The organism is Pseudomonas sp. GG8, assembly GCF_052976945.1.
In genome coordinates, this window is the sequence record NZ_JBRIIP010000001.1 from 2,681,253 (window position 1) to 2,737,756 (window position 56,504).

The 56,504-nt window shown below is 58.4% G+C and carries 55 protein-coding genes (2 of these 55 cut by a window edge); 14 read left to right on the top strand and 41 right to left on the bottom strand.

Annotated features, from left to right (window positions below; all coding sequences use genetic code 11):
- The 4 genes in view from ACVBEG_RS12850 to ACVBEG_RS12865 are tightly spaced (each overlapping or abutting the next) and all read right to left on the bottom strand, a layout consistent with a single transcriptional unit that may run on beyond the window.
- A protein-coding gene (locus ACVBEG_RS12850) for an ABC transporter permease (protein ID WP_322178905.1) crosses the window boundary here: on the bottom strand, positions 1–1,015 show its 5' portion. Its footprint begins 128 nt before the window's first position; 1,015 of the gene's 1,143 nt are visible here — the first part of the coding sequence; the start codon lies at positions 1,013–1,015; its stop codon lies beyond the left edge, outside the window.
- Positions 1,012–2,517 (bottom strand): efflux transporter outer membrane subunit, encoded by a 1,506-nt coding sequence (locus ACVBEG_RS12855; protein WP_322216681.1) that lies wholly within the window; start codon positions 2,515–2,517, stop codon positions 1,012–1,014. The genes ACVBEG_RS12850 and ACVBEG_RS12855 overlap by 4 nt, the downstream gene beginning before the upstream one ends.
- On the bottom strand, positions 2,517–3,404 hold the full coding sequence (locus tag ACVBEG_RS12860) for an efflux RND transporter periplasmic adaptor subunit (RefSeq protein ID WP_322178903.1): 888 nt from the start codon (positions 3,402–3,404) through the stop codon (positions 2,517–2,519). Before ACVBEG_RS12860 ends, ACVBEG_RS12855 begins: the two co-directional genes overlap by 1 nt.
- A complete protein-coding gene (locus tag ACVBEG_RS12865) occupies positions 3,401–4,120 on the bottom strand; it encodes an ABC transporter ATP-binding protein (protein ID WP_447107796.1) in 720 nt (239 codons plus the stop codon). Before ACVBEG_RS12865 ends, ACVBEG_RS12860 begins: the two co-directional genes overlap by 4 nt.
- Before the next feature lie 351 nt (positions 4,121–4,471).
- Here ACVBEG_RS12865 and ftsH point away from each other — a divergent pair, with 351 nt between their 5' ends.
- On the top strand, positions 4,472–6,313 hold the full coding sequence (ftsH, locus tag ACVBEG_RS12870) for an ATP-dependent zinc metalloprotease FtsH (protein ID WP_322178901.1): 1,842 nt from the start codon (positions 4,472–4,474) through the stop codon (positions 6,311–6,313).
- A 51-nt stretch (positions 6,314–6,364) separates the two neighbouring features.
- Here the strand turns inward: ftsH and ACVBEG_RS12875 are convergent, their stop codons facing one another.
- The 3 genes from ACVBEG_RS12875 to polX form a co-directional block, all read right to left on the bottom strand.
- Entirely contained in the window at positions 6,365–6,904 is a 540-nt protein-coding gene (locus tag ACVBEG_RS12875) for a flavin reductase family protein (RefSeq protein ID WP_447107797.1), read from the bottom strand.
- A gap of 69 nt (positions 6,905–6,973) precedes the next feature.
- Complete coding sequence (locus tag ACVBEG_RS12880) at positions 6,974–7,228, bottom strand: hypothetical protein (RefSeq protein WP_447107798.1); 255 nt, start codon at positions 7,226–7,228, stop codon at positions 6,974–6,976.
- Between the two features lie 85 nt (positions 7,229–7,313).
- Positions 7,314–9,164, bottom strand: coding sequence for a DNA polymerase/3'-5' exonuclease PolX (polX, locus tag ACVBEG_RS12885; RefSeq protein ID WP_447107799.1), 1,851 nt, complete (start codon positions 9,162–9,164; stop codon positions 7,314–7,316).
- A gap of 235 nt (positions 9,165–9,399) precedes the next feature.
- Between polX and ACVBEG_RS12890 the strand changes: the two genes are divergently transcribed.
- Positions 9,400–10,767 (top strand): erythromycin esterase family protein, encoded by a 1,368-nt coding sequence (locus ACVBEG_RS12890; protein ID WP_322178897.1) that lies wholly within the window; start codon positions 9,400–9,402, stop codon positions 10,765–10,767.
- A gap of 23 nt (positions 10,768–10,790) precedes the next feature.
- Here the strand turns inward: ACVBEG_RS12890 and ACVBEG_RS12895 are convergent, their stop codons facing one another.
- The 14 genes from ACVBEG_RS12895 to ACVBEG_RS12960 all read right to left on the bottom strand — a co-directional run bounded on the left by ACVBEG_RS12895 (position 10,791) and on the right by ACVBEG_RS12960 (position 23,440).
- Positions 10,791–11,465 carry a dienelactone hydrolase family protein gene (locus ACVBEG_RS12895; RefSeq protein WP_322178896.1) on the bottom strand — a complete coding sequence of 225 codons (675 nt, stop codon included), beginning with the start codon at positions 11,463–11,465 and terminating at the stop codon, positions 10,791–10,793.
- A gap of 18 nt (positions 11,466–11,483) precedes the next feature.
- On the bottom strand, positions 11,484–12,167 hold the full coding sequence (locus ACVBEG_RS12900; RefSeq protein ID WP_443690433.1) for a phosphoribosyltransferase: 684 nt from the start codon (positions 12,165–12,167) through the stop codon (positions 11,484–11,486).
- Positions 12,168–12,304: 137 nt separating this feature from the next.
- The gene (locus tag ACVBEG_RS12905; protein WP_322178894.1) at positions 12,305–12,580 is read right to left on the bottom strand and encodes an acyl carrier protein; all 276 of its coding nucleotides are present in this window, start codon (positions 12,578–12,580) and stop codon (positions 12,305–12,307) included.
- A 26-nt stretch (positions 12,581–12,606) separates the two neighbouring features.
- Positions 12,607–13,743: a dihydrolipoamide acetyltransferase family protein gene (locus tag ACVBEG_RS12910; protein WP_447107800.1), complete on the bottom strand. Its 1,137-nt coding sequence runs from the start codon at positions 13,741–13,743 to the stop codon at positions 12,607–12,609.
- A gap of 40 nt (positions 13,744–13,783) precedes the next feature.
- Positions 13,784–14,764 (bottom strand): alpha-ketoacid dehydrogenase subunit beta, encoded by a 981-nt coding sequence (locus ACVBEG_RS12915; protein ID WP_447107801.1) that lies wholly within the window; start codon positions 14,762–14,764, stop codon positions 13,784–13,786.
- Positions 14,761–15,750: a pyruvate dehydrogenase (acetyl-transferring) E1 component subunit alpha gene (pdhA, locus tag ACVBEG_RS12920; protein ID WP_447107802.1), complete on the bottom strand. Its 990-nt coding sequence runs from the start codon at positions 15,748–15,750 to the stop codon at positions 14,761–14,763. The genes ACVBEG_RS12915 and pdhA overlap by 4 nt, the downstream gene beginning before the upstream one ends.
- On the bottom strand, positions 15,747–17,510 hold the full coding sequence (gene acsA, locus ACVBEG_RS12925) for an acetate--CoA ligase (protein WP_322178891.1): 1,764 nt from the start codon (positions 17,508–17,510) through the stop codon (positions 15,747–15,749). Before acsA ends, pdhA begins: the two co-directional genes overlap by 4 nt.
- Positions 17,511–17,599: 89 nt before the next feature.
- Positions 17,600–18,490: a universal stress protein gene (locus ACVBEG_RS12930; RefSeq protein WP_322216698.1), complete on the bottom strand. Its 891-nt coding sequence runs from the start codon at positions 18,488–18,490 to the stop codon at positions 17,600–17,602.
- A 259-nt stretch (positions 18,491–18,749) separates the two neighbouring features.
- Entirely contained in the window at positions 18,750–20,366 is a 1,617-nt protein-coding gene (groL, locus tag ACVBEG_RS12935; protein WP_322178889.1) for a chaperonin GroEL, read from the bottom strand.
- 116 nt (positions 20,367–20,482) lie between these two features.
- Positions 20,483–21,466 (bottom strand): zinc-dependent alcohol dehydrogenase family protein, encoded by a 984-nt coding sequence (locus ACVBEG_RS12940; RefSeq protein ID WP_330201061.1) that lies wholly within the window; start codon positions 21,464–21,466, stop codon positions 20,483–20,485.
- A gap of 48 nt (positions 21,467–21,514) precedes the next feature.
- Positions 21,515–22,000, bottom strand: coding sequence for a hypothetical protein (locus ACVBEG_RS12945; protein ID WP_322178887.1), 486 nt, complete (start codon positions 21,998–22,000; stop codon positions 21,515–21,517).
- A 221-nt stretch (positions 22,001–22,221) separates the two neighbouring features.
- A complete protein-coding gene (locus ACVBEG_RS12950) occupies positions 22,222–22,674 on the bottom strand; it encodes a hypothetical protein (protein ID WP_322178886.1) in 453 nt (150 codons plus the stop codon).
- 152 nt (positions 22,675–22,826) lie between these two features.
- Positions 22,827–23,126 carry a hypothetical protein gene (locus ACVBEG_RS12955; protein WP_322178885.1) on the bottom strand — a complete coding sequence of 100 codons (300 nt, stop codon included), beginning with the start codon at positions 23,124–23,126 and terminating at the stop codon, positions 22,827–22,829.
- A 98-nt stretch (positions 23,127–23,224) separates the two neighbouring features.
- A complete protein-coding gene (locus ACVBEG_RS12960) occupies positions 23,225–23,440 on the bottom strand; it encodes a DUF3079 domain-containing protein (RefSeq protein WP_322178884.1) in 216 nt (71 codons plus the stop codon).
- 218 nt (positions 23,441–23,658) lie between these two features.
- Between ACVBEG_RS12960 and ACVBEG_RS12965 the strand changes: the two genes are divergently transcribed.
- The 5 genes from ACVBEG_RS12965 to ACVBEG_RS12985 all read left to right on the top strand — a co-directional run bounded on the left by ACVBEG_RS12965 (position 23,659) and on the right by ACVBEG_RS12985 (position 27,259).
- Complete coding sequence (locus ACVBEG_RS12965; RefSeq protein ID WP_322178883.1) at positions 23,659–24,012, top strand: hypothetical protein; 354 nt, start codon at positions 23,659–23,661, stop codon at positions 24,010–24,012.
- 96 nt (positions 24,013–24,108) lie between these two features.
- Positions 24,109–24,639 carry an iron transporter gene (locus ACVBEG_RS12970; RefSeq protein WP_447107803.1) on the top strand — a complete coding sequence of 177 codons (531 nt, stop codon included), beginning with the start codon at positions 24,109–24,111 and terminating at the stop codon, positions 24,637–24,639.
- The gene (locus ACVBEG_RS12975) at positions 24,640–25,017 is read left to right on the top strand and encodes a cupredoxin domain-containing protein (RefSeq protein ID WP_322216705.1); all 378 of its coding nucleotides are present in this window, start codon (positions 24,640–24,642) and stop codon (positions 25,015–25,017) included.
- 23 nt (positions 25,018–25,040) lie between these two features.
- Positions 25,041–25,895, top strand: coding sequence for an FTR1 family iron permease (locus ACVBEG_RS12980; RefSeq protein WP_447107804.1), 855 nt, complete (start codon positions 25,041–25,043; stop codon positions 25,893–25,895).
- Entirely contained in the window at positions 25,883–27,259 is a 1,377-nt protein-coding gene (locus tag ACVBEG_RS12985; RefSeq protein ID WP_447107805.1) for a 4Fe-4S binding protein, read from the top strand. The genes ACVBEG_RS12980 and ACVBEG_RS12985 overlap by 13 nt, the downstream gene beginning before the upstream one ends.
- Before the next feature lie 28 nt (positions 27,260–27,287).
- On the opposite strand, the gene ACVBEG_RS12990 is transcribed toward ACVBEG_RS12985, so the two are convergent.
- The 11 genes from ACVBEG_RS12990 to ACVBEG_RS13040 form a co-directional block, all read right to left on the bottom strand.
- Positions 27,288–27,986 carry an anaerobic ribonucleoside-triphosphate reductase activating protein gene (locus ACVBEG_RS12990; RefSeq protein WP_322216711.1) on the bottom strand — a complete coding sequence of 233 codons (699 nt, stop codon included), beginning with the start codon at positions 27,984–27,986 and terminating at the stop codon, positions 27,288–27,290.
- Positions 27,983–28,150 carry an anaerobic ribonucleoside-triphosphate reductase gene (gene nrdD / locus ACVBEG_RS12995; protein ID WP_219060010.1) on the bottom strand — a complete coding sequence of 56 codons (168 nt, stop codon included), beginning with the start codon at positions 28,148–28,150 and terminating at the stop codon, positions 27,983–27,985. Before nrdD ends, ACVBEG_RS12990 begins: the two co-directional genes overlap by 4 nt.
- 31 nt (positions 28,151–28,181) lie before the next feature.
- On the bottom strand, positions 28,182–30,200 hold the full coding sequence (locus ACVBEG_RS13000; protein WP_322178878.1) for a ribonucleoside triphosphate reductase: 2,019 nt from the start codon (positions 30,198–30,200) through the stop codon (positions 28,182–28,184).
- 151 nt (positions 30,201–30,351) lie between these two features.
- Positions 30,352–31,344, bottom strand: coding sequence for a GTP 3',8-cyclase MoaA (gene moaA, locus ACVBEG_RS13005; protein WP_447107806.1), 993 nt, complete (start codon positions 31,342–31,344; stop codon positions 30,352–30,354).
- A 23-nt stretch (positions 31,345–31,367) separates the two neighbouring features.
- Positions 31,368–32,354, bottom strand: a complete 987-nt coding sequence (locus tag ACVBEG_RS13010) for a peptidylprolyl isomerase (protein ID WP_322178876.1) — start codon at positions 32,352–32,354, stop codon at positions 31,368–31,370.
- 10 nt (positions 32,355–32,364) lie between these two features.
- Positions 32,365–33,045 (bottom strand): respiratory nitrate reductase subunit gamma, encoded by a 681-nt coding sequence (narI, locus tag ACVBEG_RS13015; protein ID WP_322178875.1) that lies wholly within the window; start codon positions 33,043–33,045, stop codon positions 32,365–32,367.
- Positions 33,038–33,793, bottom strand: a complete 756-nt coding sequence (gene narJ, locus ACVBEG_RS13020) for a nitrate reductase molybdenum cofactor assembly chaperone (protein WP_219060015.1) — start codon at positions 33,791–33,793, stop codon at positions 33,038–33,040. Before narJ ends, narI begins: the two co-directional genes overlap by 8 nt.
- 2 nt (positions 33,794–33,795) lie before the next feature.
- Positions 33,796–35,334: a nitrate reductase subunit beta gene (gene narH, locus ACVBEG_RS13025; protein WP_046047388.1), complete on the bottom strand. Its 1,539-nt coding sequence runs from the start codon at positions 35,332–35,334 to the stop codon at positions 33,796–33,798.
- Between the two features lies 1 nt (position 35,335).
- The gene (locus ACVBEG_RS13030) at positions 35,336–39,109 is read right to left on the bottom strand and encodes a nitrate reductase subunit alpha (protein ID WP_322178873.1); all 3,774 of its coding nucleotides are present in this window, start codon (positions 39,107–39,109) and stop codon (positions 35,336–35,338) included.
- Between the two features lie 68 nt (positions 39,110–39,177).
- The gene (locus ACVBEG_RS13035) at positions 39,178–40,575 is read right to left on the bottom strand and encodes a NarK family nitrate/nitrite MFS transporter (protein ID WP_322178872.1); all 1,398 of its coding nucleotides are present in this window, start codon (positions 40,573–40,575) and stop codon (positions 39,178–39,180) included.
- A complete protein-coding gene (locus ACVBEG_RS13040) occupies positions 40,553–41,857 on the bottom strand; it encodes an MFS transporter (RefSeq protein ID WP_322178871.1) in 1,305 nt (434 codons plus the stop codon). The genes ACVBEG_RS13035 and ACVBEG_RS13040 overlap by 23 nt, the downstream gene beginning before the upstream one ends.
- 314 nt (positions 41,858–42,171) lie before the next feature.
- Between ACVBEG_RS13040 and ACVBEG_RS13045 the strand changes: the two genes are divergently transcribed.
- From ACVBEG_RS13045 to ACVBEG_RS13060, 4 genes are all read left to right on the top strand, one after another.
- Entirely contained in the window at positions 42,172–43,974 is a 1,803-nt protein-coding gene (locus ACVBEG_RS13045) for a HAMP domain-containing protein (protein ID WP_322178870.1), read from the top strand.
- Positions 43,971–44,618 (top strand): two-component system response regulator NarL, encoded by a 648-nt coding sequence (gene narL / locus ACVBEG_RS13050; RefSeq protein WP_322178869.1) that lies wholly within the window; start codon positions 43,971–43,973, stop codon positions 44,616–44,618. Before ACVBEG_RS13045 ends, narL begins: the two co-directional genes overlap by 4 nt.
- Before the next feature lie 86 nt (positions 44,619–44,704).
- Positions 44,705–45,382: a Crp/Fnr family transcriptional regulator gene (locus ACVBEG_RS13055; protein WP_447107807.1), complete on the top strand. Its 678-nt coding sequence runs from the start codon at positions 44,705–44,707 to the stop codon at positions 45,380–45,382.
- An 80-nt stretch (positions 45,383–45,462) separates the two neighbouring features.
- Positions 45,463–45,873 carry a putative zinc-binding protein gene (locus tag ACVBEG_RS13060; RefSeq protein WP_447107808.1) on the top strand — a complete coding sequence of 137 codons (411 nt, stop codon included), beginning with the start codon at positions 45,463–45,465 and terminating at the stop codon, positions 45,871–45,873.
- Between the two features lie 137 nt (positions 45,874–46,010).
- On the opposite strand, the gene ubiT is transcribed toward ACVBEG_RS13060, so the two are convergent.
- The 7 genes from ubiT to norR form a co-directional block, all read right to left on the bottom strand.
- Positions 46,011–46,481: a ubiquinone anaerobic biosynthesis accessory factor UbiT gene (gene ubiT, locus ACVBEG_RS13065; RefSeq protein WP_322178866.1), complete on the bottom strand. Its 471-nt coding sequence runs from the start codon at positions 46,479–46,481 to the stop codon at positions 46,011–46,013.
- Positions 46,475–47,365, bottom strand: a complete 891-nt coding sequence (locus ACVBEG_RS13070; protein ID WP_322178865.1) for a U32 family peptidase — start codon at positions 47,363–47,365, stop codon at positions 46,475–46,477. The genes ubiT and ACVBEG_RS13070 overlap by 7 nt, the downstream gene beginning before the upstream one ends.
- A 10-nt stretch (positions 47,366–47,375) precedes the next feature.
- Positions 47,376–48,371 (bottom strand): ubiquinone anaerobic biosynthesis protein UbiU, encoded by a 996-nt coding sequence (gene ubiU, locus ACVBEG_RS13075; RefSeq protein WP_219060025.1) that lies wholly within the window; start codon positions 48,369–48,371, stop codon positions 47,376–47,378.
- A 131-nt stretch (positions 48,372–48,502) separates the two neighbouring features.
- Positions 48,503–49,738, bottom strand: a complete 1,236-nt coding sequence (locus tag ACVBEG_RS13080) for a molybdopterin molybdotransferase MoeA (RefSeq protein ID WP_447107809.1) — start codon at positions 49,736–49,738, stop codon at positions 48,503–48,505.
- Entirely contained in the window at positions 49,735–50,289 is a 555-nt protein-coding gene (gene moaB, locus ACVBEG_RS13085) for a molybdenum cofactor biosynthesis protein B (RefSeq protein WP_447107810.1), read from the bottom strand. Before moaB ends, ACVBEG_RS13080 begins: the two co-directional genes overlap by 4 nt.
- 136 nt (positions 50,290–50,425) lie before the next feature.
- Positions 50,426–51,073, bottom strand: a complete 648-nt coding sequence (gene pdxH, locus ACVBEG_RS13090) for a pyridoxamine 5'-phosphate oxidase (protein WP_322178862.1) — start codon at positions 51,071–51,073, stop codon at positions 50,426–50,428.
- A gap of 99 nt (positions 51,074–51,172) precedes the next feature.
- Positions 51,173–52,702: a nitric oxide reductase transcriptional regulator NorR gene (norR, locus tag ACVBEG_RS13095; protein WP_323566152.1), complete on the bottom strand. Its 1,530-nt coding sequence runs from the start codon at positions 52,700–52,702 to the stop codon at positions 51,173–51,175.
- A 152-nt stretch (positions 52,703–52,854) separates the two neighbouring features.
- On the opposite strand from norR, the gene ytfE reads away from it, so the two are divergent.
- Positions 52,855–53,529 carry an iron-sulfur cluster repair protein YtfE gene (ytfE, locus tag ACVBEG_RS13100; protein ID WP_447107811.1) on the top strand — a complete coding sequence of 225 codons (675 nt, stop codon included), beginning with the start codon at positions 52,855–52,857 and terminating at the stop codon, positions 53,527–53,529.
- Positions 53,530–53,616: 87 nt separating this feature from the next.
- Here the strand turns inward: ytfE and ACVBEG_RS13105 are convergent, their stop codons facing one another.
- Both ACVBEG_RS13105 and ACVBEG_RS13110 read right to left on the bottom strand, forming a co-directional pair.
- Positions 53,617–54,054 carry a CopD family copper resistance protein gene (locus tag ACVBEG_RS13105; RefSeq protein ID WP_322183112.1) on the bottom strand — a complete coding sequence of 146 codons (438 nt, stop codon included), beginning with the start codon at positions 54,052–54,054 and terminating at the stop codon, positions 53,617–53,619.
- 28 nt (positions 54,055–54,082) lie between these two features.
- Positions 54,083–55,273: an NnrS family protein gene (locus ACVBEG_RS13110; RefSeq protein WP_447107812.1), complete on the bottom strand. Its 1,191-nt coding sequence runs from the start codon at positions 55,271–55,273 to the stop codon at positions 54,083–54,085.
- Between the two features lie 531 nt (positions 55,274–55,804).
- Here ACVBEG_RS13110 and ACVBEG_RS13115 point away from each other — a divergent pair.
- Together ACVBEG_RS13115 and ACVBEG_RS13120 are read left to right on the top strand one after the other, a co-directional pair.
- Entirely contained in the window at positions 55,805–56,488 is a 684-nt protein-coding gene (locus tag ACVBEG_RS13115; RefSeq protein WP_322178858.1) for a Crp/Fnr family transcriptional regulator, read from the top strand.
- A gap of 5 nt (positions 56,489–56,493) precedes the next feature.
- A protein-coding gene (locus tag ACVBEG_RS13120) for a protein DnrP (protein ID WP_447108460.1) crosses the window boundary here: on the top strand, positions 56,494–56,504 show its start. 181 nt of this gene lie beyond the right edge of the window; the window shows 11 of its 192 coding nt (coding positions 1–11); the start codon lies at positions 56,494–56,496; its stop codon lies off the right edge, out of view.

Sequence of the window (56,504 nt, forward strand, 5' to 3'; positions counted from 1 at the left end):
CATAGTTCGGCACATTGGATCGTGCGATAGAAATCATTAACGTGACCAGGCCAATGCCCAGTCCATAACCGGTCATCGCCGTAAACGTCGCCATAAACAGGATCATATAAATCAGCTCGCGCCCCTTCGCACCGATAGCTTTCAAGGCAGCAAATTTGTCCAGATTTTCCAGGATAAAGGTGTAGAAGGTCTGCCCGGAGATCGACAGTCCGACGAGAAAACTGATAATGGTCATCATCAAGATGTTGACGCCCACCCCCGTCTGGTAGATGTAAAAATGGGTAATGTGCTGGTTGAACTCGTCCTTGGTCAGCGCGACATAACCCAATTGATCCACTTGCTTTTGAATACTCGCCACGTCCTCTGTGTTCTTTGGTTGAAGCAATATGTAAGAAACGGTGAACCGCGTGGTCGGGATGTATTCGATGGCACGTCGATAGGTTGTGTAGAGCGTCGGTACGCCCGTCAGCCCACTGGCAGCAACCTTGGCGATAGCTACGATCGTGCCACGATGGTCATTAAGTTCGAATGAGGTACCCACCTTCGGATTCTCCAGTTTGGAAAACTCAGCGTCATGCACCATGATGAAGGCGTTGTCAGCATAGATGTCTTCGATGTGTCCCTCTTCAAGTTCAGGACGGCCGAATAGACTGGAGTCGTCCAGACCGATAACGCTGACAGATTGATAGGTTCCGCTGTCCAGCCTGACCTGCGCGCCACCAATAAAGATGGGGACCGCGTAACTGACCTCATCCATGCTGCGTACGGCGTCGAGCAAATAGTCAGGGAGCGGGATGGTACTGGTCGGGGTATTGACCGCCGGGTCCATGACCCACATCGTCGCCCCAATGTTGGTCACGGTCGAGTAAGCGCGGTTCAGGATGCCCGCGAACATGGCGGTCATTTGCATCATTAGAAATACAGAAAAGGTGATCCCTATCAGCAAGGCAGAAAACTTGGCCTTGTCATTCACCAACAGCTTGAAACCGATTCGCAAGATGCCGGCGTACTTCATGGCGCTTGCTCATGGCTGACAGAACCCGGCGTATTCCACCAGCCGCCCCCCAGCGCGACGAACAGCGCAACCGTGTCCTGATGGCGTTGGGCGAGTGCTTGAAGATAAGCAATATTTACTTCATGAAGCTGTATGTCCGCCACCAGCAAGTCCAGGTAGGTCACCAGCCCCGACCGATAGCTGACTTGCAACACCTGAAGCGCCTCTTCGGCCGTCGCCTGCGCCTCCCCTTGTTTTTGCAGGGCTTGCGCATCGAACTCCAGCGCCCGCAGTGCGTCGGCGACCTGTGCAAACGACTCCAAGACGATTTGTCGATAGGTTGCGGCGGCTTGCTGATACGCCTCTATCGCCGCTTGGCGGCCATACCATAAGCTGCCGCCTTGAAACAAAGGCGCATCAACCGCAGGCCCTATGCTCCAGAATCTGTTTCCCCCGCCAATCAGTGAGCCCAGGCTGGAGCTGCCGGTCCCGTAGGTTCCGCTCAAGCTGAAGCTGGGAAAAAGGGCGGCCGTTGCAACCCCGATGTTGGCGCTAGCCACGTGCAATTGTGCTTCGGAGGACAGGATGTCCGGGCGTTGACGGACCAGCGCGGACGGCAAACTGACAGGCAAATCCTGGGGCAATGCAAGTCCCGCCAAATCAATGTCGGGCAATATGACGTCAGTCGGCACCACGCCTTCAAGCGTCGCCAGTAAATGTTCGGTTTGACTGATTTTCTGTTTTAGCGCCGGTAGCGCCGCTTCATTCGTGGCGATCAGGCTGCGCAGGCTCAGCACGGACGAGTAAGGCGCTGTACCGGCGCGAACCTGGACATCGGTGGTCTGAAGTTGTTCGTTTTCAAGCGCAATAAGCTGCTCGGTCGCACGCACTTGTGCGGCATAAGCGGCGCGAGCAATGGAGGTGTTGACGACATTCGCGGTCAAGGTCAGGTACGCCGCCTTGTTCAGGTACAACTGACGGTCGACCTGGGCTTGCAAGCCCTCGACTGTTCGCCGCTCGCCACCAAAGACATCGAGCGCATAACTGATGGTTCCACTCAGGGTCACCACGTTAAAAATCGAACCGGGCACCGTCGAACCCTGTTGTATCGGGGCGCTTAATTCACGAGAAGCACCAAAACGGGCGTCAACATGCGGGTAGAACACACCATACCCGGCGCGGAGATTGTCCTGGCTTTGACGCAAGCTTGCTTCCGCCGCCTGAAGGGTAAGGTTGTGGGAGATCGACTGACGGACAGTCGCATTCAACGGCTCGGATTTGAACAGTCGCCACCAATCGTGGGGCACTTCGGAGCCCGACAGAAAGTGTTGCGCCTGCCCTTCTGCCGTGACGGTGCGGGTCATCGGATCCTGCGTGTAGCGGCTCAGCGCAGGCGGTTCCGGGCGTGAGAAATCAGGACCGACCGTACAGGCATTCATGAACACAATACTGATGATCGGCCATGCAATGCCCTTGAGTAAACCCAGAGGTTTGCGAGGCAATGAACTGCAGGGCTTGCGCATTATTTCTGCCCTATGAAGACATCTACCAGTTGCCCCGGATACAGCCCCGGAAAGTCTTTTTTCTGGAACCTGAAAATGACCGGTAACACCCGGAGATCAACTTTCTCCTGACGTTGATTAGACAGCTCGATTTTCGGCGACACATAAGGCTGAACGCGAACGAATTCCAGGGGGACTTTTATGTCCGTGCCGCGAATAGACATTTGCGCACGAATATGGTCCGGAGCAGGTAAACGCGAAATCAGTATCTCGTCCACATAACAGCGCACAGCCAGGGTAGCCACAGAAGCGCTCATGACCACCAGCGGACTGAACCCCTGGATGTACGTGTCGTATGCACCCTGAGACGATACATAGCTGCCAACAGTGGTATTGACGGCCAATATCACACCCTCCACTGGCGCCCTGACTGTATATTGCTGGAGTAATGCACTGGAGGCTTTCAGGGCTGCACTTGCTTGTCCCTCAAGGTCTTTTGCCGTATCCAGCGTGTCCTTACTGATCGACTTGGGATCAATCGTGTAAGAGGCAAGACGCTTTTGGTATTGGTCACGGGCCGTTTTCAAATTGGACTCAGCCAACTCAAGGTTGGCTCTGGGCACTGAGTCGTCGATGCTCAGCAATGGCATTCTGGTCGACACGACCTGACCTTCATGCACAAATACCTGGGTGACAGGCCCAGACACTTGCGGGTAAATCACAATGTTCGAACCACCCGACTGCTCGCCTTCAATGATGCCATTGGCAAAAATGGCAGTCTCATAGGGGCTGCTGGCTGGCTTGAACACGGGGGGTAACGCTTTTGCCTCTCTGCCAAGAATGTAAGCGGCTGTAAGCCCGGCCAACACACCCAGCACAGCAAGTGCGAACAGAATCTTGTTCCTCATTCAGTACCCCCATCGACATCCTTAATGCGACCATCCTCCATATGGATGATGCGGTCCGCATACTCGTTGATCCGCGCGTCATGGGTGACGATCAGGATGCAACGGCTTTTGTTGAGGACCTTCTCCTTCACAAAGGCGATGATCATCCTGCCGGTGTCACCGTCGAGCGAGGCTGTCGGCTCATCAAGAATAAGTATCTGCGGGCTGCTGACAATGGCACGAGCAATGGCGACCCGCTGCTGCTCTCCTCCTGAAAGTTTTACCGGTAGCACATCCCCCCGACCCTTGAGGCCGACCACTTCCAGGCTTTTCGTAGCCTGAGCGATGGAGTCATCCCAATCATGATGTTTGAGGATCAGCGGGATCGCGACATTTTCGGCAGCCGTCAGTCGCGGAAACAGGTGATAGTCCTGGAATACGAAGCCAATGGTGTTCAGGCGAAAGTCAGCCAATTGATCGCTGCTCAACGCCCAGATGTCTGCGCCGTTGACCGTCACCGTCCCGGTGTTGGGACGCAAAATGCCAGAAATCATGCTCAAGAAGGTGGTCTTTCCGCTGCCAGAGGGACCGACGATGAACACCATTTCGCCAAAATGCGCGACAAATTCAACGTTGTCCACGGCCGTCATTCGCACATCGCCTTCGCCAAACCACTTGCTCAGACCTGTCGAGACGATGGCCTGACTCTCGGGTTTTTCTAAATGATCAGCGTTCATAGACCTTCCTGAGCACTCATAAACGCCAAAAAACAGATCCGAACACTCCATAACGATGGGGCAAAGCACTCAAAAAATTATGTTCTTCCTCTTCGCGGCTGATCGCGTTGATATATATCAATCGGTACGACGATCTGTCCACCGCCCTCGACCTGTGTCATGCCCCGGCACGGCTTACTCGAATTGAACAAACTCAAGACAAAGGGCCACGTTGATTTACATCAAGCTGATCGGTGGCTGCGGGTCTAAAGTTGAACGGTATCCACGTTCGCCCAAAAGCGGCTGAATGACCTTATGTTGCGTTGTAACGGGCTGATGTCCACATTCGTTGTTCACCCTTGAGCGAAGGCCATGAAAAAGAACCATCAGTTGAATATTTCATATTTTTTTATTGCCTTTGTTGCGCTGACACTGGTCCAGTTCTTGTTTGCCGGACGGGCGGCAGTGGAGTCGATTCCTTACAGCCAATTCCTTCAGTTGCTCAATGAACACAAAGTTAGCGAGCTGAGCGTCGAGAAGGATCATATCAGCGGAAAACTGCAAGAACCGATCAATGGGCACAACCAGTTCTCGACGGTCCGGGTTGACTCCACCTTGGCCACAGAGCTTGCTCAATCCAATGTCAGCTTCTCCGGTGTCAACGAAAATACACTTCTGAATGCGCTGTTGGGCTGGCTTCTGCCCTTCGTCATGATCATGGTGGTCTGGCACTTTCTGTTTCGCGGCCTCGCCGATAAACAAGGCATCGGTGGCATGATGAACGTCGGTAAATCCAGGGCGAAAATATTCGTCGAGCGCGATACAGGGATCACCTTCGCTGATGTGGCGGGCATCGACGAAGCCAAGGCAGAGCTTGTGGAGGTGGTGTCCTTTTTGAAGGATAAAGCCAAGTACGCCCGCTTGGGCGCCCACATACCGAAGGGCATTTTGCTGGTCGGCCCTCCAGGTACCGGCAAGACCCTGGTCGCCAAGGCCGTCGCAGGAGAAGCCGGGGTGCCATTTTTTTCCATCTCAGGCTCCGAATTCGTCGAGATGTTCGTCGGCGTCGGCGCAGCCAGGGTGCGCGACCTGTTCGAGCAAGCTCGACAGGCTGCGCCGTGCATCATATTCATCGACGAGCTGGACGCGCTGGGAAAGATGCGGGGCGTTGGCGCGTTTGGGGGCAACGACGAAAAAGAACAGACGCTCAACCAGCTATTGGCAGAACTGGACGGCTTCGATCCTCGCGAAGGCGTGGTACTGCTGGCGGCCACCAATCGCCCGGAAATTCTCGACCCGGCACTGCTGCGGGCCGGCCGCTTTGATCGTCAAGTTCTCATCGACCGCCCGGATCGCAAGGGGCGAGTCGCTATTCTCAAAGTGCACATCAAAAACATCACCGCCGAGCCCAGCGCCGACTGTGAACGCATTGCCGAGATCACCACCGGTTTCACCGGCGCAGACTTGGCAAACCTGATCAACGAAGCCGCGATTGTCGCAACCCGTCGCGGGGCCCAGGCGGTCAGTCTGGATGACTTTACGGCGGCGGTGGAGCGTATCGTCGCCGGCGTGGAGCGCAAGAGCAGCTTGCTGCAGCCCGCGGAACGCCTGGTAGTCGCCTACCACGAAATGGGCCATGCCTTGGCTGCCGGAACCTTGCCGGGAATGGACCCAGTGCATAAAGTCTCGATTATCCCCCGCTCCATCGGCTCGCTGGGCTATACCCTGCAACGCCCGACAGAGGATCACTTCCTCATCAGTTGCCAGATGCTCAAGGATCGTATCGCAGTGTTGATGGCCGGTCGTGCTGCCGAGTTCATCGCCTATGGTCAGATCTCGACAGGCGCCGCTGACGACCTGACCCGGGCCACTGATATAGCCCGACAACTGATTACCCGCTTCGGCATGAGCGCAGAGCTTGGTCAGTCGGTACTGGAGCGGCAAAATCCCACGTACCTGAGCGACCATATACCGGGATTGGGCCAGAAGGACTACTCAGAGCAAACTGCACGGGAAATAGACCTCGGCATCAGGGCCTTACTCGATGAAGCCTACAGTCGCGCCAAGGAGTTGCTTGAGAGTCGACGGGCTGACTTGGATACTGGCGCCAAACTCCTGATGGAAAAAGAAACACTGACGCCTGAAGAGTTTCCGGCGCTAATGTCCCTCAACCCCGCGGGGGCCGGGCCACGGTTGATGGTTGCTCGCAAATAGACTCATCGGCTGCCGATCCATATCCCGGATCTGTCAGGTGTTTAGTCATTGTCAGGGCATTTTCGAGTCCAATGTGATCGTCTCTCCGTCGACCACGAACCGACCGTAGCCCTGATGATGGATCGTCTTGGGGGCCTTCTGCTCTGGATCGATCCACGCCTTTACCACCTCGAGCACAAATAGATTGAATTTGTTCACCAGCCTCGTATCCACCACCTTGCATTCGAGATTGGCGAAGCACTCTGCAACCAGAGGCGCCGCAACCTCATGCGCGGGTATCGGCGTGAGTCCGAACTTCGTAAACTTGTCGATATTACGCCCAGAGCAATTGCCGACCTCAACCACCTTGGGTGCCAGCTCCAGCGCCGGGATGGCGATGACGCACTCCTTGGTCGCGCGCAATGCCGTGAAACTGTAATCGGCGCTGCTCACGATGCAGGCCACCAATGGCGGCGCGAACTCGACCATCATGTGCCATGACAAAGTCATGACGTTGCTACACCCACCGCTCGCGGTCGTCAGCAAGACCACCGGGCCCGGTTCAAGCAGCTGGTATACCTTGGACAGAGAAAGCACTTTCATCGTAGTCATGGTTCCTGGCTCGTGATGTCTTTCATAGAGACGGCGAAAGTCTGCTTGCCATCCTCTCCGGGGCTGTATTCAACCTAGCGGCTCGCCGAGCAGGTCAATAACGCCGGCAGCCAGTTTTATCCCCTGCTTTTTGGCTTCGTCGAAGCTCCGGTAAACAGCCTTTTCCCGGAGGATATGGATTTTTCTATCGGCGAATTTCACGGTGATACGCAGCCCCTTCGGGACCGGGTCATCTGTTGCACCCCATATAAAATGAATCTTTGCCGTCACGCCGTCCGGGTGAACGTAATCAACCGTCGAGACCTGATCCACGCGCGCCCTCATCTCAGCCTCCTTGATTCGGCTGCATGCCGAGGTGTAAACCAATAAACCACTGTTTAAAATCGCACCGAGTCGCCCGCAAACAGGCTTATCCCTTGCCAGAACATGACGTCAGATACCCTCTCAGTTCGACCAGCGAACGTGTATTGAGGACATCGTGTTTCTCCAGCCAGGCGCGTCGTGCCTGACCGACGCCATACTGCAAGTTTGCGAAGTCAGCGGTCCGGTGCGCATCCGAGTTGATGCAAATCATCACGCCTTGATCCTTGGCGTAATGGCACTGCAGGTCGATCATGTCCATGCGTTGCGGCTGCGCGTTCAGCTCCAGGCAGCAACCACGCTGTTTTGCTGCCTTGATGACCTCGGGCAGGTCAATGACCAGTGCTTCTCGCTCGTTGATCAAGCGGCACAAAGGATGCGCCAGAATCGTGAAATAACGATGCTCCATCGCACGCAGCAAGCGGCGAGTCTGTTGGCGTAGAGTCAGGCCGAAATGGCTGTGCACGGCACCGACCACCAGGTCCAGACGCCGCAAAATGTCATCCGGGAGGTCCAGATCGCCCTCCTCGAGAATGTCCACCTCAACCCCCTTGAGCAAGGTAATGCCCGACAAGCGTTCGTTGAGTGCATCGATCTGGTCGATTTGCCTCAGTAATCGGTCGGCATCCAGACCGTGGGCGATCCTGAGGTGTTGTGAGTGATCGGTGATTGCCAAATATTCCAACCCGGCCGCACGCGCGGCAAGCGCCATGTCTTCGAGACTACTGCCGCCGTCGGACGCCGACGTGTGGGCATGCAGGTCCCCTTTCAGATCGCGCAACTCAATCAGCTTGGGCAGTCGACCTGCTTGAGCCGCAGCCACTTCGCCACGGGCTTCGCGTAATTCCGGCTCGATCCATTCCAGCCCCAAGGCCTGGTACACGGAAGACTCGGTGACGCCGGCTATGCGCTTTTTTTCCTTGAACACGCCATATTCGCTAAGTTTCAGACCTTGTTTCTGCGCCCATTGACGAATTTCGATGTTATGCGCTTTGCTGCCGGTGAAATACACCAGGGCTGAGCCGTAGGCCGACGGTTTGACCACGCGCAGGTCAACTTGCAACCGGGTGCTCAGCACCACACTGGCGCGAGTAGGACCGTGAACCAGTACGGTCGCTATGTCCGGATGTTTGAGAAAAGAGGTCATGACCTCAACCGAGGGCTCGGCAGCAACCAGAATATCGATATCGCCGACGGTATCGCGCATGCGCCGCAAGCTCCCGGCCACTGTGGCTGAAACCACGCCGGGGATTTTCTGCAGATAATCGATCAGCGTTTTCGCGATGGGGGCGACAAAGGCCAACGGCAGACGCCGGTCTACGCCGATCCCCTTCTGCGCAGCCTCCAACAGTCGAGCCTCCATCTTTGCACCGAAGCCATGCAGATGACGAATGCGCCCCTCTTTGGCCGCCTGGCACAGCTGCTGCACGGTCTCGATGCCCAGATCGTGATAGAGGTGCTTCACCCGTTTAGGGCCCAGACCGGCGACAGACAGTAATTCAACCAACCCAGACGGCAACGTCAGACGTAACCGCTGGCGCAGCACGCAGTCGCCTGTGGCTACGATTTCTTTGATTTTGCCCGCAAGATCAACCCCGATACCTGGCAACTTGGGCGGCTCTTCACCCCGTCCGATCACCCGCGCAAGCTCAAGCGCCAGAGCCCTTAGGGTCCGCGCCGCATTGCGGTAGGCCCGGATACGAAAAGGATTGGCATCCTCGATTTCCAGCAGGTCGGCAATATCATCGAAAATCGCCGCAATCTGATCATTACTGACCACGTGTCCGAGTGTTGCCGGTGACGACTCCGGGTCTGGCAACAGGCTCTTGAGGGGTACTCCGGTGGGCGTCATGGCGCGGTACCGACACGTGGGCGTGGCAATGGGCGTAATAACGAGCATTGCCTATCCTGCCAGCCGCTCCTTGATGTAGATCAGAGTTCATGAAAGCACCCGTAGTGAATGGCCGCAGAGCAGATCATGGGTTTTATTGCGCCCGTTGTTGATGCAACTCAAACAATCGCCTGAATCCAGGCGTAGGAATGAGCAAAGAGGCAGCGCCTGAAGCGGAGGATCAACGCAAGATTCAAAAAAAGCGCTGCACGTCGAGCAACCCACACTCATCGGGATGACGGTCATGAACTCACCTTTGCAGAACATACTGAAGACATTCACAGGCCCCCATGGCAGCGGTACCCAGCCCCCCATTGCGCCCCTATTGCGCCAATGCGCAGAACCGCTACCCGCGCTGGATTCAGAGGACTTCGGCGAAATGTTCGACCGTTATGCCGACGCTCGCGTAGTGATGATCGGTGAAGCCAGCCATGGCACCTCCGACTTTTACCGAACCCGAGCCGCCATCACGAAACGTCTGATTGAACGGCATGGGTTCACTATCGTTGCTGTCGAAGCGGATTGGCCGGACGCGGGCCATGTCGACCGTTATGTTCGCGGGCTGGCGCCCTCAGCCTGGAAACGCCACGTGTTCAGTCGATTCCCGGTCTGGATGTGGCGTAATACCGATGTGCAGGCGTTCGCCCGCTGGCTACATCATCACAATCATCAGAAGGCGCCCGAACTGCGCGTCGAATTCCGCGGACTGGATGTTTACAGTTTGCGCAACTCCATTCGCGAGGTCTTGAACTACCTGGACCGGGTCGACCCTCAGCTTGCGCACGAAGCACGGCGACGTTATGGCTGCCTGACACCTTGGCAAGATGATCCTGCGCTGTACGGCCACTTTGTCGAACGTGGTGGCGTAATGCCCTGTGAGCAACCCGTGGTCGAGCAACTCAATGCCATGCTGGCCGAGCAATTGGCCGGGTTTATCAAAGACGACGAAGCATTCTTCAATGCCACACAAAATGCCACGGTCGTTCAGGCGGCGGAACAATATTACCGCGCCATTTATCGCGGGACGTCAGCCTCCTGGAATCTGCGTGACAGGCACATGTTCGATACCTTGCGCGCGCTGCTCAAGCATCGAGGACCTGAAGCCAAGGCTGTGGTGTGGGCGCACAACTCTCATATTGGCAACGCAGCCGCCACGGAAATGGGCTGGGAGGGCCAGTTCAATATCGGCCAACTGTGCCGCACCGCTTATGGACGCGACGTTGTGCTTATAGGCATGAGCACAGACCGTGGCCAGGTGGCCGCAGCCGATGACTGGGACGGCGACATGCACATCAAGGACGTCCGCCCTTCGCGTGCGGACAGTTGGGAGCATCAGTTTCTTGAAGCGGGCGTCGCCGCGTCATTGACCGACTGGCGCGATCCCCTGCGCGAAGATTTGCGCCAGGCGCTGTCCACGCCACTGCTTGAGCGGGCCATCGGTGTGATCTACCGACCTGAAAGCGAGCGCAGCAGCCATTATTTCAAGGCGGTACTGGCCGAGCAATTCGATGCCATGGTCTGGATTGAACAGACACAAGCAGTGACTGCGATTCCACTGCCGTCAAGCCAAAGCGTGGAACCGGAAGACGACATGTTTCCCTTTGGCGTGTGATCCCCATCAACGGATGAAAAGCTTTATCGGGACGGTGTTTTTGTTACCGGCGTGCGCAGATGCACTTCAAACCAGTCGCCAGCTAGTCTGGCGACTTCCTCAAGGGTTCCGGGTTCTTCAAACAGGTGGGTGGCGCCCGCGACGACTTCCAGGCGCTGCTCACACTGCAGGGCATCGGCGCTTTCGCGGTTCATATCGAGCACCTGCAGGTCCTCACCACCAACGATCTGTAAGGTTGGCGCCTTTACCCGCCCCAGCGCCGGCCCGGCCAGGTCAGTCCGCCCTCCTCGGCTGACCACGGCATGCACCACGTCAGGCCGCTCTACCGCCGCCAACAGCGCTGCCGCAGCTCCGGTGCTCGCCCCGAACAGGCCGATACGCAAGGGTCTCAGTTCAGCACTGCCTTCTATCCAGTCGATCACACCCACCAGCCGTCTGGTCAGCAGCGGGATATCAAAGCGCAGTTCCCGTGTCAGGCGGTCCAGGACTTGCTCCTCGTCGGTCAGTAAATCGAACAGCAACGTGCCCAAACCTCGCTCGGACAGGTACTGCGCAACCTGCTGGTTACGCGGGCTTGTACGACTGCTGCCGCTGCCATGAACGAACACCACCAACCCGATAGCGTTTTTCGGCAGGCGCAAATCGGCTGATAAGTCCACATCTGCCAAGTCCAGTTTTCGATACTGCGGCTTAAACATCGGGATTCTCCAGAGGGGTCAGTGTGCTGACTTGGATTCTCTGCTCCAGGCCTGCTGCAACAGGTTGATGACTTCCTCGTCCGAGGTCTGAGAAAAGTCCATGTACCAATTGCCGATCGATACCAGCCACTCGGGTTCCATCGGGCAAACGACCTCATCCACTTCGCCACGCAGTACCTCTGCGGTATCAAACGACGCCACCGGTACCGCAACGACGATCCGTGAGGGCTTTTGCAGAAGTACGGCTTGTATCGCCGCCCGCATGGAAGCGCCTGTGGCCAAGCCATCATCGACCAGAATCACCACTTGGCCATGCAGATCCAAAGCAGGACGTGCTCCACGGTAGACGCGCTCACGACGCAGCAGCTCCGTCGTTTCCCGCGCGACCACACTCTCGATTGTGCGTTGATCGATATGGTTAGTCCGAACGACGTCTTCGTTGATTATCCGTATGGAGCCACTGGCAATGGCGCCCATTGCATATTCCTCGTGGAACGGAACGCCGAGCTTGCGGACCAGCATCAGGTCCAGACGGACTTCCAGTGCAGTGGCGATTTCATACGCGACCGGAACCCCGCCACGAGGCAACGCAAGGACAATCACATCGGGCCTTCGACGGTATTTCAGCAGTGGCTCCACCAAGCTTTGGCCCGCAGCAGTCCTGTCACGCAACGTGGTTTGCATAGAGGGATAATGAGTCATTTGACAACCTCCTATAGGTGGTATGCCTCACCAAATAGCGCCGGACGGTTCTTGGCTGACAGCCTGAGTTGCTGGCCCGCCGGCCGATAACTGCAGTTCAGCTTGCACCGCGCGATCCCCTGTTACTTTGACTTTCATCAATTCCGGGCCAACGGATGCTCTGCGTCTGATGCCCCGTGTTGCGCCAGATAAGCGACGAGCGCATCCAGCGTGCTCACACGTTGGTAATCGACTTCAGGAATGTTGACCCCTACCCGCTGATACACGGCTGCGATGAAGCGCAGCCAGTCCATCGAGTCCAGATCGACCTCCTCGCGAAGTGGCCGGTCATTGCGTAAACGCTCCGCTTCGACTTCTGGAGCAATGCTCTTCAGGGCGATCAGCACGTGGCTACGGATGAGTTGCTGGTCCACTGTCTACTCCTCATAGATGCTCCGGCTCAAAGATTCTCTGGCGTTTGCAATACGCGACGAACTTCACCCAGGAAGCGTGCGCCATAGTGCCCATCGCTGGCACGGTGGTCGGCCGCCAGGCTAGTGACAACGGTAGGCATCACACACAGTTGGCCGTCCCGAACCCAAGGCCGCTCGCAGATGCGACCAAAGCCGATCAGCGCCACTTGGGGCGGATAGATCACGCCAAGCACACTGTCCACACCCTGGTCACCGAGTTGAGTGACCGTCACACTTGCGTCGCTCAGTTCTGAACTGCGCAGGGAGCCGTTGCGCGCGCGTTCCACCAGACTGGCGAGTTCACTCATCACCTGTGCCAGTGTCTTGTCGGCGACATCGTGCAGTGCTGGAGCGACCAAACCACCTTGGCGCAGGGTGATCGCTACGCCCAGATGGATCCCGGTTGCCGGCTGGAAAGCATTGTTTTTCCAGAAGCCATTGAGTTGCGGCAGCTCACGCAGGGCCACCGCGACAGCCTTGAGCAACAAGGCACTCGGCAATACGCGTTGCTGCGGCTTGCTTTGAGCATTGTGTGCCTGCAGCCACGCCATGGCATTTCCCAAGGGGATGGTCTCAAACAGGTAGTAATGGGGAATCTCACGTTTCGAGCGGCTCATGGCCACAGCAATGGCATGCCGCATGGCCCGATTGCGATCGGTCGGCTCAGCCTGACGGCCAGCATCCTCAACGTCCTCCAGGGTGACCACGCCCTGTGGGCCGCTGCCTTTCAACTCATCGAGGTTGATACTCAGTTCGGCCGCCCGCTTGCGCGCCGCTGGCGATACCCGTGGGCGGCTGGCTGATGCCATTGTTCCCTCAATCAGCGCGGTGACGGGCGTTTCAACAGGTGCAGGCGTTGGTGTGGGTCGTACGCTTGGCAAGGTCTCCCCTGACTCCAGCAACGTGGCAATCGGTGTCCCTACCGGAACCTTGGCCCCGACGCCAATAAGCAGTTCAAAGACCGTGCCATCATGCCAGCACTCCACCTCCACGGCGGCCTTGGCAGTATCGACGACAGCGATCACCTGTCCGCGATGGACCTTGTCACCGGGATGGATCTTCCACTCCAGCAAGGTGCCTTCGTCCATATCGGCACCCAGGGATGGCAGGTCGAATTCGATCATGATGGGTACTCCCGCCCTGGGTCAGCTGTTGCAATCATGGTCATGGCCCTCGGCACAAGCTCTGTGCGGCGGCAACGATCATCGACACTTGTGGTAGCGCCGCCTCTTCGAGATGCCGGGGATACGGCGTCGGCACTTCGGCGCCGCAGACGCGTAAGGGCGGCGCATCCAGTTCGAAAAATGCCTGTTCGACGATCCGCGCAATAATCTCGGCGGCAAGACTGCCACTGCGCCAACCTTCGTCGACCACCAACGCTCGACGGGTTTTGCAGACCGAAGCCATGATCGTCACGTCGTCCAGTGGTCGCAGGACGCGCAGGTCAATGACTTCGACGCCAATACCCTCATCGGCCAGTTGCTCGGCAGCCGCCAGCGCCTTGCCGAGGGTACCGCCGTAGGTGATCAATGACAGATCGCTACCCTCCCGACGGACCTTGGCGGAGCGTATGTCCACTTCCGCTCCCTCACTCAGCTCACCTTCCTGGTTGTAGAGCTGGGCATGCTCGAAAATCAGAACCGGATCGGGATCGAGGAGTGCGGGCCAGAGCATTCCGCGGGCGTCTTCGAGGGTGGCCGGGGCGAGGATTTTCAGCCCGGGAATGTGCGCGTACCAGCCTTCCAGGCTATGGGAGTGCTGCGCCGCGAGCTGGCGTCCGGCCCCCGTAGCCATTCGCAGGACAAGGGGTACAGAGAACTGCCCGCCAGACATATGCCTCAGGGTTGCCGCCGTGTTCATCAGCGCGTCGAGGGCGAGCAGACTGAAGTTCACGGTCATGATTTCGACGATTGGCCGCATCCCCCCCAGCGCGGCACCAATGCCGGCACCGACGAAGCCTAATTCGGACAATGGCGTGTCGCGTATGCGCTCAGGGCCAAACTCAGCCAGCATCCCCTTGGAGACGGCATAACTGCCACCGTAACGACCGACGTCCTCACCCATCAAAAATACCCGGGCATCGCGCTGCAGGGCTTCGCGCATCGCCTCGCGCAGTGCCTCGCGGTACGTCGTGCGGCGGCTCACGAGGCCGACTCCGGTGTATAAACATCTCGACACAGGTCCTCAACCGGCTCCAGGCTGCCAGCCTCGGCATACACGACGGCAGCCTCTACCTCAGCCTCTACCTGGACGGTGATGGCGAGAAAGCCCGCTTCGTCCAGCAAGCCCTGGGCCTTGAGCCGCGCACTGTAGGTATGAATCGGCCCGCGCGCTTTCCATTGCTCAACCTCTGCCTTGTTCCGGTACAACTCTGGGTCGAACATCGAGTGGGCCCGAAATCTATAGGTCCGGAACTCCAGGAAAAACGGCCCGTGCCCTGCTCGAATCTGTTCCACCGCTGCACGGGTAGCCTCGTACACCGCGACCACGTCCATACCGTCGACCGATTGAGTGGCAACCTTGTACGCCGAGGCCTTGGCGCACAAATCAGTTTGCGACTGCGAACGTTCAAGCGCAGTGCCCATGGCATAGAGGTTGTTCTCACAGCAGAACAGCATCGGCAATTTCCACAGTGCCGCCAGATTGATTGACTCATGAAAGGCTCCTTCCGCCATCGCCCCTTCCCCAAAGAAGCACGCGGCAATCCGTGAACCACTCTGCAGTTTTTCGGCCAGGGCCAGCCCCACCGTCAGCGGCAAACCGCCGGCAACGATGGCATTGCCACCGAAGAAGCGTGTCCTGGCGTCGAACAGGTGCATCGAACCGCCGTGTCCTCGCGAGCATCCCTCCTGCCGGCCATACATCTCGGCCATGATCGCCGTCATGGGCACACCCTTGATCAACGCATGCCCATGTTCGCGATAGGTAGCGACCACCGCATCGTTCGCCGCGAGCGCATGCAGAGCGCCAACTGCCACGGCTTCTTCGCCGATATACAGGTGCAGGAAGCCTCGGATTTTTCCCTCCCCGTACAGTTCGGCGGCGCGCTCCTCAAGCCGACGAATTCGCAGCATGTCGCGCAGCAGATCGAGAGCAAAATCTCGCGTATAAGGCAGCGGCTCAATGCTCATCCCGGGTTCTCCAGGCTGGAGGTATCGCCTTCAGGCAGCCCCAGCTCCCGTGCCTTGAGCAGACGCCGCATGAGTTTGCCGCTGCGCGTGTGCGGGAGGTCCGGCAGAAACGTCAGCTCCTTGGGCGCCACCACGGCGCCTAGGCGTTTACGCGCATGGCCCATCAGCTCATCGTGCAGGGCCTGGCTGGGAGTGAAACCGCTCTTGAGTGAGACAAAGGCCTTCACCGTTTCACCCAGCAAAGGATCGGGCTTGCCGATCACTGCAGCCTCCGCCACGGCCGGGTGTTCCATCAGCGAACTTTCAACCTCGAAAGGACCGATCAGGTGCCCGGCCGACTTGATCACATCGTCGCTGCGACCAATGAACCAGTAATAGCCATCAGCATCACGACGCGCCAGATCGCCACTCAAGTACCAGTCGCCGACAAAGCACTGGCTGTAACGCGCCTCTTGTCCCAGATAGGAACGGAACATGGCGGGCCATGGTTTTTTCAGGGCCAGGTCGCCAACCTCCTCATCACCGAGAAACGCCAATGCTCCGTCTTTGCCGCGTGCAACAATGGCCGCCTCAACGCCCGGCAGCGGTTTGCCCATAGAACCCGGTTTGATGTCCATGGACACTGTATTGGCAATCATGATGCCGCCGGTTTCGGTCTGCCACCAGTTGTCATGGATCGGTAAGCCCAGTACCTCCAGGCCCCACCAGACGGCCTCGGGATTGAGCGGTTCACCGACACTGGCAATAAAACGCAGATGCGGAAAGTGATGGTCACGCGCCAATTCTGCGCCGGCTTTCATGAGCAGGCGGATCGCCGTCGGGGCGGTGTACCAGACAGTGACTTGCTGTTTTTCGAGCAGGCGATACCAGCGTTCTGCATCGAACTCGCCGCTGTCGACCACACTGGTCACGCCCAGCAGCAGGGGGGCGAATATGCCGTATGAGGTGCCGGTGACCCAGCCGGGATCGGCACTGCACCAATAAATATCCTCAGGGTGCAGGTCCAGGGCGTATTTTCCGGTAACCCGGTGGGTCAGTGCTGCACCGTGTACATGCAGCACACCTTTCGGGGTCCCCGTGGTACCGCTGGTGAAGTGTAAAAGCGCGGGGGTATCGGCCGTGGTCTGAGCAATGTTGAAGTCTTCGCCTGCCTCAGCCAGCAATCGGTGCAAACTGAGCGTCCCTTCCACAGGTGTGGTGTTGCCGCCATTTTCGTCGTACAGCAACACATGTTTGAGTGCCGGTAAACGTTCACGGATACCTGCGACCTTGCGTTGGTAAAGTGTCTCGCTGGTGATCAGCACACTGCCCTCACCGAGGCGCAAGCGAGTCTCAATCGGCTCTGGACCGAACGCACAAAATAGCGGCGAAACCACGCAGCCATTTTTCAGGCCACCGAGTACGCTCAGGTACAGTTCCAGCCCTCTGCCACTGAGCACGAACAGGCGGTCGCCCGGACCAACGCCCAGTGTTTTCAGGACATTGGCGAAACGGTTGGTCATGCTGCTCAATTGGGCGAAGCTGATGTCTCTGGGCCCACCGTTGCGATCAATAATACGCAAGGCCGTATGCTTCCTGTGCGCTCCCATGGCATGCCTGTCGACCGCCTCATACGCGAGATTCAATCCACCCCCCGGCAATCCGGCCAACTCGCCAGCTTCCGTCTGCCAGGAAAAAGCCTCACGGGCTTGCGCGCTGTCGAGCCAGTTAGGTACCACCGGGCAGTCGACCGGCGTTTTCTTGATAGTCGGCGAATGCATGATTTACCTCACAGCACGGTGTCGAGTTACCCGTCGCGGAACAGGTCGTCGAAATGCTCGGAGCGCCGTGCATCAATGTTGGCCCCGGCCTAAACCGCGAGAATGCTGCAGGACGTCTGGTACAAAATATGTTCGGTCGTACTGCCGATCAACTTCTCCAGCCCGTGGCGGTGGATTCGCCCCATCACGATGACATCCACCTGATGCTGGCTAGCGAATTCGGCGAGCACCGAGACCGGTTGTCCAAGGATGAAGTGCCGCCGATCAGGTGGCACGCCGTAGTGGTCCGCAAGCGTGAGAAAAGACTTCTCCAGCACGTTTCTCAGCTCCTTGGTCAGATTCGTCAGCGCCAGGCCACCACCGCCCGCATCGCCCAGATAGACCGATGACACGTCATAGGCATGCAGCAGGTGCAGTTCCGCGTCGCACTGGAGCGCCAGGCTGTTCGCTTCCTGAATAATCCGGTCATTGAGGCCGCTTTCCTGCAACTCAGGTCGTGAAGGATCAACAGCGGCGACGATTTTGTGCGGCAACGTGTGACCGGTCGCACCGACCAGATAGACCGGGACCGGACACTCGCGAAGCAGGTGCCAATCCATCGGAGTGATGAAGGCCCGCTTGATAGCCGGTTCATGCTGCACATCCTTGATCAGCAAGTCGGGCTGTATTTTCGTGACGTGCTGGAGGATTTCGTACTCTGTGTCGTCAGCCCACGTCACCTCGGTAGTGACGTCGATGCCTCTCACGCGCATTCTTGTGGCTTCATCTTTGAGCCACTCACTGTGATCCTTGAAGTAACTTTCGCGGACCTTCTCCTGAATGCTCTTTTCGAGCAACAAGAGGGTTTCCACAGGTTTTATCAACGCGGCGATATGTAAGGTCGCGCCGCTGGCCTTGGCCAAGGCGGCAGCACGGTTTATCGCGGGGGAGTGGCGTAACGCCGGGTCGATGATCAGCAACAGCCGTTGATACTGGCTCATGGTCTGCCTCCAGAAAGAGTGGGCTTCGACGCCTGCAGCTGATCAATCACCTGTTGCCAGCCCATGCGCCAATGCCGGATTGAGTACCAGCACAGGTCCACACTGCTCCCATGCAATGCCCGTTAACTTGATTTACATCAAATCCCTTCCTTGGGTTTTCAACGCGCCCGCCATACTCGGGCGTTTGCAAACATTCGACGTTGCCTGTGACAGCGCAACGCCGGGTTATGTGCCGATCAACCGTACGGGAAGGTCCGGATCATCCTGGATACGGAGGTTCCGCTGGCGTGTCCTTTTCCGGAATCTCGGTCATGGTCGCCTCTGTCAGTAGCAGGATGCTGGCGACCGAGACGGCGTTTTCCAACGCAATACGCACGACTTTTGTCGGATCGATGATCCCGGCTTCATACATATCCACGTAACAATTGGCCGACGCGTCGAAGCCGACATTTCCAGGCTCCGCTAGCATCCGGGCAACGACGACCCCGGCGTCCACCGCCGAATTTTCCGCGATGACTCGGGCGGGCGCTTCCAAAGCCCGACGAAGAATCTGTAACCCGGTTTTTACGTCACCCTCATAGAGGGCCTCCTCTGCCACGATAATCGGCACGGCCTTGAGCAGTGCCAAGCCGCCACCGGGGACGGTGCCTTCGGCAATCGCCGCCTTGGTCGCTGAAATAGCGTCGTCCAGAGCATCCTTGCGCGCCTTCATTTCAGCTTCGGTGGGTGCGCCCACCCGGATCACCGCGACACCGCCAGACAACTTGGCCAAGCGCTCCAGCAATTTCTCACGGTCGTAGTCGCTGGTCGTCGCGTCGACTTGCTGGCGGATCTGTTGCAGCCGGGTTTCAATCGCCTTGTGCGTGCCCGCGCCACCAATCAGGGTGGTGTTGTCTTTTTGCACCACCACGCGATGAGCTCGCCCCAGTTGGCTCAACTCCACGTGCTCCAGGCTAATACCCAGCTCGCTGGAAATCACCGTGCCCCCCGTTAGAATGGCAATATCCTGCAGCATCTCTTTACGACGGTCGCCGAAGCCGGGCGCCTTGATCGCCACCGCGCGCAATACGCCGCGAATCTGGTTGACGACCAAAGTAGTCAACGCCTCGCCTTCAATGTCATCGGCGATCAAGACCAGCGGCTGGCCGCTTTTTGCGATCATTTCAAGCAACGGGATAAGGTCTTTAAGTAAGCCAATCTTGTGGTCACAGAGCAGCAGGTAAGCATCTTCGAGCTCAACCTGCATCTTGTCGGCATCCGTCACGAAATAGGGTGAGACATAACCTCTATCAAAACGCATCCCCTCAACCACCTCGACCACTGTTTCGGTGGTCTTGGATTCCTCGACGCTGACCACGCCCTCAACACCGACCTTCTCCAGAGCGTTAGCAACCAGTTCGCCAATGGTGGCATCGTTGTGGGCTGAAAGGGTCGCTACCTGGGCCTTTTCCTTGAGCGTGCTGACCGGACGAGATTGTGCCGCCAGTGATTGCACCGCCAGCAACAGGCCCCGGTCCAATCCACGTTTGAGGTCTATGGCACTGGCACCTGCGACCACATTGCGCACACCGTCAGCAAAGATCGCATGGGCCAGGACCGTTGAGGTACTGGTGCCATCCCCCACCGCTTCACCGGTACGTTCAGCCGCCTGGCGCAACATTTGCGCACCGAGGTTTTCCTCCGGGTCCTGCAGGTCCACCTGCTTGGCAATGGTCACCCCATCGTTACAGACGATAGGCGTGCCCCATTTTTTCTGAATCAATACCGATTTCGACTTGGGTCCGAGTGTCACGCGGATGGCGTCCGCGAGTTGAGTCGCGCCACACAGGATTTTCTCGCGAGCAGCGGCGCGGAACAAAATTTTGCTGTGAGCCATCGGGGTAATCTCCTCTGCTGTCCAGTGACTGACGATTGCTTTCAGCCTCTATGAAACAGCTCGCTACCTTTTGACTTTTATCAATAAAGACCCAACCCCGGCACGCGGTCATTGGCTCAGGGCACCAGTACCGCAGCCCCTTCGAACCGGCCTTCACGAAGGTCTTCCAGCGCTTGATTAGCGTCAGTCAGAGGGTAGCGATGAGTACGCGTGACAATGCCGATTTCTGGCACCCGTTGCAGGAAATCCAGACCGTCACGGCGAGTCAGATTGGCGACTGACAGCAAGACCCGCTCTTCCCAGAGCAGTGCGTAAGGAAAGCTCGGGATATCGCTCATGTGAATGCCTGCGCACACCACGCGTCCACCCTTGCGCACAGCCTTTAGGGCAAGGGGTACGAGCGCACCGACCGGAGCAAAAATGATCGCTACATCCAGTAAGTCTGGAGGGGATTGATCCGCATTACCGGCCCATGTCGCACCCAGCTGTCTGGCAAAGTCCTGTGTAGCGGTATCGCCCGGACGCGTGAAGGCGTATACCGAGCGGCCCTGCCATTTGACGACCTGCGCCAGAATGTGTGCCGCAGCGCCGAACCCATACAAACCGACCCGCTCGCCTTCGCCCCCCATCACTAACGCTCGCCATCCGATCAGGCCCGCGCACAGCAGGGGTGCGAGCGATTCGTCGCTCCCTGTCTCGCCCAACGGAAATACATAGTGAGCCTCGGCGATGACCGAAGTAGCAAAGCCGCCGTCAAGCGTATAACCGGTAAACCGTGGGTGCTCACATAGATTCTCGCGGTGTCCGATGCAATAAGGACACACGCCACAGGTATGGCCCAGCCATGGCACCCCGACCCGCTCGCCCATCGATAACCCGATCACGCCGGGGCCGATAGCATCGATCCGCCCGACGATTTCGTGGCCCGGAATGATAGGCAGGTGCGGATTGGGTAACTCTCCGTCAACGACATGCAGGTCGGTACGACATACACCACACGCGGTTACCTTGATCCGTATCTGACCTTGACCGGGTTGCCGATCCGGAAGCTCGGTCCATTCCAGTGCGGCACCTAGCGTCTTCAACACCATAGCGTGCATCGGGTTACCTCGACGGTCCTTTAACCTGCGTTATTGCGTGAGCTGCATTCAGTGCCCCAGCACCGTCTGCGCCTCTGCGATTTCAGCAGTCGTGCCGTGCACCATCAACAGGTACTTGTCAGCCTTGAGGGCAGTCTCGTATTTGATGATCTCATCATTGGGCACCCCGACCCGGGACAAGGCCGCGCCCAACGCCGAAAGTCCCCCGACCACCAAAGCGCCTTCCAGTGCTCCCACCAGCAATGAAACCACCGGCCCAGCCAAGGCGACAACTCCCAGGCCCGGCAAAAGAAAAACCGCGGGACCGATCAGCATGCCCCAGATGCTCCCCCAAAAAGCGCCGATCCCACCCCAGGTTTTCACACGATCCCCCAACGTATAGAAACCTACCGGGTGCTCCTCGCTGTGATAACCCTTGCCGACGAGAGACAGCTTCTTGACATCGAAACCGGACTGGCTCAAAAGGCGAATAGCCTCTTCCGCAGCGGCGTGGCTGTCAAAAATATACACCGATGGATTGCTCGATGATGTCATGGTGACCCCCTTACATGGACTCGATTGAACAGAGACTGTGAGGGTCCAGAGCACTCGACCCTTGGGTGCGTCAGCCAGCGATGACGTGCATGTACGACTACGACGTTCCGCGTGGGACTGGCTTTGAGCCAGACTATGCTGTGAGTAATGGAGTGGACTTGATAAAAATCAGAAAGACGGCTTGTCTCTCCCCACCCAGCGCTAACCCAAGTGACCTTATGTCAGGCGCTGGTATTGACCAACGAGCCCGAGGCACTGCCGCTTGCGCTCTTGATAGCCTGTACCAATGCGCTGGTAGCTGCCACCAACTGGCTATTGGTCGCCGCCACTTGGGACTGTGCCTGAGCGACTGCAGCGGCCTTGGCGTCTGAAGACTCGTTGCCTTTTTGCGCCGCAGCGAGAGCCTTCATTTGTACTTCCAGCTGCTTTTGCAGCTGGGCAATCTGCTTTTTCAGTTGTTTTACAATGTCGGATTCAGTGCTGCCGGTGCTGCCGGTGCTACTGCTTGCACTGGCGCCGCCTGCCTTAGTGGCGCCTTTGGCAGCAGTACCGCCCGAAACTGACGCTGCAGCGCCGCTTTTGTCGGTTGTTTCGCTGCTTTCAGCAGACGACGTCTTGGCTGTGCTGGTAGTCGCTGTCGCATAGTTGATCGTTACGCTGCTGATACTGACCATTACGTCTCAACTTTAAAAAGAGGTTTCCAGCGTATCGACACAATCCTAGAAATAGTTAGCCATATCTAATCTCGACCCGATCACGCCCTCACCCACCCTCGCCTCATGCGCTGAATGCAGAGAAAAGGGCAGGTGCGCAAAATAAGGCCTACCTATTGATCATCAATGATCACCTGAGCTTTCTTCGCTGCGGCGGTTGCGTATTCGTAGCAGATCCAAAAGTCGTGTTCGTTGACTGAATTTGAGCCCTCAAGATTCTCCAGGCATCTCGTCAATGCGTGTTTTATGCGTCCATCATCGAAAACGATACGTGCAGCCTCTTCGCCATCTTCTGAGCGAATCACTTCCTCAAGTTGCGTTATTTGCTTGATCTTTTCCCTGAGGATGTCCTTGGCGAAAGAATCTCGCTCAATAATTTTCGTCCATTGATGATCAACCAGTTTGTCTTTCATCAGATCTCCTCGATCCAGCCCCATGCCGGACGCTCATGCAATAGTCCATAACCATCCATAACGCCAGTCGACGCGACCGCCGCCATCATCATCTGCACTCAGCTACGCGAATCATCCGACACTTTATCTGTCGCGATTAGCGGGTCGATGCCCCAGTCACCGTGTAAATACCAATCGTCTCCGATCATCTCGGCCGGATGCATTGTGCGATCGGAACCGTTCCCGCACGCCATGGAACTCGTCGGACAGTATCTATCGCACCCCCAGCAAATGCGCTCGGGATGTTTCGGGTGGATGGGAAAATTCTTGGCCATGCCTATCCCCAGATAACGTATAGGAGTGCCTTCAACCTATAGCGCTTGGGCGAAAATGCGCTTGATACAAATCAAGAACCACGCATTAAGATGCGTGCGTCACACCGTGACACTGATGAAGCTAAGCTTCTCTGTATTGAATGTGCTCGCAGGATGGTCAGCGTCAGCGATTTCCGGCCCCCTCGGACGGCACATACCTTTACCTGGAGATCTTTCTTATGCCTGAAAAGACCGCTTCATCAGTGCCTTCGGAACAACCCCAGAGCGCACTCTCAAAATGGGACGATGAAGATGCAGCAGGATCACGCCATGTCGAGGCGTTTGACCGAACACCTGAATTATCGAATGCCGAACTGGTTCATCTTCGTGTCCGTGTGATAGCCCTGGAAAATCTGGTTATCGCTTTGCTAGCGCAAGGGCCGGATCAACAACTTGCTGTAGCCCGCGAAATGGCCTCCTACATCTCGCCGAGACCGGGTTTCACCCAACACCCGCTAACGGTTCATGCGGCCTCCCACATGTTCGACAGCGTCGACCGCGCCGTGCGTTTTCGAAAACTCTCCGCGTTATAAACCTGATCGCTCCAAAAATTGACGCTAATCATTATTATTCGCAAGAAAGCCTCCTAGACTAGGGCCCTTACTCCTCAGTGCCCTCAGGAAGACCTCATGCGTGCCCCTTTTTTGCTGTCATTCGCCCTGATCTTGCTTGCACCGCTTGCCCACGCCAAGGAATACCCGATCGGGGAACCTCAGTCATGCCCGGGGCTGGAAGTCGGAGCGGTGTATTTGCAGCCAATCGAGATGGCTCCTGCCGGGATGATGCGGGCCACTGCGGATTCCGATGTTCACCTGGAAGCCGACATTCGGGCCACCGCTGACAATCGCCAAGGCTTTCAGGAAGGCAGTTTCGTGCCCTACCTCAGCGTCTCTTTCAATCTGAAAAAACAGGGCAGCGAGTCGGAAATCAACGGCGACTTCCATGCGATGGTGGCCAATGACGGTCCGCACTATGGCGACAATGTAAAGCTGCTAGGCCCTGGTAAATACCAATTGACGCTCACCGTACTGCCACCCAGCGGTCATGCGTCCCTCGGGCGTCATACCGACAAGGAAACAGGTGTGGAGCCCTGGTTTGAACGCTGCGAACTGCACTACACGTTCATCTATGCCGGCATTGGCAAAAAAGGTGGCTATTGAATGAACCGCCCACAGCCCGCACCGCGCGGCCCAAGGAGGTTCGCCTGGGTTCACCCGCGCGTTGTCTGGTTGATTCTGGCCTGGATGACCACGCCATTGACCGCCTACGCAGAGTTACCCAGCTACGAGCTGAGCCTGAACGACGGGCACTTTATCCCTGCCTTATTAGAGGTGCCTGCCGGTCAGCGCTTCAAGATCGTTCTGAAAAACATAGGTAACGGTCCAGCAGAATTCGAGAGCACGCCGTTGCGGGTTGAAAAGGTCCTGTCGCCGGGGGTGACAACCTTCGTCGTCATTCACCCCCTCAGACCCGGTCACTATCCGTTCTTCGACGAGTTCAATCCGCAATTGCCAGAGGGCGGCATCCTCGCCAAATAACCAGGCCGCACACGGGGTTTTTCATGAATCAATCAATGTTCATCGTCTGGCGTGAAAGCGTCGAGGCGCTGCTGGTGATCGGCATTCTCCAGGCCTGGGTCAGCCAACAAAGCCAAGGCAATCGTCTGGCCAGATACTTATGGACCGGGGTGACTCTGGGATTGTTGCTGTCGGGATTGTTGGCAGCGCTGATTCTGTTTGCCGGAGAAGCCATGAGTGGATCGGCCAACGAATGGTTCCAAGCCGCACTGGCATTGATTGCCAGCCTGCTGATTGTGCAAATGGTCGGCTGGATGCATCGTCATGGACGCACCCTCAAGCATGATCTACGGCGCCATGCCGATAGCCACCTGGCTCGGCAAGGTGGCCTTGGTCTGTTGTTGCTGGCAATGCTCGCGGTCAGTCGCGAAAGCAGCGAAACCGTAGTTTTCCTCTACGGCGCTGGAGCTCAGTTGCGCGGCCCGCAGCTCGGACTGTTCGCAGTCGGTGGGGTGTCGGGACTGGTGCTGGCAACGTTGACCATCGCCCTGCTGCACAGCAGCCGCCGATTCATTTCATGGCATAGGTTCTTTGTGATCAGCGAAATCCTTTTGCTCATGCTCGGCGCAGCCTTGTTGGTCAGCGGCACCGAGCGGATTGGCGGCCAACTGCTCGCCCTGGATCTGCCGGAAGTGGTTTATAGAGGCGTTGGTGAAGCCCTCTGGGACAGCAGCGCGTTGCTGAGTGACAGCCGCGGGCTGGGTGGCTTCCTCGCTGGCTTTACAGGTTATAGGGCAACCCCCAGTTGTGTGACTTTGCTGGTGTTGGTCGGCTACTGGCTGGCCGTCGGCGGCTGGTTGCGGCAACACCCTACGGGAAAAACCCCATGCCTGACCTGAGTCGCTGCAATCAATGGCTCCAGCGCTTGGGTCACGGAATGCGCCGCCACGCGCCAGTGATTCGCGCCGTGCAATGGGCCGTTGTACTTTTCTATGCCTTGCTTTTAGTGATACCCGCGATGTTACCGCTACCGGACAGCCAGGCACGGTTCCTCGACAACCTGACCTTGCTCGCGCAATTCCTGTTCTGGGGCATCTGGTGGCCATTCGTACTGTTGTCGATGGTGCTGTTCGGCCGGCTGTGGTGTGGTGTTCTGTGTCCGGAAGGGTCTCTGACCGAGTGGGCCAGCCGCTACGGCAAAGGCTTGGGCATGCCGCGCTGGTTACGCTGGAGCGGCTGGCCAACGTTGGCGTTTTGCCTGACCACCCTCTACGGCCAATTGATCAGCGTTTATGACTACGCTCAAGCGGCGCTGTTGATTCTAGGGGGTTCGACGGTCGCAGCAGTCATCGTCGGCTTGCTGTTCGCCCGTGGCAAGCGGGTCTGGTGCCGATACCTGTGCCCGGTCAGTGGGGTCTTTGCCCTCCTCGCCCGACTGGCACCCGTGCATTTCAAGGTAGACGAACAACGCTGGATGGAAAATGCCGAACCACGCCTGCCGCCGCCCAATTGTGCCCCCTTGCTCGATATCCGTCGCCGGCAAGGGGCCAGTGACTGCCATGTCTGCGGACGCTGTAGCGGGCAACGCGGCGCGGTTCGGTTGATCGCCCGCTCCAGCAATCAGGAAATTCTTCAATCAACGAAACACAGACTATCGCCCTGGGATGCACGACTACTGCTCTTCGGCGTGATCGGTCTGGCCATGGGCGCTTTTCAGTGGACGGTCAGCCCGTGGTTCGTCTCCCTCAAACAACAGCTCGCCTCATGGTTGGTGGAACAGGACCTGCTCTGGCCCTTGCAGGACAACGCCCCCTGGTGGCTACTCACGCATTATCCGCAGCTCAACGACAGCTTCAGTTGGCTAGACGGCTTCAGCATTATTACTTATCTGGCCTTGAGTTCGATGCTGCTGGGTACGGCCTTGCTGATTCTGTTGCGTTTCACCGCGCGACTGGCAGGAAATCCGGCACTGTATTCGCCCCTGGCCCTGACCCTCACGCCCCTTGGCGGCGCCGGGCTGTTTCTGGGGCTGTCGGCAACTACCGTAAAATTGCTGCGCTATGAAGGTCTGCTGCTGGAATGGGTGCAGCCGACAAGGGCATCGCTGTTGATGGCGGCGATGGGTTGGAGTTTGTCGCTGGGCTGGAAACTACTGGGCCACGAGCAGGTTTCATTGCCTCGGCGCGTCGCAGGCAGCGGGTGCCTGTTATTGGCTAATGGGTTGGTGGGGTATGGCTGGTGGCTGCAATTTTGGGGTTGGTAGCCGGCTCAAAGTGAAACTGTGGAGGTGTTCATCCCCCACGCAACACAAACTGCGGAAACAACTCACGCATGACAGCCCAAAGATCGGCTTGCTCAGCCTGTGCCGAAACGCTCGACAGGTGCGGATCAAGCATCCGCGCAGTCCTGACCAACTGCACGGCAAAACATTTGACCCCTTGAGCACTCAAACGCCGGGCCAGAGTCAACAACTGTGTCGGGTCGAACAAGTGCCAATGCACCGTAGTCCGACACTCATAGTCGACACCGCTGGCCAACAGATGCTCCAGGCTCAGCCAGTTGGCGGCACCGCTGCCCCCGACCCGGGTAATGGTTTGACAATCCTCAGGCAACGCCTTGATATCGAAACCGACCCAATCGGCCCCTCTAACGGCCTTGGCAAAGGCGGCCGGTTTGATTCCGGCGCTGTGCAAACCGATACGAAATCCCATCTCTCGCACTTGTTCCATAGCGCCAGGCAAGCCGTCCTGCAGCGTTGGCTCTCCGCCGCTGAATACCACGGCATCGAGCAAGCCCTGACGACGTCGCAGAAACGCCAGCACCTGACACCAATCCACTTCTTCACTGCCGCGAGGCGGGATCAATTGCGGGTTATGGCAATAACGACAGCGCCAGGCGCAACCCTGGCAAAACAACACGCAGGCCAGCTGTCCCGGATAGTCGAGAGTGGTCAGGGGCACCATGCCCCCGACCCGAAGCGTTCGACTCATTGGCGCCCGGCCAGCGCCGCACTTTCAGTGAAATGGACCCGTTCGCGATGCTCGGACTGCTTGCCCGGATTGAACGCCGATACCGGGCGGTGATAGCCCATCACCCGGGTCCAGACTTCGCAGCGTTGACGTTGAGCCTGAGGCAGGGTTTGCGATGCATTCATGGTGAAGTTCCTTGCGGTGAGTGAATCGAAATCAATGAACGGTGCCAGTTTGCTGTTCCTTGAGCAGCAATGCCTCGTCGCATTTGGGGCAGAACTCATGTTCACCATCGAGGTAGCCATGTACCGGACAGATGGAAAACGTTGGGGTCACGGTCAGGTAAGGCAGGCGGAAACGTCCGAGTGCCTTGCGCACCAGCTGTTTGCAGGCCTCGGTCGAGGAAATCCGTTCGGCCATGTATAAATGCAGCACCGTGCCGCCGGTGTATTTGCATTGCAGTTCGTCCTGAAGCTCCAGCGCCTCGAAAGGATCGTCGGTATAGCCCACTGGCAGTTGCGAAGAGTTGGTGTAATACGGCGCTTCAACGCTACCAGCCTGAAGAATATCCGGATAACGTTTGCGGTCTTCCTTGGCGAAACGGTAAGTGGTGCCCTCGGCCGGGGTCGCTTCGAGGTTGTAGAGGTGCCCGGTTTCCTCCTGAAAACGCAGCAAAGTGGCACGTACATGGTCCAGCAGCTTCAGGGCAAACTCCCGGCCCTGCTCGGTGTGCATGCCCTGCTCGTCTCCGGTGAAGTTGCGCAGCATTTCATGCAGGCCGTTGAGGCCTATGGTGGAAAAATGGTTGCGCAAGGTGCCCAGATAACGCTTGGTGTAAGGGTACAAACCTGCGTCCATGTGGTGCTGGATCACCTTGCGCTTGACCTCCAGGCTTTCCATCGCCAGTTCCATCAGGGTGTCCAGACGGCGCAGCAGGCCGCTGATATCGCCCTTGAACACATAGCCCAGACGCGCGCAGTTGAGGGTAACGACGCCCAGTGAGCCAGTCTGTTCCGCCGAGCCGAACAAGCCGCCGCCGCGCTTGAGCAACTCGCGAACATCCAGCTGCAAGCGACAACACATCGAGCGCACCTGATTGGGTAGCAAGTCCGAGTTGAGAAAGTTCTGGAAGTACGGCAGCCCGTAACGTGCCGTCATCTCGAACAGGCGATCGGCATTCTCACTGTCCCAGGGGAAATCATGGGTAATGTTGTAGGTCGGAATCGGGAAGGTGAACACGCGCCCCTTGGCATCCCCGGCTTGCATCACCTCGATATAGGCACGGTTGAGCAGGTCCATCTCAGCCTGCAAATCGCCGTAGGCATAAGGCATTTCCACTCCGCCGACAACGGGAATCTGTTCACGTAGATCCTCCGGGCATACCCAGTCGAACGTCAGGTTGGTGAACGGTGTCTGGGTCCCCCAGCGCGAGGGCACATTGAGGTTGTAGATGAACTCTTGCAGCGCCTGGCGGACGTCCTTGTAGCTCAATTCGTCGTTGCGCACATAAGGCGCCATATAGGTGTCGAATGAGCTGAACGCCTGAGCCCCGGCCCATTCGTTTTGCAGGGTGCCGAGGAAGTTCACCATCTGCCCCAAGGCGCTACTCAGGTGCTGGGGCGGCCCTGCTTCGACACGGCCCGGCACACCATTGAGGCCTTCATGCAGCAACGTGCGCAGCGACCAACCGGCGCAATATCCAGCGAGCATGTCCAAGTCATGGATATGCAGATCGGCCTCGCGGTGGGCCTGACCAATGGCCTCGCTGTACACCTCATCCAGCCAGTAATTGGCAGTGACCTTGCCGGAGACATTAAGCACCAGCCCACCGAGCGAATACCCCTGATTGGCGTTGGCCTGCACCCGCCAGTCTTCGCGAGACAGGTACTCGTTCATCGAAGCAGCCACCTCGACGATCGCCTTGCGGTCACGACGCAGGCGTCCATGCTGCTCCCGATAGACGATGTAGGCACGCAGGGCCTGAAAGAAACCGGCATCCATCAAGACCCGCTCGACCCGATCCTGGATCTGCTCGACATGCAACTCCGGTAAATCCTCCAGATGGACCAGCACAGCGTCGAGCAACTCCTCGGCCATGGCCGCATCGACGAAATCATCGCTGGCGCGACCGGTGGCGATGATCGCCTGACGGATTTTGTCTGCATCAAAGGCAACCTGACTGCCATCGCGTTTGTGCAAGCGGTTACACCCTACTGTGATCAGCGTGCTCTGCATTTGGCCTCCAAACACTACATATAGATGTTTTAACTGTTAAAAACACAACATGCAGTTAAGACTACGGACAAAGGACTCATCTGCAATTGATCGACGTCAAGAATCGTCAGCAAAAAAAAGGCCGCCCACGGCGGCCAGAAAACACGAAAGATCAACCGCCACTCATGCTCATGAAGCGCAGAATCTGCACCTCACCTTCGGGGTTGAAATCGTGACGCAACGGCTTGCCGAGCAAGGCTTGGCGCACTGCGTTGATCACCGGTTGGTCGTCCAGCGGATAGCGGCGCAGCAGGCCGCGCAAATCAAGGGCATCGTCCTGACCCAGGCAAAGCAACAGCCGCCCTTCAACCGTCATCCGCACCCGGTTGCAGCTGCCACAGAAGTTGTGGCTGTTGGGTGAAATGAAACCGATCCGAGTATCGGGGTAGCGCTCCAGGCGCACATAACGTGCAGGTCCGCCGCTGTTTTCGGTGCTGTCGAGTAACCGATGACGACTCGCGATCAGTGCACGTACCTCGTCGCTGGAACAGAATGTCTCGCCCCGCGAACGTCCGACGTCGCCCAAGGGCATCTCTTCAATGAAACTGATATCGATGTGTTGCTCGATGGCGTACTGCACCAACCCCAAGACTTCATCGAAGTTGCGCCCTTTCATGACCACGCAATTGAGCTTGATCCGCTCAAAGCCCGCACCGCGAGCCGCTTCGATGCCGCTGAGCACCTGATCGAGATCGCCGTTGCGGGTGATGGCGCGAAATTTCTCCCCGTCCAGGCTATCGAGGCTGATATTCATCCGCTTGACCCCGGCCTCCGCCAACGGCCGGGCCAAACGGCCCAGTTGCGAGCCGTTGCTGGTCATCACCAATTCGCGCAGACCGGGCAAAGCGGCGATGTTGCGGCACAGGCCGACAATACCGGGGCGAATCAGCGGCTCGCCGCCGGTCAGGCGGATTTTGCGCACTCCCAGACCGACAAACAGCGTCGCCAGGCGCTGCAACTCTTCGAGCGTAAGGACCTGCTGACGCGGCAAGAAGGTCATATTTTTCGCCATGCAATACACACAGCGAAAATCACAACGATCTGTCACCGACATCCGCAAATAATCGATCTGCCGCCCAAAACCATCCTGCATGACAGCGCTCATTACATCTCCCGGTTTGCCAAAGGTTACTGCACCAGCGGTGAGTCGGCGCCCTGCAGGTGAATACCGCGAATATCCGCGGCACCGATCAGGGTTTGCAGGTACTGCACCAAGGCTTTCTGCCAGACACCTTGCTGCAGCTGCGTGCGAATCGCTGTCGAAACCACCTCATAGGGCAACGGCATGCCTTCGATCCGTTGATCGACACTGATCACGTGCCAGCCGTAGCGACTCTCCAGCGGTCTACTGGCCAGTCCCGGCGCCAGGGTAAACAGCTGGCGTTCCAGCTCGGGCACGGTTTGCCCTTTGCTGATCTGCCCCAGTGAGCCCCCTTGAGCCTTCGACGGACAGGCCGAATACTTCTGCGCCACCTCGGAGAAGCTGCCGGGGAAATCCTCCAGACGCTGTAGCAGTACTTCTGCCTGATCGTGCGCCAGGCCGCGGGCCTCGGCATCGTCCGGGGCACATTCAAGCAGAATGTGCCGCACCGCTAACAGCGGCGCGCTGTGGAAGCGTCCGCGATTGTTTTCGTAATAACGAAGGCTGGTTTCCTCATCACACTGAGGCACCTGCACCTCACGTTCGAGCAACAAACGGGTGGCCGCTTCCTCTTCGTTCTCACCGGCACCTATCTGCAACGACAGGTCGAGTTCGGCGATCCGCTGCTGCAACAATTCGCGGATCACCAGCGCCCTGGCGGCCAGATAGACCGCCTCCTCGCGGCTTTCGGCCGGGTGATATTGCAGCTCCAGAGCCATCATCTCTGGGGTGATCGATACATCGTTGACGCTGATGATCGGCCATTCCTGTTCGCTGCTGGCGATCAATTGCACCGGGGCGCCGTCGGCAGCCGCCGGTTCAGTTGCGCCTGATTCAACCGGGAGGGGCTCAAACTGCACCGCCCCGCCTGACGCGATATCGACGACGCCGGGCGCTGAGGACTCCGCTTGCTTTGAAGAACCGCAGCCACCGCTGCCGCCGTTACCGCCGCCACATCCACATCCACCTGACATGATTGCCTCCTCAGATTTTCTGCCGAACGATTTGATAACGCCGTCCCAGGTACCAGATCGGTGCACTGATCATGTGTACAAGACGGGTGAAGGGGAACAGCACGAACAGGGTCAAGCCGAGAAACACGTGCAGTTTGTAGGTCAAACCGACCGGTTCGATGGCCGCTGCCGCTTCCATCGGACGCAACAGCACGGTGTTCTGCGCCCATTCGGCGAGCATCACCATCACCGAGCCGTCCATGTGCGAAGTGGACGCCACGATCGTCAGCAGACCGAGTACCAACTGCGCCAGCAACACCAGCAGAATTAAAATATCTGAAGGGCTGGAAGTGGCGCGGACCCGTGGATCAGTGAGCCGTCGATTGACCAGCATCAGCAGACCAATCAGGCACAACAGGCCAAAAACCCCGCCGGAGACCATCGCCAGCAACTGCTTGTTCTCAGTGCTGATCACATGGTGATAAACCGACGCGGGCGTCAGCAGGCCGACAAAGTGCCCAGCCAATACAAACAACACACCAATATGGAAGAAGTTGCTCGCCACGCGCATCCCGCGCTTGTTGAGCATCTGGCTGGAACCAGCCTTCCAGGTGTACTGCGAGAGATCGAAGCGTGCCCAACTGCCTAACAGGCAGATCGCCAGCGCGACATAGGGGTACACCCCGAACAACAACAGATTCCATTTAGACATTACCTACCTCCCCGGCTGGCACGGCGGCCAACCCTTCATGCTGAAAATCGACCCAGTGCAGCGGTACTGCGCTTTCCTCACGGGCCTTGCCCGGCGCACTCGGCAGGGAGCCACAACGGTCCTGCTGTTCAGCCTGGAGAAAGTCCACAGCCTCTTCTTCCCATATCTTGTCGAGGGCTTCGAGGGAGTCGTCGCGGGGTTCCGCTGCAACCTGTGCGCGCAGATCGGCCACCGCCTGATGGGGCTCGGCTCCGGCGATCTGCAGCAGCGCCCGGAAGCAACTGGCATACGCACTCTCACGCTCTTCCAGACGCGCCGCCAGCAAGGCCAACAGATGCGACACATCGGCCAGGCCCTCGCGAGCCTCGATGTCTTCGCGGGTGGAGAGGAACTCCAGGTACAGCGGGATGTAGTCCGGCAGCTCTTTGACGCCGATGGCAAAACCGGCCTCCTCGTATTGCGCCATCATGTCGACCATGGCTTGACCCCGGTCACGGGATTCGCCGTGCACATGCTCGAACAGCAGCAGCGACAGCGAGCGACCCCGACCAAACAGCGCACCGTAGTGCTCCTGCCCGTCCATCAGGTCATTGGCGCAGATCAGCTCAAGCAATTCGAACAACGCGCCGCGCTGCTTGGGGCTGATTTCCCGGGCCTGGATAATCGCCTGTTCCAGTTCTTCACGGCCGGCGATCAATGTCTCGGTCGGATAATCGAGCAGAAGCGAAATCACTTTGAGAATGCGCATGCTCATTCCTCCCACAACTGAACGGTTTTCAGGATGTCGCGGCGGTTGGCTTTCTTCGCGCCAAACATATTGGTGTCGGAACTGCCACTGCAGCCGCTGCCGAAACTGAAGCCGCAGCCCGAGCGCTCGGCAAAGGCATCGCTCATGGCATCTTCACGGTGGGCACTGGGCACCACGAAACGGTCTTCGTAGTTGGCAATCGCCAGGTAGCGATACATCTCCTCGACCTGGGCCACGCTCAAGCCGACATCCGCCAGCACTTGCAGGTCCTGAACGCCATCGACTTGTTCGGAGCGTTTGTAGGCACGCATTGCCAGCAAGCGTTTGAGCGCGCGTTTGACCGGTTTTTCATCGCCGGCGGTCAGCAGGTTGGCCAGGTACTTGAGTGGAATACGCAGGCTGTCAACGTCCGGGATCACCCCGTTCATGCCCACGGTGCCAGCAGTGGCAGCGTTCTGGATCGGCGACAGCGGCGGTACGTACCAAACCATCGGCAAGGTGCGGTATTCCGGGTGCAGCGGCAGTGCGAGTTTCCAGTCCACGGCCATTTTGTAGACCGGCGAACGTTGTGCGGAATCGATCACCGACTGCGGTACACCGTCGGCCAGGGCCTGGCGAATCACTGCCGGGTCGTTCGGGTCGAGGAAAATCTCCAGTTGTTTCTCGTACAGATCCTGCTCATTCGCCGTGCTCGCCACTTCGCTGATGCGGTCGGCGTCATACAGCAGCACACCGAGGTAGCGAATCCGCCCGACGCAAGTTTCGGCACAGACCGTCGGCATCCCGGCTTCGATACGCGGGTAGCAGAAGATGCACTTCTCGGATTTACCGCTTTTCCAGTTGAAGTAGATCTTCTTGTACGGGCAGCCGCTGATGCACATCCGCCAGCCACGGCATTTTTCCTGGTCGATCAGGACAATCCCGTCTTCTTCGCGCTTGTAGATCGCCCCGCTCGGGCAGGCCGCTGCGCACGTAGGGTTGAGGCAGTGCTCGCACAGACGCGGCAAATACATCATGAATGTATTTTCATACTCGCCGTAGATGTCGGCCTGGATCTTGTCGAAGTTCTTGTCTTTGCGCCGTTTGGCGAATTCGGTACCGAGAATTTCCTCCCAGTTCGGGCCCCACTCGATTTTTTCCATACGCTTGCCAGAAATCAGCGAGCGCGGCCGTGCCGTTGGCTGGTGCTCGCCCAGCGGTGCGGTGTGCAGATGCTGGTAATCGAAGTCGAAGGGTTCGTAGTAATCATCAAGGCTCGGCAGATCCGGGTTGGCAAAAATGTTCGCCAACACGCGGAATTTACCGCCAATGCGCGGGTTAATCGTGCCGTTGGCATTGCGGATCCAGCCGCCCTTCCACTTGTCCTGGTTTTCCCATTCTTTCGGGTAACCGATCCCGGGTTTCGATTCGACGTTGTTGAACCAGGCGTATTCCATGCCTTCGCGACTGGTCCAGACGTTTTTGCAGGTGATTGAGCACGTGTGGCAACCGATGCATTTGTCCAGGTTCAGAACCATGCCGATTTGTGAGCGAATCTTCATCTCAGTTCTCCTCGATTTCGGTCGGCAGGGGACGCGGCAGGTCATCGCCTGTCGAACCATCGAGCCAGTCGACTTTGGCCATCTTGCGCACCACGACGAATTCATCGCGGTTGCAACCGACCGTGCCGTAATAGTTGAAACCGTAGGCTTGCTGAGCGTAGCCACCGATCATGTGGGTTGGCTTGAGCACAACGCGGGTGACCGAGTTGTGATGACCGCCACGGGTCTTGGTGGTTTCGGAACCGGGTACGTTCACGATCCGTTCCTGGGCGTGGTACATCATCACCATGCCTTCCTTGACCCGCTGACTGACCACCGCCCGGGCGGTCAGCGCACCGTTGATGTTGAAGCACTCGATCCAGTCGTTGTCTTCGATACCGGCGCGTTTCGCGTCGATCTCGGAGAGCCAGACAATCGGCCCACCACGGCTGAGGGTGAGCATCAGCAGGTTGTCGCTGTAGGTGCTGTGGATGCCCCATTTCTGGTGCGGAGTGATCCAGTTCAGGACGATTTCGGTTTCGCCGTTGCTGCGCTTGCCTTTCACCCCTTCGATGGTGCGGGTGTTGACCGGCGGCCGATAACTCATCAGCTGCTCACCGAACGCCTGCATCCACGGGTGATCCTGATAGAACTGCTGGCGACCGGTGATGGTGCGCCATGGAATCCCTTCATGAACGTTGGTGTAGCCGGCGTTGTAGCTGACGTGATCGTCTTCGAGTCCCGACCAGGTCGGGCTGGAAATGATCTTGCGCGGCTGTGCCTGAATATCGCGGAAACGAATCGCCTCGTGAGCCTTGGACAGCGCCAGATGGCTGTGGTCGATCCCGGTGAATTCCGACAGCGCGGCCCAGGCCTTGACCGCCACCTGGCCGTTGGTTTCTGGCGCCAGGGACAGAATCACTTCAGCGGCATCGATCGCCGTGTCGATTTTCGGCCGACCCTGGCTGATACCGGCTGCGCCTTCGTGGTGATTGAGCTCACCGAGGAATTTCACTTCATCGTCGGTGTTCCAATTGATGCCCTTGCCACCGTTGCCGTTCTTCTCAAGCAATGGCCCAAGGGACGTGAACTGTTTGTAAATGTTCGGGTAGTCACGCTCCACCACGTGCAAGTTCGGGGCGTTCTTCCCTGGCTCTGGAGCCACGCCGGCACTTTTCCAGTCGGTACCGCCGAATGGCTGGGCCAGTTCGCCGACGCTGTCGTGCATCAGCGGGATGGTCACCAGGTCCTTTTCAACGCCCAGATGCCCTTCGGACATGCTGGAGAACGCCTTGGCGATGCCTTTGTAGATTTCCCAGTCCGAACGCGATTCCCAGGCCGGGTCGATGGCTGCCGACAACGGGTGAATGAACGGGTGCATGTCCGAGGTGTTCATGTCGTCTTTTTCGTACCAGGTTGCCGTCGGCAACACGATGTCCGAGTAGACGCAGGTCGAGGACATGCGGAAGTCCAGCGTGGTGACCAGATCGAGTTTGCCGATAGCGCCCTCGTCCACCCATTCCGCCTCTTCCGGCTTGCAGTCGCCAACCTTGCCGATATCTTCGTTCATCACACCGTTTTTGGTGCCGAGCAGGTACTTGAGCATGTACTCGTGGCCTTTGCCCGAGGAGCCCAGCAGGTTGGAGCGCCAGATGAACATGATGCGCGGGAAGTTCACCGGGCTGTCCGGCTGTTCGCAGGAGAACCGCAGGGAACCGTCCTGCAACGACTTGACCACGTAGTCTTTGGGGTCCATGCCAGCCGCAGCAGCGTCACGGCAAATATGCAGCGGGTTGGTGTTCAATTGTGGCGCGCTGGGCAGCCAACCGGCGCGTTCGGCGCGGATGTTGTAATCCAGGGCATGTTCGGGGAACTGACTTTTATCGGCCAGCGGCGAGAGCACGTCGTGCATGCTCATTTTCTCGTGACGCCATTGCGAGCTATGGGCGTAGAAGAAACTGGTGCCGTTCATTTGCCGTGGCGGACGATTCCAGTCCAGGCCGAATGCCAGTGGCAGCCAGCCGCATTGCGGACGGAGTTTTTCCTGACCGACGTAGTGCGCCCAACCGCCACCGGTCTGGCCGACACAACCACACAGCATGAGCATATTGATCAGCCCACGGTAGTTCATGTCCATGTGGTACCAGTGATTCATCGCCGCGCCAACGATGATCATCGAGCGACCCTTGGTCTTGTCGGCGTTGTCGGCGAATTCACGGGCGATCTGGATGGCTTTCTCACGGCTGACGCCGGTGATCTGCTCCTGCCAAGCCGGAGTGCCGGGTACGCTGGCGTCGTCGTAGTCCTTGGCCACGTTAGCGCCACCGAGGCCTCGATCGATCGCCAGATTGGCCGCCGACAGGTCGAACACGGTGGCGACTTTCGCCACGCTGCCGTCCGCCAGAACCACGTTATGCACCGGCACACGCCGGTATTGCACCGCATCGCCTGCCACGTGCTGGAAGTGTTCGTGGGACTCGCCGGCAAAATACGGGAACGCCACTTCGGCTACGTCATCACCGATCAGGCTCAGTTTCAGATCGATCTCACGGCCTTCTCCGCCTTCACGGGGAAGGATGTTCCACTTGCCCTTCTCGCCCCAGCGATAGCCGATGGAACCCTGAGGGGACACCAATTCGCCGCTGACATCCAGGGCGATGGTTTTCCATTCCGGGTTGTTTTCCTGGCCGAGATTGTCGGTCAGGTCACTGGCGCGCAAGAAGCGGTCCGGCTGGTAACCGGCGCCCGGCGCCTTGTCGACCATTTGCTTGAGCAGCACCAGCACCGGCAGATCGGTAAAGCGCTTGGCGTAGTCAGTGAAATAGGCGCTTGGCTTGTCCAGGTGGAATTCTTTGAAAATTACATGGTTGAACGCCTGGGCCAGCGCCGCATCGGTGCCTTGCTTGGGGTTGAGCCACAGATCGGTGAGCTTGGCCACTTCCGAGTAATCGGGAGTGATAGCGACCGTTTTGGTGCCCTTGTAACGGACTTCGGTGAAAAAGTGCGCATCCGGGGTACGGGTCTGAGGAACGTTGGAACCCCAGGCAATGATGTAGTTGGAGTTGTACCAGTCGGCCGATTCCGGCACGTCGGTCTGCTCGCCCCAGACCATTGGCGACGCCGGTGGCAAGTCGCAGTACCAGTCATAGAAGCTCAGGCACGCGCCACCGATCAGCGACAGGTAACGCGAACCTGCGGCATAGCTGACCATCGACATGGCCGGGATCGGCGAGAAACCGACGATCCGGTCAGGGCCATATTGCTTAATGGTGTAGACATTGGAAGCCGCGATGATCTCGTTGACTTCCTCCCAGTTGGAACGAATGAAACCACCCATGCCGCGTTTGCTTTTATAGGAGTCGGCCTTGACCTTGTCCTCGACGATACTGGCCCAGGCTTCGACCGGTGCCATAGTCTGCCGCGCATCGCGCCAGAGTTTGAGCAACGGCTTGCGAATTTTCGGGTACTTGAGCCGGTTGGCGCTGTAGATGTACCAGCTGTAGCTGGCACCACGCGGGCAGCCACGGGGCTCATGGTTGGGCAGATCATTGCGGGTGCGCGGGTAGTCCGTCTGTTGGGTTTCCCACGTGATCAGACCGTTTTTGACGTAAATTTTCCAGGAACAGGATCCCGTGCAGTTCACCCCGTGGGTGGAACGCACGATCTTGTCGTACTGCCACCGCGAACGGTAGACGTTTTCCCAGTCGCGGGACTCCTTGCGGGTTTCTCCATGACCGTCGGAAAACTCGTTTTGCTTGCGATTGAAAAACCGCAGTTGATCCAGTAAATGACTCAAGGTGTATTCCTCTCAGGCTTGCCGCGGGGTCTGTGCCCCGCCCACGCAATGGTTGGATTCGGGTCGTGTCAGCAGGGCGTCGCGGCGCCCTTGCGGGCGTACCACCACCAAGTCACCACAATGCAACTCAGGTAAAAGCCGACGAACATGTAGAAGGCCATCTCCGGGCCGCCGGTCTGCGCCATCGAAGTGCCGAAGGATTTGGGAATGAAGAACGCACCGAAGGCGCCCATCGCAGAACTGAAGCCGAGCACTGCAGCCGATTCCTTGCCGGCATTTTTCATCGCTTGTTCGCGGATGGCAGGCGCTTGCCCGGCGGAGAACTTTTCATGAAGGGTGCGGAAGATCACCGGGATCATCCGGAAGGTGGAGCCGTTGCCCACGCCCGTGGTGATAAACAGCAGCATGAACATGCCGAGGAAGCCGTAGAAGTTGCCACCCGAACCGTTCTGCGGCAGAAAGTGCAATACGCCGAAGACCATGACGATCATCAGGACGAAGTTCCACAAGGTCACTTTCGCGCCGCCGAGCTTGTCCGCCAACCAGCCGCCCAATGGGCGCACCAAGGCACCGACCAAGGGGCCGAGGAAGGCGAATTTCAAGGCGATGACATCCGGGAAGGAAGTTTTGATCAGCAGCGGAAAAGCTGCGGAGAAGCCGATGAACGAACCGAAGGTTGCCAGGTACAACCAGCACATCAGCCAGTTGTGCTTGCGCTTGAAGATCACTGCCTGCTCGCTGAACGAGGCTCTGGCGCTGGACAAGTCATTCATGCCGAACCAGGCAATCAGCGTCACCGCGACAATGAACGGCACCCAGATAAACCCTGCGTTCTGCAGCCACAACTGGCTGCCGTCTGGCAGGACTTGCGGTGCCCCGCCCATGAAGCCGAACACACCAAAGGTAATCACCAGCGGCACACAGAACTGCATCACCGAGACGCCCAGGTTGCCCAGCCCGGCGTTGAGGCCCAAGGCCGTACCCTGCTGGGACTTGGGATAGAAGAAGCTGATGTTGGACATGCTCGAAGCAAAGTTGCCGCCGCCGAAACCGCAGAGCAACGCAATCAGGACAAACACACTGTAGGAGGTGCTCGGGTCCTGCACGGCAAAGCCCATCCAGATCGATGGCAGCAACAGCGACGCGGTACTCAGGGCGGTCCAGCGGCGGCCGCCGAAGATCGGCACCATAAAGGAGTAGAAGACCCGCAAGGTTGCGCCAGAGAGCCCAGGCAATGCCGCCAGCCAAAAAAGCTGATCGGTGCTGAAGCTGAAGCCAATGGCGTTCAAACGCACAATCACCGTGCTCCAGACCATCCACACTGCAAAGGCCAACAACAGCGCGGGAATGGAGATCCACAGATTACGTGTAGCGGTTTGTTTGCCGGTACGCCCCCAGAACGCGGGGTCTTCCGGGCGCCAGTCGTGAATGACCGGGCCTGAATCAGGCTTTTGCAGAACGGACATGTTCTTCTCCTTGGGCAATGCTGGAAAACGGGAATGGGGTCACTGGCGGCTGCTTACCGAGCCACGGACGTTTGCGGATTTCGCTGAAATACATCCAGGTGAGAGAGACCCAGACCACGCCATACATCAACATGAAGCAGGAGGAGCGCACGCCGGTCAGGTCCACCAGTGCGCCGAACAGAATCGGCAACACGAAACCGCCCAAGCCGCCGGCGAGGCCGACAATGCCGGACACCGCCCCCATGTTTTCCGGGTAGTCGTTGGCGATGTATTTGAAAACCGACGCCTTGCCGAACGCGAAGGCGATGCCCATGACGAACAGCAGCACAGTGAATAGCGTGGGGCTCAAGCCGATATGAAGGTTCAGCGGGCCGTTGATGGTCTGCACCTGCAATTGGGTCTGGGGATACGAGAGCAGGAACAAGCAGATCCAGCTGACCCACAACACCCACCAGGTGACGCTCTGAGGCCCCCAGCGATCCGACATCCAGCCGCCGACGGCGCGCAGTACGCCGCCGGGCAGGGAAAAGCAGGCTGCCAACAGAGCCGCGCTTTGCAAGTTGAAGCCGTATTCCTGCACGTAGTATTTGGTCATCCACAGCGCGAGGCCGACGTAGCCGCCGAAAACGATCGAGTAGTACTGGCAGTAACGCCACACCGCCGGGTCCTTCAACGCGCTTAGTTGTTCACGCAAGCTGGCGCCGGTGGCGCTGCGATGGCCTTTGTTTTCTGCGCTCAAGAACCAGAACAGCAGTGCAGTGATGAACAGGATTGCGCTGTAGACTTTCGGCACCAACTGCCAGCTGCCGGCAGCGATAAGCGCAGGAGCCAGAAACTTGGTCACCGCAGCCCCGGCATTCCCTGCACCGAAGATGCCCATGGCGAAGCCCTGATTCTCCTTGTCGAACCATTTGGCGACGTAGGCAATCCCCACTGAAAACGAGCCGCCGGCGAGGCCAACGAACAAGCCCAACGCCAAGAACTGCCAGTAGGCGGTGGCGTGGCTGATCAGATACAGTGGCGCCACGCAGGCCAGCATCAGCAGGAAGAACACGCTGCGCCCGCCGAAGCGGTCGGTCAGCAGGCCCAACGGCAAACGTACCAGCGAGCCGGTCAGCACCGGGGTTGCGGCGAGCAGGCCGAATTGGGTTTCGTTGAGCTGGAGAAGCTCCTTGATCGGCACGCCGAGCACGGCAAACATCATCCAGACCATAAAACACACGGTGAAGGCCAGCGTACTCATACCCAGCACTAGCCCTTGTTGCACACGCGGTTGGGTCACAACGCTCTCCAGTCAGTTATCCATGGCTGGAGACTAGTGAGGCGCACCCTGCAGAAAATTGACCCACATCAACGAAGCCCATGGCGGTATAAGCCTATGCTGATGGGCGCTACCTCCAAGGAGGTAGTCCAAAAAGACAATAAAACCCTATATTTATCAATATATTAACTTCGCCTTCAGACGTTTTAACCGACTGGGAGCGGCCGACAACTCTTTAGAGGTAGTGCGCCCGGGATCGGCTGCAAAACCACCCGCAGCCACCATTTGGAGTTCTACATGCCAGGTTTCCTCATCTTATTTCTGGATCGGCGCTGATGCTGCGCTGGTTGCGCAGCTCCCTGCCCGCTCGTGCGGCGCTAGCGGTAATCCTGATCGCCATCCTGGCCCTCGCCAGCTCCCTGAGCGCCGGGCTTATCGCCTGGTTCAGTCAAGGCGATGCGGCGGCCATCAACACCGCCGGTTCCGTGCGCATGGAGACCTACCACCTGAGCTGGAAACTGGCCTCTGGCGCAACCGCCGAAGAAATCTCGAGCATCACCGACAGCCTGCAACAACGGCTGGACAGCCAGTCACTCAAGGCTGTGCTGGAAGATGGCCCGGCAACCGCGCTGCAGACCAGTTACCAACAAATCCAGCAACGATGGAACGCCGATTTACGTCCGGCGCTGGAGCGTGGCGACTCGGCGTTTTTCCAGGCCAACGCCTTGCCTTTCGTCGAGCAGCTGAACCAGTTCGTCAGCCTGTTGCAGCAACAAAGCGAACACAAACAAGGCTGGCAGCAGGCAATCCAGGGCATGGCCTTGTTCACCACCATCTTCATCCTGCTGATCGGTCTGTACGAGTTGCAGTACGGCGTCGTAAAGCCCTTGCAAGAATTGGTGGATGCCACCAAGCGCTTTCGCGACGCTGACTTCAAAGTGAGGGTCAACCATCAGTCGCAAGATGAGCTGGGCCAGTTGGCCATGAGTTTCAACGCCATGGCCGAAACAATCGAAGAGTCGCACCGTACTCTGGAGAGTCAGGTCCAACAGAAGACCCTGAACCTGCAACAAGCCAATGCTGCCCTGGAACTGCTGTACCAAAGCAGCCGCAGCCTGGCTACGCGCCTGGCCAATGCCGAAGGGCTGGATGAACTGATCCGTCGCTTCCAGCAACGCCTGCCTGGCTTGCGTCTATCGCTGTGTTTACGCGGCGCGGTACAGGCACCCGCCTCGCACATGCTCGCCCTGCATGGCGAAAACCAGCGGGAAGTCTGTGCCAGCAGTGAATGCGCCACCTGCCAGAAACACACTAAATCGAGTCCGAAAACTTTCAGCATCAGCAACCAGGGCAACGAACTGGGTGAGCTCAAAGCGTATTTTGACGACGGGCATCGGGCACAGAGCTGGGAGTCCCAACTGATCCAGGCGTTGGCCAACCTGATTGGCACCTCGCTCTCGCTCAAACGTCAGCGCGAACAGGATCATCGCCTGCTGCTGCTCGAAGAACGCACCATCATCGCCCGCGAGCTGCACGACTCACTGGCCCAGGCGCTGTCGTACATGAAGCTCCAGGTCAGCCGCATGCAAACCCTGATGCGCCGTGGCGAACCGGTCGAAACCCTGGAAACCGTCACCGCCGAACTGCGCGAAGGGCTGAACAATGCCTACCGCCAGTTACGCGAACTGTTGACCACCTTTCGCTTGCAGATTCACGACGAAGGGCTGGTGCAAGAACTCAAGGACACCGCCCTGGAGTTCTCCCGCCGTGGGGATTTCCTGGTGCACCTGCACGTCGATACCCTGGCCTTTCAACTGTCGGCCAGTGAGCAAATCCACATTCTGCAAATCACTCGCGAAGCGCTGTCCAACTGCTCGCGCCACGCCCATGCGCAAAACGCCTGGCTGCAACTGCGTCAGGATGGCGAAACCGTCAGGCTCTCGGTCGAAGACGATGGTCGGGGCTTCAGCGGCAATACCGACAAGCGTGAACACCACGGCCTGACCATCATGGAAGAACGCGCCCGCAGCTTGCACGGTCAACTGCAAATATGTTCCCGAGTGCCGCAAGGCACCCTCGTCCAACTGGAATTCCAACCGGAGTTTCTCGGGCAGCAAACAGAAGGTAGCGTTTCATGAATTTGCCCCTGCGACACAGAATCCTGCTGGTGGACGATCATCCGATGATGCGTCATGGCATCCGCCAAATGCTCGAACTCGAGGATGATTTCGAGATCGTCGGTGAAGCCGGAAACGGTGAGGAAGCACTCGCGCTCATAGAGCCGTTGCAACCCGATCTGATATTGCTCGATAACAACATGCCGCAGATGAATGGCATTGAAACCCTGCGGCGGTTACGGGCCACGCACTACACGGGAAAGGTGCTGCTGTTTACGGTGTCGGACGCCGAAGATGATATTCGTGACGCGCTGCGCCTGGATGCCGATGGCTACCTGCTCAAGGACATGGAGCCCGAACTGTTGATTCAATACATTCGTGATGCATTGAACGGTGCACTGGTCATCAGCCCCGGTCTGACTCGGGTCATGGCCCAAGCACTGCGTTCACCACCACGCCAGACTGTGGTGGAACTGACCGAGCGCGAACGCCAGGTACTGAAAACCATTGCCAGCGGCTTTAGCAACAAGGTCATCGGGCACAAGCTGGGCATCACCGAAGGTACGGTCAAGGTTCACGTCAAAAACCTGCTGCACAAGCTCGGCTTGCGCTCGCGGGTAGAGGCGGCAGTGTGGGCCATGGAGCATCTGCGCAGCACCAGCTGACAGACATCCCTCTTTGGAGGTAGACCTGCGGAGGCATAGGCCGAAGGGTCCGCGAGCTCTACCATGACCGCCAGCGGAGGTACGCCATGCTGACCCACCCTTCAATCGTTTTAATCTTGCGCCGTCACCACCTGTTCAGCCAATTGCCGGAAAGGGTCTTTCAGGACGTCTGCAATCTGGCCAATCTCAAACATTTGGGCTGTCACGCCACACTCATGCACCAAGGCGATCCGGCCAAACGTTTTTTTTTGCTGGTCAGCGGTCAGATCAAGCTGCACCGGGTCACGGGTGAAGGTCAGGAAAACCTGGTGGAGATCATCCATGCCGGGCAAACCTTCGCCGAAGCCTTGCTGTTCAGCCAGGCCAGACTCTACCCGGTGAGTGCCACGGCGCTGAAGGACTGCGTGCTGGTCAGCATTGAGGGCAGCCATTACCGCAACGCCCTGGAAGATCAGCCGAAGATCTGCCTGGCGATCCTGGCGAGCATGAGCATTCACCTGCACCAGCGCCTCAAGGACATTGACACCCTGACCCTCGCCAACGCCAGCCGACGGGTCATCAATTTCCTGTTCCAGGAACGGGACCCGGTCAACGGCCAGATCGTCTTGCAGGTGTCCAAGCGTCTGGTGGCGTCGAAACTGGGGATCCAGCCGGAAACCTTCTCGCGCATTTTGCATCGTCTGGTCGAGAGCGGCCTGATCGCCATGGAGCGCCGCAATATCCGCATCCTCGCCGAAGAGGATCTGGCCGCCTACCAACAGTAGCCGCCCCCGGATTTGACCATGGTCAAGGCACAATGCTGCCAGCCTTGCACACTGGCAGAGTCCATCAGTGGAGAATGTTCATGCCCGATTCAACCCTGCCTTTGGTCTACTCCTGCTCCGGCTGTTCGAATGTCGCACAACTGGCCAACACCCTGGCCTTGCGCCTGGATCGCGCAGGCCTGGCCGAAATGTCCTGCATCGTCGGTGTCGGCGGCCATGTCGCGCCGCTGGTCAACAAAGCGCGCTCGGGACGGCGGATCCTCGCGCTGGACGGCTGCCCGCTGCAATGCGTCGAAGCCTGCCTGAACCAGCACGGCCTACACGCCAATGTGCACCTGATCCTCAGCCATCACGGCCTGCGCAAACGCTATGGCGAGGACTGCACTGAGGAGCAGAGTGATGAGTTATTCGAGGAGATTAAACGGTTGATTGGCGGAGGTGATCTTGAGGAGAAAAACCGGATGATCGTAGCCGCCGAGACGATGGCTTGAGGGTCTGGCAGGGTCTTGATGCAATGAAAATCCAATGTGGGAGAGTGTACATCTGCGAAAGATAGCCAGCTGTAAGGCCGCCTTCATCGCAGGCAATCCACACACCGAATCTGCGTAGGTCACAGCAATGCAGATTCTCACCCCGCCGCCAACCCCTTCCCTGCCCGCTCCAGATTGCGCCACAACCAAACAGGCAATACATCAGGGTCCAGGCTATCGATCAGGTTCTTCAACGCCAACCCCAATTCGGTATCCCCCTCAATCACCAGACGCCTGCGAAAAAACAGGGTGTCAGGGTCCTCCTGACGACTGGCCAGGAGTAAAAACTCCCGCCAGTTGCCACTGATGGTCACTTGCGCCTTTGCTCGCTCGGCGATCTGCAATCCCTCACGCCCCAGGGTCAGGTACCAAGACAAGCTCAGATCGGGAATCCGCAGGCACATCCAACGACCCCGTAGCAGTTCAAAACTGCCGTCGCGCAGCGGCTCGGCGAGGCAGCGATTGAGCGCTTGCTGCAACACCAACCGCTGTACGGCAAAAGGCACTCGGTGCGCCAGCGGCAACAACCGATCAGCACCTTTCAATAACCATTTTTTTCGGTTCAACACAGGCCTGCCTCCTCGACGCGCAACATGCCAGCCTGGCCATGCCAATAACCATTACAGCCCTCAACGAACAGCGGCGGCGTCTCGCCCAGGCGAACCCGTTGATAGGCGGCAATCACTTCCTCCATGCCCTGGGCTCGCGGGCTCAGGCGCAACAGATCGGCACCGCAGGCCACCAGTCCGGAATAATCAGCCAGCAGGTTGGTCACGTCGGCCGACATTGTTTGAATGCCGTTGATGGTGAACAACGGCTGGCCTTCCTGACTGCTCAAGGCCAGGCCGTCGGGGTAGTTGATGCAGCAAAACTGACAGTCGTCCTTGGGTCGGTTTTCCGCCCTGGCGGTAAAGCAGCGTGCGGAATAGGCCAGGGGCAAATGCCCATAGGCAAAGATTTCAACTTCCGGCACCTCACGTCCCAACTCGCGCACCTGCTCGATCACATCGCCAATCAGCGCCGCCGAACACTCCACCGGTGGCACCCAGCGGGTCATTCCGCAGTCCAGCAGTTGCGTCAGCGCATGGCCGTTGTACAGATTGAGTGCCGGGCCACCAACAAAGGGCAGCTTGCGCTCGGCCAGAAACTGCACCGCGCCCATGTCGTTGGCTTCCACCAGCAACTGGCCGTTGTCGCACAGGCGGCGCAGGCTGGAGAGCTCGGAGGCTGCTTCGATCAGCGTCAGGCTGGAAAGCACCATCTGCGCCTGGCTGCACTCGTGCAACTCGCGCCCCAGGCCCAGCCATTGATCCAATGAAAATGCCCGGCGTTTCGAACACACGGTTTCCCCCAGATAAATCACATCCAGAGGCAAGGCCGACATCTCGGCGTAAAAGTTACTGAGTTGCTCTTTGTCCCAATAAAACAGGACCGGTCCCAAGCTGAGCTTCATGTCCAGTCCCTCATTGCCATGATCGATGATAAGCACCCAATGTGGTCTGGCTGCCTTCGGACAAACCGGCCAGCACCTGACGCCATTCATCCTTGACCCGAAAGCTGCCCGGCGAGCCGCGATGGGCATCCAGGGCGGCGCGCCAGACGCGGGTGACTTGTTCCACATAGGCGGGGCTGCGTTGGCGACCCTCGATTTTTACCGCTTCGACGCCGATAGCCGCCAGTTCCGGCAGCAGATCCAGGGTATCGAGACTGGTAGGTTCCTCCAGCGCATGAAAGCGCTTGCCACCCACCAGAAAACGGCCTTTGCACAAGGTCGGATAACCGGCGGGTTCGTCAGGGGTGTAGCGATCGATCAGGACTTCACTGAGGCGTGCGCTCAGGCCTTGGGCGTCTTCGCTCCAGCGTACTGCCTTGGCCGGCGAACAGACGCCACACAGGTTCGGCGATTCGCCCGTGACGTAGGAGGAAAGGTGGCAACGCCCTTCGGCCATGATGCACAAGCTGCCGAAGCCAAAGACTTCAATGGGCACCGGACTGCTGGCGGCAACCTGGCGCACTTGCGTCAACGACAGCACCCGAGGCAGCACGGCGCGGCGAATACCGTAGCGCTGCGCATAGAACGTCAGCGCCGCGGCATGGGTTGCCGAACCCTGAACAGACAAGTGCAGCGCCAGTTGCGGGTGACGCTGACTGGCATAGTTGAGCACGCCAGGGTCGGCGGCGATCAGCGCATCCACGCCGAAGTCGGCGGCGCGATCCACCGCCCGCTGCCAGCGCTCCCAGCCCTTGGGCTGAGGGTAAGTATTAACCGCGACGTAGAGTTTGCGTTGATGTTGGCGAATGAACGCGACGGCGGCGTCGAACTGTTTGTCGTCCATATTCAACCCGGCGAAATGCCGGGCATTGGTGTCATCACGAAAACCGACGTAGACGGCATCGGCGCCTTGGCGCACCGCCGCTTTAAGCGCAGGCAGGTTCCCTGCCGGGCAGACCAGTTGCATGGGTAATCCTCATGAAAGAACTCGTCTCGACCCTCGGCGGATACCTGCCGTCCGCAGACTCAGAGCAGTCGAAAATGCGCTGCCAGTCTAGCGAGACCGGTAGACAGGGCATTGACGGTGATCAATTGCTATCAATGCATCAGGTCGGCGAAGGACAGGAACATGACGTTGTCATGCTTGAGAACCTGCTGCCCGCACTCGATCACGGCAAGGCCGTCAGCCCAGCAGGCGGCGCTCAACATGGCCGAACTTTGCTGAGGGTGCAGCTCCACGCTCAATTGCCCATCAGCGCCTGGGGTCAGCTTTGCCCGCAGATACTGCCGACGCTTGTTGCGCTGCAGCCAATCGAACCCGGCCGGCACGGCCAATGGCACAGGCATCACCTCAGTGACCCCCTGTGCCCTGAGCAGAAACGGACGCACGACCACCAGCGCGGTAATCAGCGCCGCCGATGGGTTGCCCGGCATGCCTATCCAGGGTTTTCCAGCGACTTCGCCAAACGCCAGCGGTTTACCCGGCTGGATTGCCAGTCGCCAAAAATCGACGCTGCCCAGCGCTTCGATGGCCTGTTTGATATGGTCTTCCTCACCCACCGATACGCCGCCAGAGGTCAGCAGCAGGTCGCACTCCGACGAAGCCAGGCTCAAGGCATGCCGGCTGGTCGCTAACTCATCGGCCATGACCCCATAGTCATGCACTTCCACGCCCCAACCGCGCAACAACGCGGCGAGGCTGTAACGATTGCTGTTGTATATCTGCCCCGGCGCCAACGGTTCGCCTGGCTCTCGCAATTCATCTCCGCTGCTGAGCAGGCACACCTGCAACGGTCGGTAGACCTCGACCTGCGCGATTCCGGCACCCGCCAGAAACCCTAGCTCTTGTGCGCGCAAACGCTTGCCCGCCTTGAGCAACAGATGCCCTTGGCGTACTTCCTCGCCCTCCTTGCGCACATGCTCGCCAACGCTTACCGGTGGGCACCAGACTTGCGCGCCCTCGACCCGGCAACGTTCTTGCGGCACCACGGTATCGGCTCCCGGTGGCAATGGCGCTCCGGTAAAAATCCGCACCGCCTGTTGCGGCAACAATGGCGAGCTGTCGCTGGCCCCTGCGGCAATCCGTCCAATCACCGACAGATAACCGCCCGCCGGTGGCAGGTCAGACGCCTTGAGGGCATAACCGTCCATGGCACTGTTGTCCCAGGCCGGCAGGTTTACCGGGGAATGGATGTCACTTGCCAACACTCGCCCCAAGGCTTGATCCAGGGGAATCTTTTGCACCGGTGGCGGCGGCCGTACCTGGCTCAGCAGGCGGCTGATGGCCTCGTCCACAGGCATCAAGTTGCCGCTGTCGCACACCGGGCCGGTCATGAGCGTGCCTCGCAGGCGTCAATCACCTGCTGCGCCTGCTGCTTCAAATGTGGCGCGAAATTACATGGGCCGGTGCGACTGTCCAGTTGCCCGAGCAGGATCTTGTCCCAGGCAGTTCGGCACGCGCCCGGTGAGCCCGGTACGCAGCACACCAGCACCCCATTGCTCATCCCGGCCAATGCCCGCGACTGCAGACTGGACATGCCGATTTCCGCCAGAGACACCTGACGAAACAGTTCACCGAACCCTTCCACATGTCTATCCAGCAAGGGCAGGACCGCTTGCGGCGTGTTGTCGCGAGGAGTGAATCCGGTGCCGCCGGTCATCAGTACCACTTGCACCTTGGGGTCGGCGATCCAGTGGGAAAGTTTTGCGCGGATCTGATAAATGTCGTCCTTGACCAGATCACGGTCGATCAATACATGCCCGGCCGTTTGCAACAAATCCGTCAGCGTCTGTCCCGAGGTGTCGGTCTCAAAGGTTCGCGTATCGCTGATGGTCAGTACGGCGATGTTCAGCGGTTGAAACGTGCGTTGCGCCAGATGGGCCATATCCAAGCCTTCCCGTAGATGAGGGTATGGCCCAGCCTGAACCGGAATCCAGATCGAGCCTATTCCTCCAAGGAGGTACCTCGACAGGGCAACGGGTCAGTGCCGGCCGGCCAAGTATCCGGACGATCTTTTGGGCTCAAGGCGCCAAACGATTTCGTTGCCACACGCCATTCTGCAAACGGTAGTCGAGACGATCATGCAGGCGATCAGCACGCCCCTGCCAGAATTCAAGCCGTTCAGGATGCAGGCAGTAACCGCCCCAATGCTCGGGTCGCGGCAACGTCTGGCCGACGAGGTGCTGTTCGGTTTCTGCCAATAAGGATTCCAGCGCTGCCCGACTCGCCACTGGACGGCTTTGCGGTGAAGCCAAGGCACCCAGACGGCTGGCCAGCGGGCGGGAGTCGAAGTAAGCATCCGAGAGCTGCGGGTCGAGCCTGGACACCTGGCCTTCAATACGAACCTGACGTTCAAGACCGGGCCAGAAAAAAGTCATGGCAGCACAGGGATTGCTCGCCAGTTGCAGCCCCTTGTCACTCTGGTAATGGCCGAAAAACGTAAAGCCTTCATCGCTGAAACCCTTGAGCAGCAGAATCCGGCAATGTGGTCGCCCCGCGCTGTCAACCGTCGCCAAGGCCATGCTATTAGCCTCGACGGGGGCACTCTCGGTCTCACGGGCTTGTTGCATCCACTGTCGGAACAAGGCCAAAGGATCGTCTATCGCCAGATCGTCTTGCAGGCCATCACGGGTGTAACTACGGCGCATTTCAGCCAGGGAAAGGGGCATGGTGGTGATCTCCAGAAGGTTCTGCCCAGTGTGCAAGCCACTGCGCGACACTACCTTGACCACCATCAACACAGAGCAACGACACCCAGCAGCCGTCCCTCACTTGAGCCGCAAACGCCGGGCCAGTTTGTGCAAATTGCTGGGATCGACCTCCAGAAGCCGTGCGGCACTGGCCCAGTTTTCCCCAGACACGCTCAAGGCGTGGAGAATTTTTTGTCGCTGGTAATCGTCCACAGCCTCGCCCAAGGGCTGGAATGGCACGTCAGGCGCAGCATCCAGCGGCAACTTGGCAACCGAGCCCTGTGACCCCATCGCGCTGTCGAGATCCAGGATCTCGGGCTCCAGCGTCATGATCAGGTTACGACTGGTGCCGCGGCTTAACTGCTTCAACGCGGCTCGACTGATCACATGTTCCAGTTCACGCACATTGCCCGGCCAGGCATAGCCCAGTAGCGCGCGCTCGGCCGCTGGCGACAGACGCAAACCGCGCAGGCCCAGCCGCGCCCGATTGAGTTCAAGGAAATGCCCAGCCAGCATCAACACATCGCTACCGCGTTCGCGCAGGGCCGGAATAGGCACTGGGTACACCGAAAGACGGTGATACAGATCGGCACGAAACAAGCCGTCGCGAATGCTGTCCGGCAAGTGTCGGTTAGTCGCGGCGATGATCCGTACATCGACATGCAGCGGCTTATCGGCGCCCAGCCTCTGGATCTCGCCGTTTTGCAACGTGCGCAGCAATTTTGCTTGCACGCTCAATGGCAACTCCCCGACCTCATCAAGAAACAGCGTGCCGCCGTTGGCTGCATCAAAACGCCCGGCACGATCACTGGTCGCCCCGGAAAAAGCTCCTTTGACATGCCCGAACAACTCGCTTTCCGCCAGCGATTCCGGCAAGGCGGCGCAATTGACGTGCACCAAAGGCTTGTGACGCCGACGTGAAAGACGATGCAAACGCCGGGCGAACAGCTCTTTACCGACCCCGGTTTCGCCCAGCAGCAACACCGGCAGTTCGGAATCGGCCAACACCTCCAGTTCATTGAGCAACTGGCGCAACACGTCGCTCTGACCGAGAATTTCACCTTCCTCAGCGGGCATCCGCACGTCCTGAGTATCGCTGCGGGACAAGCGCAAGCTGCGATTTTCCTGCTCGAGCCGGGTCACTCGCACAGCGGCCTCGATCTGCAACGTACAACGCTTGAGCTCCTCCCGTGCGTGGCTGTCGAAGGTCCCGGCATGCAGCGCATCGAGAGTGATAGCGCCCCATATCCGCCCTTCCACATACAGACTCACGCCCATGCAGTCATGCACTGGCAACGGTTCGCCGACATGGCCGTCGAGCAAGCCGTCATAGGGATCCGGCAGGCGGCTGTCGGGCTCGAACCAGGTGGGCTCGCGTGAGGCCATGATCGCCGCCAGTCGAGGATGCTGGGCGATGACAAACCGCCGCCCCAGCGCTTCGTGAACCAGTCCTACCGTCGCGACTGGCCTGAGGCTGTCATCATCCAGACGCAGCAACCCCACGGCGCCACTGTGGAAGTACTCGCGCAGGGTGTGGACGAGCCGTTGCAAACGCACGGCATTCGGCAGCTCGACGATCAAGTCAGCAGCCAGGCTTTCACGCAGCATGGTAATAATCACCCTTTATGGTTCTGTTCACCCTAGGCTGCCAGGGTACTTATCACCACAACAAAAAATTAATCGAATATTTTCAATACGTTAACTATGGCATGCCGGATGCAAAAAGGGTTGGGAACCTGTGAAACCTAAAAGGAAACCCGATGAGCCTGACCCTTCTGGACCAAAGTCTCGGCCAACTGGCCTGCGACATTCCCGGCGCCACCCGGACTTTTCACGCCTTCAATCTGGACTTCTGTTGCGGCGGGCAAAAAAGCCTGCGTGAAGCAGCCCTCGGCAAAGGCCTCGATCCCCAACTGATTGCCGACGCGCTCCACGCCTTGCAAGACGCCGGTGAAACCCAACATGACTGGCGCAACGAAACCGAGGAACTGTTGATCGCCCATATCCTGGCGCGCTACCACGCCCGCCACCGCGAGCAACTGCCGGAACTGATCCGCCTGGCCCGCCGTGTCGAGCAGGTCCATGGTGCACGCAGCAGTTGCCCCAATGGCCTGGCCGACCACCTGCGGGACATGCAGCAAGAACTCGAGGGCCACATGCTCAAGGAAGAACAAGTGCTCTTCCCGATGCTGCAACAGGGAATGGGCCCCCGGGCCGCACCACCGATCCAGGTGCTGCGCTTTGAACATGATCAACACGGTGAAGCCCTGGACAAAATGCTCGCCCTGACCGACAACATCACCCCGCCTGCCGATGCCTGCAATACCTGGCGCGCCCTCTATCGCGGGTTGCTAGAATTTCGAGACGACCTGATGCAGCACATCCATCTGGAAAACAACGTGCTGTTCGTCAAGGCCCTGAACCCTCGCCTTTGATCACTTGCCTGCACTACAAAACCCGCGTCAGCCAACCGGTTGACGCGGGTTTTTCCTGGGCTGGATAAAGCTAAGATGATGAGATGATCAACCGTGCCAATAGAACATGGCCTTGGCCAGGATCACGATCAACAGCATGTGGCCAAGAATGCTGCGGCGAATCCAGTTGGCGCGGACCGACGTCATCCGTGCGCTTTTCAGCCAATACGCCAACAGCAAGTAATGCCCGATGATGCTCAAGGCCAGAACGATTTTCAGGCTCAATAGCGTGCCAAAACTGCTGGCCAGCGGCTCACTCAATACACCACGGTGCTGCCACGCCAGCCCGATGCCAGCGCCATACAACAGCAACACCACCCCATGCAGCACCTTGCGCGAGCGCACCGCAATCGCCTGATCCGCCATCAGTTGCCCACCGTTCGCCAACTGCTGGCGGGCGGAATGCCAGATGAACACCTCGAAAAACAGCGTGCCGATAAAGGCGATGGCCGCCAGCAGATGAGTGACCAGCAAAAAGGGATACATCATTGGCAACCTCCGTCAGTTCGTCTGCTCATCCTGGATGGCCATCAACCCGGGTCCGTAGCAGCATCGGTCCATAGCGCCAGGCATAGAGCGCAAACGCCAACGCCCAGCACAGCCCCGCCAGCCATAACGCCCCCAACGGAAACAACAGCACCAGCGCCACCCGACTCAGACATGCCAGGTTCAGCAAAATAAACGCCAGGGTCATGCCTGACGGCGGCTCCAGCGCACGACCGGTATGCCCCAGAGTGACCCGCGCGATCATCGCCAGAATCAAGCCGCCCATGGCACCTATCGTCAGGCAATGCACCGCCAGACTCGGGTTCACCGGCACACCGAAATGCCACAACGCCATGCCCACGCAGGCCACCGCCAACCAGCCATAGGCCAGGTGCAACGACCACAGCAACGGCACGCGCCAGAGCGCCCGATCATGCCAGCGAACCAGACGCAGCAAATGCCCTGCTGCCAACACTGCAAACAGCAGGCCGACCCATACATTGGGGTTAAGCGCAGGTCCGGCGGCATACAACAGCGCCACCAACGGTGAGCCCACCAACAACAAGCGATCAAGCCAGGGCCAGGCGGCAACGCCATTGACCCGACCGAGGCCGCGCTGGGTGAAAAACGGAATGATTCGCCCGCCGATCAAACCCATCATCGCCGCCACCAGCCAGATGCCAGTCAGAACGCCTTGACGCTGCCAGCCTTCATGGCCGTCAACCAGGCCGTACACAGACAACCCGTCAGCCGCGGTCAATAGCAGCAACACCAACACAATCGGGTAGTTCCGTTTCTGCCGCACCTTCCAGAGGGTGAAGCCCATGAGCGCCGCCACCGCCAGCGGGAAAGCCAGTTCCAGAACAGCGAGCAGTGGCCACGGCACATTCGCCAACCAGGCCAGTCGTGCGAACAACCACACCAGCGCCAGAGCCGCCAGCGGTCTGCCGCTGATGCCAGGACGACCGGTCCAGGTCTGCACGGCAGTCAGCAGAAAACCCGCGATAATTGCCAACGCAAAGCCGAACAGCAGCTCATGCCGATGCCACGCCAGCCAACCGCCTGCAGGCTGCCAACTGGATACCGCGCCACTCAAGGCTGCCAGCCAGAGCGGTATGGCCAGCAACGCCAGAAGACAGCCGACCAGGAAAAATGGCCTGAAGGCCAGGCGTAACAGCGGCACAATCGCCATCGCTGTACGGCGGTCAAGTACTTGCATAAAGCCACTCCTCTACCTTACTGCCAGCGGGTAAATCCCAGTTCAATCATTGGTATTAACGATGAGCGATATTTGTCACACATCAAGCTTGCAAACTGTCGGGGGGTTAGATTGACCGTCTGTAGCCCAATACGAGTCTGCAAAGGGCGTGCCCTAAAGCCAATCAGGGCCGAGCCGCCCCGCCTGCGGCGAGTGAGACAAGCACTCTCACCATGACAGCTGAATCATGCAGGGTAAAATTGACCATTTAATGGTTTTTTTAACCATAAATCACAGGGTGTTTTTAACCTCGGTCTTTGATACCCGCCGTAAATAAGGGCCTCCGGGCATGGCCCGCGTCTTGCTCAAGCATGAAGACTTTCAAAGAAACTTCCCCCCACTCGATTACCCGGAGTCGTCATGAAAAAAGTCATTCAGCCACTGGCATGGTTTGTGGTTTTGACCTCGATCGTGGCCGTGGCCAGCGGTGTGTCTCTAGGCCTCATTTGACCTGATAGCCGTCCCTCTCCCCAACCTTCAGGATGAATTTTTATGGTGCTTCATCGCGTCCACCACCAAATTCTGCGCAGTCATCATTTGTTCGAGCCATTGAATGAAGAACAGATGGATGAATTAATGAGTACCAGCCACTTGCTGAGCATCGACAAAGGCGAGCCGCTGTTTCGCCAGGGTGAGCTGGCGGACTCGTTCTATTTCGTGATTGCCGGAGCGGTGAAGATCTACCGCCTGACGCCCGACGGGCAGGAGAAGGTGTTTGAAGTCATCGGCGATCGGCAAACCTTCGCCGAAGCGATGATGCTGATGGATACCCCAAATTATGTAGCATCGGCCGAAGCGGTCTGCCCCACTCAGCTCTACCGAATATCCAACAACACCTACATGCACCTGCTGCAGAGCAATAGTCGATTGACCTTCGCCTTGCTCGGCAAGTTGTGTGTACGCCTGCACCAACGGGTCAACGAGATCGAAACCCTGTCGCTGAGAAATGCGACCCACCGGGTCGTACGGTATCTGCTGACGCAACTGATGCGCCTGCAAACCATTGACAGCCAATTCGAACTGCCAATGGCCAAACAACTGATTGCCGGGCATCTCTCGATCCAGCCGGAGACGTTTTCACGAATCATCCGCCGCTTGATCGACGAAAAAATCATCACTCAAGACGGTCGCCAGATCGAGATTCTCGATCGTCTGCGCCTGGAGCAATTCGAGTGAGTATCATGCCAACCTG

Bases quoted from the DNA above. Each gene is read 5' to 3' on its own strand.
- narI (WP_322178875.1), bottom strand. From the start codon at position 33,045: ATGTCTAAATGGAATCTGTTGTTGTTCGGGGTGTACCCCTATGTCGCG.
- ytfE (WP_447107811.1), top strand. From the start codon at position 52,855: ATGAGCCTGACCCTTCTGGACCAAAGTCTCGGCCAACTGGCCTGCGAC.
- ACVBEG_RS13045 (WP_322178870.1), top strand. From the start codon at position 42,172: ATGCTGCGCTGGTTGCGCAGCTCCCTGCCCGCTCGTGCGGCGCTAGCG.
- ACVBEG_RS12985 (WP_447107805.1), top strand. From the start codon at position 25,883: ATGCCTGACCTGAGTCGCTGCAATCAATGGCTCCAGCGCTTGGGTCAC.
- ACVBEG_RS12930 (WP_322216698.1), bottom strand. From the start codon at position 18,490: ATGAGCCAGTATCAACGGCTGTTGCTGATCATCGACCCGGCGTTACGC.
- nrdD (WP_219060010.1), bottom strand. From the start codon at position 28,150: ATGAATGCATCGCAAACCCTGCCTCAGGCTCAACGTCAACGCTGCGAA.
- ACVBEG_RS12965 (WP_322178883.1), top strand. From the start codon at position 23,659: ATGCCTGAAAAGACCGCTTCATCAGTGCCTTCGGAACAACCCCAGAGC.
- norR (WP_323566152.1), bottom strand. From the start codon at position 52,702: ATGCTGCGTGAAAGCCTGGCTGCTGACTTGATCGTCGAGCTGCCGAAT.
- ACVBEG_RS12865 (WP_447107796.1), bottom strand. From the start codon at position 4,120: ATGAACGCTGATCATTTAGAAAAACCCGAGAGTCAGGCCATCGTCTCG.
- ACVBEG_RS13035 (WP_322178872.1), bottom strand. From the start codon at position 40,575: ATGTCCGTTCTGCAAAAGCCTGATTCAGGCCCGGTCATTCACGACTGG.
- groL (WP_322178889.1), bottom strand. From the start codon at position 20,366: ATGGCTCACAGCAAAATTTTGTTCCGCGCCGCTGCTCGCGAGAAAATC.
- ACVBEG_RS12900 (WP_443690433.1), bottom strand. From the start codon at position 12,167: ATGACTCATTATCCCTCTATGCAAACCACGTTGCGTGACAGGACTGCT.
- moaA (WP_447107806.1), bottom strand. From the start codon at position 31,344: ATGAGCGCTGTCATGCAGGATGGTTTTGGGCGGCAGATCGATTATTTG.
- narL (WP_322178869.1), top strand. From the start codon at position 43,971: ATGAATTTGCCCCTGCGACACAGAATCCTGCTGGTGGACGATCATCCG.
- ACVBEG_RS12955 (WP_322178885.1), bottom strand. From the start codon at position 23,126: ATGAAAGACAAACTGGTTGATCATCAATGGACGAAAATTATTGAGCGA.
- ACVBEG_RS12860 (WP_322178903.1), bottom strand. From the start codon at position 3,404: ATGAGGAACAAGATTCTGTTCGCACTTGCTGTGCTGGGTGTGTTGGCC.
- pdxH (WP_322178862.1), bottom strand. From the start codon at position 51,073: ATGCCCCTTTCCCTGGCTGAAATGCGCCGTAGTTACACCCGTGATGGC.
- ACVBEG_RS12945 (WP_322178887.1), bottom strand. From the start codon at position 22,000: ATGACATCATCGAGCAATCCATCGGTGTATATTTTTGACAGCCACGCC.
- ACVBEG_RS13060 (WP_447107808.1), top strand. From the start codon at position 45,463: ATGCCCGATTCAACCCTGCCTTTGGTCTACTCCTGCTCCGGCTGTTCG.
- polX (WP_447107799.1), bottom strand. From the start codon at position 9,164: ATGCTCGTTATTACGCCCATTGCCACGCCCACGTGTCGGTACCGCGCC.
- ACVBEG_RS12890 (WP_322178897.1), top strand. From the start codon at position 9,400: ATGAACTCACCTTTGCAGAACATACTGAAGACATTCACAGGCCCCCAT.
- ACVBEG_RS13010 (WP_322178876.1), bottom strand. From the start codon at position 32,354: ATGTCAGGTGGATGTGGATGTGGCGGCGGTAACGGCGGCAGCGGTGGC.
- ACVBEG_RS12960 (WP_322178884.1), bottom strand. From the start codon at position 23,440: ATGGCCAAGAATTTTCCCATCCACCCGAAACATCCCGAGCGCATTTGC.
- ACVBEG_RS12950 (WP_322178886.1), bottom strand. From the start codon at position 22,674: ATGGTCAGTATCAGCAGCGTAACGATCAACTATGCGACAGCGACTACC.
- ubiU (WP_219060025.1), bottom strand. From the start codon at position 48,371: ATGCAACTGGTCTGCCCGGCAGGGAACCTGCCTGCGCTTAAAGCGGCG.
- narJ (WP_219060015.1), bottom strand. From the start codon at position 33,793: ATGCGCATTCTCAAAGTGATTTCGCTTCTGCTCGATTATCCGACCGAG.
- ACVBEG_RS13000 (WP_322178878.1), bottom strand. From the start codon at position 30,200: ATGCAGAGCACGCTGATCACAGTAGGGTGTAACCGCTTGCACAAACGC.
- narH (WP_046047388.1), bottom strand. From the start codon at position 35,334: ATGAAGATTCGCTCACAAATCGGCATGGTTCTGAACCTGGACAAATGC.
- pdhA (WP_447107802.1), bottom strand. From the start codon at position 15,750: ATGAGCATTGAGCCGCTGCCTTATACGCGAGATTTTGCTCTCGATCTG.
- ACVBEG_RS12875 (WP_447107797.1), bottom strand. From the start codon at position 6,904: ATGACTACGATGAAAGTGCTTTCTCTGTCCAAGGTATACCAGCTGCTT.
- ACVBEG_RS12880 (WP_447107798.1), bottom strand. From the start codon at position 7,228: ATGAGGGCGCGCGTGGATCAGGTCTCGACGGTTGATTACGTTCACCCG.
- ftsH (WP_322178901.1), top strand. From the start codon at position 4,472: ATGAAAAAGAACCATCAGTTGAATATTTCATATTTTTTTATTGCCTTT.
- ACVBEG_RS13105 (WP_322183112.1), bottom strand. From the start codon at position 54,054: ATGTATCCCTTTTTGCTGGTCACTCATCTGCTGGCGGCCATCGCCTTT.
- ACVBEG_RS13070 (WP_322178865.1), bottom strand. From the start codon at position 47,365: ATGAAGCTCAGCTTGGGACCGGTCCTGTTTTATTGGGACAAAGAGCAA.
- moaB (WP_447107810.1), bottom strand. From the start codon at position 50,289: ATGGCCCATCTGGCGCAACGCACGTTTCAACCGCTGAACATCGCCGTA.
- ACVBEG_RS12975 (WP_322216705.1), top strand. From the start codon at position 24,640: ATGAACCGCCCACAGCCCGCACCGCGCGGCCCAAGGAGGTTCGCCTGG.
- ACVBEG_RS12970 (WP_447107803.1), top strand. From the start codon at position 24,109: ATGCGTGCCCCTTTTTTGCTGTCATTCGCCCTGATCTTGCTTGCACCG.
- ACVBEG_RS13110 (WP_447107812.1), bottom strand. From the start codon at position 55,273: ATGCAAGTACTTGACCGCCGTACAGCGATGGCGATTGTGCCGCTGTTA.
- ACVBEG_RS13080 (WP_447107809.1), bottom strand. From the start codon at position 49,738: ATGACCGGCCCGGTGTGCGACAGCGGCAACTTGATGCCTGTGGACGAG.
- ACVBEG_RS13055 (WP_447107807.1), top strand. From the start codon at position 44,705: ATGCTGACCCACCCTTCAATCGTTTTAATCTTGCGCCGTCACCACCTG.
- ACVBEG_RS12940 (WP_330201061.1), bottom strand. From the start codon at position 21,466: ATGCACGCTATGGTGTTGAAGACGCTAGGTGCCGCACTGGAATGGACC.
- acsA (WP_322178891.1), bottom strand. From the start codon at position 17,510: ATGCATTCGCCGACTATCAAGAAAACGCCGGTCGACTGCCCGGTGGTA.
- ACVBEG_RS12990 (WP_322216711.1), bottom strand. From the start codon at position 27,986: ATGAGTCGAACGCTTCGGGTCGGGGGCATGGTGCCCCTGACCACTCTC.
- ACVBEG_RS12855 (WP_322216681.1), bottom strand. From the start codon at position 2,517: ATGCGCAAGCCCTGCAGTTCATTGCCTCGCAAACCTCTGGGTTTACTC.
- ACVBEG_RS12910 (WP_447107800.1), bottom strand. From the start codon at position 13,743: ATGATCGAATTCGACCTGCCATCCCTGGGTGCCGATATGGACGAAGGC.
- ACVBEG_RS12895 (WP_322178896.1), bottom strand. From the start codon at position 11,465: ATGTTTAAGCCGCAGTATCGAAAACTGGACTTGGCAGATGTGGACTTA.
- ACVBEG_RS12980 (WP_447107804.1), top strand. From the start codon at position 25,041: ATGAATCAATCAATGTTCATCGTCTGGCGTGAAAGCGTCGAGGCGCTG.
- ACVBEG_RS13115 (WP_322178858.1), top strand. From the start codon at position 55,805: ATGGTGCTTCATCGCGTCCACCACCAAATTCTGCGCAGTCATCATTTG.